This is a genomic window from Pseudoduganella danionis, assembly GCF_009720775.1.
Lineage (GTDB): Bacteria > Pseudomonadota > Gammaproteobacteria > Burkholderiales > Burkholderiaceae_D > Rugamonas > Rugamonas danionis.
Genome location: NZ_WNKW01000008.1, coordinates 1 through 57,170, shown reverse-complemented (window position 1 = coordinate 57,170; position 57,170 = coordinate 1). Strand labels below are relative to the sequence as shown.

Genomic DNA, 57,170 nt, shown 5'->3' with positions numbered 1-57,170 from the left:
CTTTCACAAATCATCGAATAATCCGATGTATAGAAAGGATGGTCATGGCGGCACTCAACTACAAGCACCTGCGTTATTTCTGGATGGTGGCGCGCTGCGGCAGTATCGCCAAGGCGGCCAGAGAGCTGCATCTGACGCCGCAGTCGATTTCGGGACAGCTCAGCGAATTTGCTGCAACGCTTGGGGTCGAGCTGTTTCAGCGCGTCGGGCGCAGGCTAGAGCTGACCGAGACGGGCCAGCGCGTGCTGCGCCATGCCGACGATGTGTTCAGTGCAGGCGACGCCTTGCTGGCCGTGGTCAAGGACCAGACTACGCCACAGCTAAGCATCTTTCGCGTCGGCGTCGCGGATGCCGTGTCGAAGGCGGTGGCTTGCCGGCTGGTGGCACCCGCGCTGGCGCTGCCACAAGCGACCCGCCTGATCTGCCGTGAAGGCAGGCTGGCAGCCCTGCTGGCGGATATGGCCGTACACAAGCTGGATCTGATCATTGCTGACCGCGCCATGCCTAGTCATTTGAGCGTACGCGGCTATAACCATTTGCTCGGCGAGAGCGAGCTCGGCGTGTTTGGCGCGCCAGCGCTGGCGCATCAGTTACAAGGGACTTTTCCCGCCTGCCTAAGTGGGGCGCCATTGCTGCTACCGGGGGAAGATTTCGCCGTGCACGCGCGCCTGCTGCAGTGGTTGCACCGGCATGTGGCGCGCCCGCATGTGATAGGCGAGTTTGACGATAGCGCCATGCTGAAGGCCTTCGGCCAGGCCGGTGCCGGGCTGTTCTTTGCACCGGCTGCGATAGCCGCCACCATTTGCGCCCAGTACGACGTGCAGCTACTCGGCAGCATTCCCAGCTTGCGCGAGCAAGTCTATGCCATTACGCCCGAGCGGCGCATCAGCCATCCGGCCGCACAAGCCATCCGGCAGGCGGCACGGGAGACGCTGTCCGTGTGAATAGTGCTGCTGGTCAGCGTATGAAACGAGAGTTCAGCAAGCTGGCTTTTGATTCGGCAACGAAATAGCTGTTGGGATAGTTGGTGTAACCGGCCCACATAATCGAATTGGCGGCCTGGCTATCACAGGCCGGCAGTCCGCTGTCGCAGCCGGCCGGATGGGGCACGCCCAGCGTGTGCGCGATTTCATGCACAGCGCCTCCCAGCCAGCGGGTCTGCGGGAAGCAGTAAGTGACGCCTTCATCCGAGACTGTGCAAGGGGCGCCGCCCAGGCCTTCGAGGTCCTGGCGCGGCAGCATGGCCAGGCCGCTGGTGCCGGCGCCGAGACGGCCCGGCGTGTTCACGTCATGCAGTACATCGGCGTAGACGATCCAGTCGATATCGCTGCGGCTGTAGTCCAGGCCGCAATAGGTGCGCAGGTCATTGCTGACGGTATTCCAGGTATTGGTGCTGAAATAGGCACTGGATGGACTCGGCAGCATACAGATTTGCGGCTCGATCGCTGCGACAGTAAAGCTCGCGCCACCAAGCTGGGATTTGTACCATTGTTGCAGATCGGGCGCCGCTGCCTGGATTGCGCGGAACCAGCTCGGGTTGTAGCTGCGGTCGGCAGGAATTGCGTAGACAAAGCGGATGGTGTTGTTGTTGGCGGCCGGAATGTCGACCGGGACGCTGGCCGACTCGGGGCCCATGCCGGGGCCGAGCGCCCGGACGGCGCAGCGGTATTGCGTACTGTTGCGCAAGCCTTCGACCACTATCCGCGCGCTGTCGCCATAGCCATAGCGCAGTTCGCCGTTGCTGCTGCAACTGGCAAGATAGCCGGCTGGCAAGGCGTTGTCCACGCGCGGCGGCGGCGTGAACTCGAGGAAGGCACGGCCTGCGCTACTGGTCGCGAGGCCTGTTGCGCGCAGATTGCTGGGCGCGCTCCAGAGCGAGGCCGTTGCGGCAGGGGTAATCGTCACGCTGGTGGAAACCGGGCCTGTGCCAGCGCTATTGCTGGCCTGAATCGCGCAGGTATGCGGCACGCCGTTCGGCAGCCCGGTGATGATGGCGGGGCTGGTCAGGGCGGCGCTCCATTTGACGCTGCCGTCGCCTATGCAGATCGCGTTATAGTTCATGACTAGCTGTGCGCCCGCGGCTGGCGCTGTAAAAGGCAGGATAGCCAGGCCATCGCCGGCCAGTGCAGTGCCGATGATGGGCGCAGCGGGCGCGCCCGCCGGCGGCGCGGCGGCCAGCCGAGCCCGAACCAGTTCTTCCAGCACCTGGGACTGCGTCAGCGCGTCTTTACGCGTGGCGACTTTTTGCAGCGCGTCGCGCACTTCAATATTGGCGGACATGCCGTTATACGTGGCAATGCGGGCGGGGGTGTTGAGCGTAGCCGTGAACGAGGTGGCCAGCACGGTCTTGTTGTCGATGATCTCCAGGTCGGACGAAACGGCGCCTGCCATGATGGCCAGGGCGGCGCCGCCGCGCGTGATGGTGCCCGCATCGAGCAATTGCGTCCAGTATTGCAGGCCGGCACTGTCGGGCGTCCGATTAAACAGATTGCGGTAGATGGCGGTGATAAAGACGTCACTATTGCCCGGATAGAGTTCGCGCGATTCCTGACTGTTGGCGAGCGTATCGATGGCCAGGCGGACCACTGGGTTGCTGGCATAGCTGTCGCTGAACGTGCGGAAGCTGCTGGGCGCCCCATTGCTGGCATACAGTTGGGCGTAAAAGGCCAGCCCGGCTGGATCGGCGGGCCGACCGAAATAGCCCACATAAACCATCTGCACAATTTGCGTAAAGTCGGCGCTGGCAACGGCCGCGCTTGGCGCCAGACGTGCCTGCATGGCCGTGCGTGCTTGAGCTGGCGCGGGCGGTTCACCGCTGCCGCAAGCGCTGAGTATGAGCGGCATGAGCATGATCGCAAACTTGTTCGACATCGTTATTCTCCCGAGGCAGCCAATGCAAAATGGTCTAATGGATTATGTTGTCAAAATTTTAGCATGCTATCGGCAAGCGAGCAGTTCTTTAGGCGGCAGCGGTGGCTGTACCCCTACGCCAGGCGGTGCGCAGCCTCGCCGTGGCCTGTGGCCTCGGCGAGCAGGGCGAGTGCATCTCGGCTGTTTGTGCGGAACTTCTTGGTGGGGGGGGGGCGGGTTTATTGTGGCAGGTAGAAAGCAATATTGGCCGCGCTTCCGGCCCAGCCGCGGGTGTCGTTGAACCAGACCAGATAGTAGGAGCCCGCAGGTAACTTGAGCTCGCATTCGATTTCAATATCAGGGTTACCGCTGGTTTCACCGCACGCGTATATGTAGGAATAGCTGCCGCTGAAGAAGCCATTCGGATAGGCTGCGGCAAAACTGTTGTACTGGGCCGGCGTCATGACGACAAATTTTCCGCCATAACCTTCCGTTTCGATATAAGCGCGCACGGCATTCGAGGGTATGGTGAAGCCCTGAGATTTCCACGCGCCGGGGTTGCCTCCGGCATACATGCCTACGCTGTCATTCTGGTACCAGCGCGACAGCTTGTGGTTGGTCGAGACCTCATGATAGACCGGATTGGAATAGCTGGAAAAGATGGTCTGGTTGGGCACGGTACCTATCCAATATTTTCCCGCTGGCAGGGTCGGGAAGCACATGCCGGTCGAGCCCTGGGTGCCGCACAGCAGATAGCCCTGGAAGGCCTGGCCGTTGAGGAAGAGCTGGGCATTGGTGGCGTCCAAGGCATAGATATTGACGGCGTATTGGGCCGCCGTGAAGGCCCACACCGTTTCCGTACTGGTAATGGTGAACGTGTCGCTGGTACTCAGGTGCCGCGGGTTGGCACCGGTCAGGACAAACGATGCTTCGCTACTTTCGCCGATCGAGAAGCTGGTGCTGTAGTCGCCACCGCTAGTGCCAGGCTGGGGCGCATACACCGTCACGGTAAACGTGCCGAGAACGCTGCCGTTGGCCGAGCTGCGCAGTGTGCCGGAATAGGTGCCGGGATTTTGAGGCACGCAGTTGAACTGGCGCTGCGTGCTAGTGCCGCCATAGACTTCGTAGGCCGAGTAGCAGCCATTCAGGCTGAAACTCATGCCTGCCACCAAGTTGCTGCCGGTGAAAGTGAAAGTGGTCGGGTAGCCGGCCGTTGCCGTGGATGGCGAATAGTTGCTCACGCTTGGTGGCGGCGTCGTGTAGTTGGTGACCAGTTTGTCTATCGTCTGATTGATAGTATTGAGAAAGGCTGTCTGGTTGGTGGATTCATTGACCTGGCTGAGCATGGTACGCGCCACGACGTTGGCGGCCAGGCCACTGTAGCTCGCTTGCTTGAGGCTGGAATCGAGCGCGACGGTGAAATTGCTGGCCGCGCGCGTCTTGTTCGCCACGATGGTTGCATCCGTACTCTGGGCGCCCGCCATGATCGAGAGGGCCGCATTACCGCGGGTGACGGCACCGCTGTCGATCAGATTGGACCAGTAATTCAGACCTGCGGCATCGGGCGGGCGGTTGAACGTGTACTGGTAGATGGCCGTGACGAAAGCGCTGGTGTTACCGTTGTACAAGGCTGCGGATTCGGCGCTGGTGCCAAACGAGTCGACCACGGCCTTGACGGCCGCGTTGCTATAGTAGGCGCCGAGCAAGCCTTGCAGCGTGGTGGGCGCCGCCGCATTGACCAGGGTATTTTCATAGTATGTGAGGCCGCCCGCATCTGCTGGCCGGCCGAAGTAGGCAACATAGATTTGCTGGACGACGTCGTTGTAGCTGTCACCGGCAATGATCGGGCCACCGGAGCGCATTGCGCCGGCAATTTTGGCGGCGCTGGGCGGCGTCGACGTGCCACCACATGCAACCAGGATGAGGACGAAACAGCCGAGCAAGGCATTCTTCAGGATTTTCATCGTTTGCCGCCTTTAAAAGGTGCTGCGCGATTTTTGTGGCCCGTTTACTTCGGTCGTGGCTTGAGTAGTTATTATAGTGCTTGTTGTTTGCGCCGGATGGGCTTGGTCGCATACCTGTCCAGAGGAGGGTGCGATATTTTCCGAGCAAGCAGAGAGCGGGGACAAACAAAAAAGCCCACAAACCGAAGCTTGTAGGCTTTTTTGATGAATCTTGGTAGGCCGTGCGGGATTCGAACCTGCGACCAACGGATTAAAAGTCCGCTGCTCTACCAGCTGAGCTAACGACCCAAGGGCTTCGGTGGTAGGCCGTGCGGGATTCGAACCTGCGACCAACGGATTAAAAGTCCGCTGCTCTACCAGCTGAGCTAACGACCCCCGAAGAAGCAAGATTATGGGGCAATTTAACTGTTCTGTCAAATGCCCCGCGGTAATTATTTACCGTTCAGGCGATCTTTTGCGGCGGCGGCGGCGGGCGAGTCAGGATAGTTCTTGATCAGATCCTGCAAAGTTTTCTTGGCAGCTTTGTCCTTGAGCTCGATCTGGCAGCTAGCGATATTCAGCATCGCATCGGGGGCTTTCGGGCTGTCCTGATAGTTTTTCAGAACCAGCAACTGGGCATTGATCGCGCTCTTGCAGTCGCGCTGGGCATAGTAAGAGCTGCCCAGGTAATACTGTGCACTGGCGGCGTAGCTGGAGTTAGGGAAGCGCGCGACGAAGTCGGTGAAGGCATTGCCGGCCGCTTTGTAGTCGCCCGACTTGAAGATGAGCATGGCGGCTTCGTAATTTTTCTGCTCCGCCGGATCGACCTGGCTGGATTTGCCGTCAATCACTACTTCACGCGGTTCCAGCTTGCGCAGGCGGTTGTCGAGATCGACGTAAAAGTCTTTCTGGCGCTTCTGGGTATTCGCCAGTTCATTCGCCAGCACCTCGATCTGGCCACGCAGCTTGGCCACTTCCTGCAGCGTCATCTCGTTCTGGCTGACCAGGTCGAGCGTGCTGGATTTGTCGGATTTGGTATCGAGGCGGGTATTCAGTTCGGCGCGCATGGCTTCTACCTTGGTGCGCAGGTCGAGCAGGGCGCGGCGCGCTTCATCGTCGTCGAAAAGGCCGGCGTGGGCTTGCAGTGGCAGCCAGGTCAGTGCGGCCAGCAGGGCGGCGCTCAGGCCGGATTTGGAGAATTTCTTCATGTCGGGCACTTTCACACTCTTCTAAAAGGAAAACGGGGCAGCCAACGGTAAATCCGTAGGCTGCCCCGTATTATGCCTGTCACCCGGCAAAAAGGTAGTGCTTTTGATTACTTGTAGACGATGTCTGCGCGACGGTTCTGTGCCCAGGCTTCTTCGTTCGAGCCGCTGGCTTTAGGTTTTTCCTTGCCCAGCGAGACAGCTTCGATCTGGCCTTCTGCTACGCCCAGGGTGGTCATGGCTTTGCGTACGGCTTCGGCACGTTTTTGACCCAGCGCCAGATTGTACTCAGCGCCGCCGCGTTCGTCGGTGTTACCTTGGATCAGAATCGAACGGGCTTTGTTCTTGCCCAGATAGGCCGAGTGGTTTTCTACCACTGGCTTGCCATCTTCACGCACGACATAGCTGTCGAAGTCGAAGTACACGCTGCGGTTGGCCAGCACGCCTTTTGGATCATCCAGCGGATCCAGCGATTTGGTTTCTACCGGTTGTACGGCACGGGTGTCCGCCGCCGGGGTGGTTTTCTGTTCGACTGGACGCTCGACGACTGGTGCTGGGTCGCTAATTTTGACGCCGCTGGTCGAGCATGCCGACAGAATGGCGGCGGTGGTGACAACGAAAGCTAAGCTGCTGAGTTTGCGCATGGGTTGCTCCTAGATGGATTAGTCATTACTGCATGAACGGGCCCCAGGTGGGCTCCTTGATATTGCCCGCCTGAGTGGTCAGGCGTTGTTTTACACGTCCGTCTACCGATACCACAGCCAGCGATTTGCGGCCACCTGCCTGCGTGGCGTACATGATGTAGCGGCCATTCGGCGCAAAGCTCGGGTATTGGTCGTCGGTGCTGTCAGACAGGCGCTGTTCCTGGCCAGTAGCCAGGTCCAGAGTGTAAAGCTGGAAGTTGCCATCGCGGCGGGAGATGTAGGCCAGAGTCTTGCCGTCTGCCGAAATGCGCGGGCTGATATTGTAGTTGCCGCTGAAGGTGATGCGCTTAGGATCGCTGCCGTCCACGCCCATGCGGTAAATTTGCGGACCGCCGCTGCGGTCGCTCATGAAATAGATGCTGCTGCCGTCCGGCGAGAACTGGGCTTCCGAATCGATGCCATTGCTGTTCGAGACGCGGCGCAGATTGCTGCCATCCACATTGACCGTGTAGATCTGGGTGTGGCCATCTTTGGACAGCGATACGGCCAGCTTGTTGCCGGCTGGCGACCAGGCAGGCGAGGAGTTACTGCCTTTTTCATTGGCCACCACAGTGCGCGCGCGCGTGATCAGGTTCTGGATATAGACCACGGGTTTCTTTTGCTCGAACGAAACATAAGCGACCTTGGTGCCGTCCGGCGACCACGACGGCGAAATGATAGGCTCATTCGAGCGCAGCGCCATCTGTTCATCTTCGCCATCCGCATCGGCAACCAGCAGTTCGAAGTGGCGCTTGTCGTATTCCTTGACGTAGGAAATGCGGGTGGAGAAGGCACCGCGGATGCCGGTCAGCTTGAGGAAGATGTCGTCGGCGATGGTGTGTGCGGTCAGGCGCGTGTACTGGGGCGAGCGCGACAGGCCCAGTTGCGACAGTTCCGTCTGTTTGACGGTGTCGAGCAGCTTGTAGCGCACTTCGAAGTCGCCGCTGGCGGCCTTGGCAACCGTACCGATGACGAGGGCGTCGGCGCCCTTGGCTTTCCAGCTCGCGTAATCAATGTTGTTCATGCTGGTGATCACACCGGCATCGATCAGCTTGAAGGCACCGCTACGTTCGAGGTCGGCCTTGATGATGGCGGAAACCTGTTGTGGGGCAATACCTTCATCGGCGAAACCCGCCACGGCAACCGGAATCTGATTGCTGCCGACGCCCGAAATTTCGATGCGCATCTGCGCCTGGGCCGAGCCGCACAGTGCCATGCTGGCGGCCAGACCGGTGGCCAGCAATACCTGATTCAGTTTTTTCATGGTGTACATCAATGCATATCCTTCATATTGAAATCGGCAACAAATTCGCGCTCTACCGTACCATCTTTTTTCTTCGGTAGTGGAGACGATTTGGCAATCGCGTTCTCGATCGCGCTATCGTAAGCGGCCGAGCCGCTGCTTTTCATTTTGCGCACGCCGATGATTTCGCCAGTCGGTAACTGGGTAATCTGGTAGGTGGCGCTGAGCGTATCGTCTACCGTACCATATACCAGATTGCTCTTGATTTTGGCGCGTATTGCGGCCTGATAGCCGCCATCAATCTTGCCCCCAGTCGATCTCTCGGCCGTTCCCGTGCTGGCTTTGGCCGCATTGCCCGTGATGCGGCGCATTTCGGCAGCAAAAGCCTTATCCTTGGCCGCTTTTTCTGCTTTCTCGGCTTTTTCCTTGGCCAGCTTCTCGGCGGCGGTTTTCTTCTTGTCTTTCTCGGCCTGTTCCTTGGCCAGCTTGGCCTTTTGCTCCGCTTCTTTCTTTTCTGCCAGTCGCTTGGCTTCCAGTTTTGCCAGTTTTTCTTCGGCTTCTTTCTTCAGCTTCGCCTGACGGGCCGCTTCCAGTTGTTGCTGTTCCAGTTTTTCGCGCGCTTTAATGCGTTCCAGTGCGATATCAGGCTCTTGTGGCGGTGCTACGGGCGTAGGTGGTGGCGGCGTCGGTTCGGCGTCGGCTTCCTGCTGCGGCTCGGTTTCCGCTTCGGGCGCGGGCGGGGCGGGCGGCGCCGCTTCCTGCACCTTCATATCCCAGATTTCTGCCTGCACTTCGGTCGGCGTGTTGTTTTGCCAGCTCACGCCTACCCACAGGAACATCAGCAAAATGGCGTGCACTGCCGCCGCCAGCACGGGCGCGCGCCAGCTTGCGGATTGTCGCGGCACCTTGTACGGGCCGCCTGCCATTGCGGGTTTCATGTTCTGCACGGTTTATTTGGTGGACAGGCCCACGCGGGTGATGCCCATTTTCTTGGCTTCCGAAATCAGCTGGATGACGTCGTCGTATTTGCTTTCCTTGTCGCCCGCAATCAGCACCGGATAGTCGGGATGCTCGTTATGCAGCGTGCGCAGTTTTTTGACCAGCGCGTCGCGGTTAGGTGCGGTTTCCGGCGCATCTTCTTCCTTGCCTTTGACGCCGATGGAAAGCGCGCCATTCTGTTTCAGCACGATCTGCACGTAGTCGGATGGCGGCTTGGTGGACTTCTCGGCACTCGGCAGGTCCACCACGCTAGGGTCATTCGACGACGGCATGACCATGAAAATAATCAGCAGTACCAGCATCACGTCGATGTAGGGCACGACGTTGATTTCGGATTTCAGCTTGCGGCCACGGCCGCCGCGCATGCTGCTGGAGAAAGACGAAGCCATGAATGCTGCCCTCTTAACGCGACTGACGCTGCAGAATGTTGGAGAACTCTTCGACGAAGGTTTCGAAGCGGATCGCCAGACGGTCTACATCGTGCGAAAAACGGTTGTAGGCCACGAAGGCCGGGATGGCGGCAAACAGGCCGATGGCGGTGGCGATCAGCGCTTCGGCAATGCCGGGCGCGACGGCCGCCAGCGTAGCCTGCTGCACATTGGCCAGACCGCGGAAAGCGTTCATGATGCCCCAGACGGTACCCAGCAGACCAATGTAGGGGGAAACGGAACCGACCGACGCGAGGAAGGCCAGATGCGATTCCAGCGCATCCATTTCACGCTGGAAGGCGGCGCGCATGGCGCGGCGGGCGCCGTCCAGAATCGCGCCGTGGTCCATGGTTTCGCGACTGGCAGCATAGGCGGCCTTGCTCTTGATGAACTCGCCCATGCCGGCTTCGAAGATACGCGCCAGCGGGCCGCTGCTGGCGCGGTCCTTGCCGGCGTTCTGGTGCAGCGCGTGCAGATTGCCGCCAGCCCAGAACGTTCTTTCGAATTCCACCGTCAGGCGACGGGCCGAACGAATGGCGAACAGTTTGCTGAAGATATAGGTCCAGCTGGTCAGCGAAATAACGAACAGCAGCGCCATGATCAGCTGCACGATCAGGTGTGCATTGGCGATGAGGGACAGGAAGGAAAGGTCTTGGGTGACGTTCATGTAAGTTCAGTCTGAGCTAGCTGTTTTGATAGTACTGCGCATTTTATCGATAACCAGGGCAGGGATGGCACAGGGATTCATGTCCGTGCCGACGCAGGCCACTTTCACCTGAGCCGTATTGAGCAGCCGTTCGCCGCACCAAGCCTGCTGGATGAACTGGATGGAGGCGCGCCCCATTTTTTCGATCGAAAGGGTTAATTTTAGTACATCGTCGAGTTTTGCGGGGGCGTGATAGTCGCTGCTCACGCTTTTTACGACGAACAGGATGCCGTGTTCCTGGGCCAGCACGTGCTGCTCCACCTGCAGGGCGCGCAGCCATTCGGTGCGGGCACGCTCAAAGAATTTCAGGTAATTCGCGTAATAGACGATCCCGCCGGCGTCGGTATCTTCGTAATAGACCCGTACGTTCCAGATAAACTCTGCTGGCATGTTTGTTTAACTACAGGTGAGGATGAGCAATATTTTACTATAGTAAAGCCTTTTCCCTGCCGGATGCCAAGGTTTGTAACAAGCGCTTACGTTTTGTTTAGCAATATACTAAACCCGCATCCGTAAACACTTGTTTGGAATAAATTCTCAATTTTGAGATCAACTGCACCGTGGATTACAGTTCGCGCTTGATGGCCAGCGGGCCGTAAGCCTGACAGGTTGGCATCATTTCGATGCGGTTGATGTTGACGTGGGCCGGCAGGGTGGCGATCCAGTAGGCCGTGTTGGCCACATCGTCGGCCGTCAGCGGCTGGGTGCCTTCGTAGACCTTGGCGGCGGCCGCGTCGTTGCCTTTCAGGCGTACATTGGAGAATTCCGTACCGCCGCACAGGCCGGGCGCCAGATTGGTTGCGCGTACGCCCGTGCCCACCAGATCGGCGCGCAGATTCAGCGTGAACTGTTCGACGAAAGCCTTGGTGGCGCCATACACATTGCCGCCCGGATAAGGCGTTTCACCGGCTACCGAGCCCAGATTGATGATAGTGCCGCTGTTGCGTGCCACCATGCCGGGCAGAATCGCACGCGTCATCGCTACCAGACCGCTGCAGTTGGTGGCGATCATGGTGTCCCAGTCGGCTAGCGACGATTCGTGCGCAGGCGTGACGCCCAGTGCCAGACCGGCATTATTAACCAGCACATCGATAGCCTGCCATTCGGCGGGCAGGCCTGCCAGCGCCTTGTCGATGGAGTGGCGGTCGGTCACATCCAGTTCCACGGGCAGGGCCTGCTCGCCCAGTTCCGCCGCCAGTGCCTGCAGGCGCTCGACGCGGCGGCCGCTGATCAGTACCTTGTGGCCGTTGCGGGCGAAAACGCGGGCCATGGCGGCGCCGAAGCCGGCGGTGGCGCCCGTGATGAAGACGATCATGATCTGTCCTTGTGGGTAAGTGGAAGGGTGGACAAAATTGTAGCCGAAATGTTTGCGCTGCCGCAGTGCAGCGACAAAAACACGCATTTCGTTACCATATTGTCAAGTGTTTCCTTGCTCATTTCAGGCGCATAAATTACAATCGGGCTTCCATTACGTCTCACGTAACTGGCGAAAAGCTGCGCGGCGCACCGAAATGGTGCATCATGCGTGCAGTGAAAGGTGGGGCTCCACCGGGAAACGTGAGATTTCAACAGCCGTTCGCCTGGGCAGCCATCGATGGAAAGCACGAAGAGGCTGCCTATGCGCTATTGGCGTCCCTCATTCGATCCAGCCTGCCAGTAACAAGTTACTCATTCGATTGGAGTTTTTACATGTTCGCAAAAGATCACACCCTCGCCAACGTCGATCCGGAATTGTTCGGCGCTATCCAGCACGAAAACACCCGTCAGCACGATCACATCGAACTGATCGCTTCGGAAAACTATACCTCGCCAGCCGTGATGGAAGCGCAAGGTTCCCAGTTGACCAATAAATACGCCGAAGGCTATCCGGGCAAGCGCTACTACGGCGGTTGCGAACACGTGGATGTGGTCGAGCAACTGGCCATCGACCGCGTCAAGCAATTGTTTGGCGCCGAAGCCGCCAACGTGCAGCCTAACTCGGGTTCGCAAGCCAATCAGGGCGTGTTCTTCGCTGTGCTGAAACCGGGCGACACCATCATGGGTATGTCGCTGGCCGAAGGCGGTCACCTGACCCACGGTATGCCGCTGAACATGTCGGGCAAATGGTTCAACGTGGTTTCCTATGGTCTGACCGCTGCTGAAGACATCGACTACGATGCCATGGAAGCATTGGCCAAAGAGCACAAGCCTAAGCTGATCATTGCTGGCGCATCGGCGTTCTCGAAAAAGATCGATTTCGAACGTTTCGCTGCCGTGGCCAAAGCCGTTGGCGCCTACTTCATGGTCGACATGGCGCACTACGCCGGTTTGATCGCTGCCGGCCTGTATCCTAACCCAGTGCCACACGCTGACTTCGTAACCTCGACCACGCACAAATCGCTGCGCGGCCCACGCGGCGGCATCATCCTGATGAAGGCCGAGCACGAGAAGATCATCAACTCGGCGATCTTCCCTGGTATCCAGGGTGGCCCGCTGATGCACGTTATCGCCGGTAAGGCCGTAGCGTTCAAAGAAGCGCTGAGCCCTGAGTTCAAGGCATACCAGCAGCAAGTGGTGATCAATGCCGACGTACTGGCCAAGACCCTGATCAAGCGCGGTCTGCGCATCGTTTCTGGCGGCACCGAGTCGCACGTGATGCTGGTGGACCTGCGTCCTAAGAATCTGACCGGTAAAGAAGCCGAAGCAATTCTGGGCAGCGCCCACATCACCTGCAACAAGAACGGCATCCCTAACGACCCACAGAAGCCATTCGTGACGTCGGGTATCCGTCTGGGCAGCCCAGCCATGACCACCCGTGGTTTCGGCGCAGCGGAAGCCGAGCAGGTAGGTAACCTGATCGCCGACGTACTGGATAACCCGCACGACGCTGCTACCATCGAGCGCGTTAAAGCGGCCGTGAAGGTACTGGCAGACAAGTTCCCTGTCTACGCCAAGTAATATCGTGGTAAGGTGGCGCTGACACGATCGGCGCCACCCACCGGAACTACGCACCTATGAAATGTCCTTTTTGCCAGCATGAAGATACTCAGGTCCTCGATACGCGTGTATCCGAGGAGGGCGATGCCATCCGCCGGCGTCGTCGCTGTGTGAATTGCGATAAGCGTTTTACCACCTACGAACGGATCGAACTGGTGATGCCGTACGTGGTGAAGAAAAACGGCAGCCGTACCGAATTTACTGCCGATAAGCTGCGTGCCAGTCTGTTGCTGGCTCTGCGCAAGCGTCCTGTCGCCGCACCTGCTGTGGATGCGGCCATACTGTCCATCGAAGAAAAGCTGCTGACCAGTGGCCAGCGCGAGGTGGAATCGGGCTATATCGGTGAATTGGTGATGCAGGAACTCAAACGCCTCGACAAGATCGCCTACATCCGCTTTGCTTCCGTCTACAAGAACTTCGAAGATCTGGCCGAGTTTCAGGATGCGATAGCCGAAGTGGGGCAGGATCGCAAACCGCGCAAAGCCTAGCTTGGCCTAGCCTACTCCGGCCTGCGACACCATCCATCGGGCGCACCTTTGAGGTGGCTCAGCCATTGTCCTTACGCTGCGCGTAGCGTCTAGCATTATCCCCAGACGAAACGCGTAGGTGTGCCATGCGCGCACATTTTTCCTGTTCCGGTTTTACTCTGCTCGAAGTGTTGGTGGCCTTGCTGTTGCTGGCGCTGGGCATCGCTGGCAGCGCGGCCATGCAACTGGTGGCGCTGCGTGTGGCCTATCAGGACCAGTTACTGGTGCAGGCCAGCCATCTGGCTGGAACGCTGGCCGAACGCATGCGCGCGAATGCCGTCACGGCACGCGATGGCACTGCCGACAATCCCTATCTGTTTGCCTATGACGCGGCCAGCGGCGCAGCGCCGCCCGAGCCGTCGGTGCTGTGTTTCGGCTCTGCCTGCACGCGCCGCCAGCTAGCGCTGTTCGACTGCTATGAAGCGCAATTGCTGGTGTATCGACTGCTGCCCGCTGGCCGCCTGCAGATCTGCCGCGACCAGCACCCACTTACGGCAGGCAAGCTGCAATGGGACTGTGACGGTAGCCCCGATGCGCCACTCGTGATCAAGCTGGGGTGGCACGGCAAACTGGCAGATGGCGCCGCGCAGAATAATGGGGCGCTTGAAGGCACATTAGCTGCACCAGTTCTGGCCATGACGGTACGGGTGCCGTGATGCTGTGCTACGCACGCATACCCAGGCGCAGCTCGGGCCGCACGCTGGTGGAGTTCCTGCTTGCACTGGGCTTGACGGCTTTGCTGGCGTTGCTCGCTAGCGGCCTGCTGCTGGTCGCAGCCCAAGGCTACCGCCAGCACAACGATCAGCAGGACTTGAATGATGGCGCCCAGCAGGCCTTGGCGCTGATCGCGCAGGCGATACGGCAGGCGGCCTATGTGGAGTGGGACAGCGGCGTCGCACCTGTGGGCTGGGCAGGCGATGTTGCCGCTGCGGTGAGTGGCCTCGATAGCCGTAGCCTCTCGCCGGATGGTGACGGTATCGCTACGCCATTGCCCGGCGTGGCGCATGGCAGTGATGTACTGGCCTTGCGTTATGCCGGTTCGGGTAGCGGGGCTACCGGTGATGGTTCCAGTGTCAATTGTGCCGGTTTTGGTGTCGCCGCACCGGCTACGCCTGCGGCGCAGGGCTGGAGCATCTTCTATGTGGCGACCGATGCGAGCGGGGTGGCGGAATTGCGCTGCAAATATCGCTCGGCAGCGGGTTGGGGCAGTGATGCGCTGGTGCGCGGCGTCGAGAGCTTTCAGGTGTTGTATGGCGTGGATACGGATGTGCCGGCCGATGGTATCCCCAATGCCTACTTCAGCGCATCTGCTGTCGATGGACTCGATGCCGCGCTGGAACTGGAAGGCGCTGATGCGGTCCAGCGGCAGGCCGACCTGCGGCGCAAGACTTACTGGAAGCGCGTAGCCAGCATACGCGTGGCGCTGCTGTTGCGCAGCGCGCTGGCGACGCGGGTCGATACGGGCAGCCGTCGGTTCGATCTGTTTGGTGCCGATTATGCAGATGGGCATGGCGAGGACGAGGGTGTGCGCATCGATGAACGCAGGCTGCCGCAGGCGCAGCGGCGGCTGAGCCGCGTCATGCTGGGTGCCACCGTCGCATTGCGCAATACGCGGGGCTAGCCATGCGCGGGCGCACCCAGCAGGGCATGGCGGTGCTGCTTAGTCTGGTGTTGCTGGTGATTGTGCTGTTGCTGGGCACTTCGGCAGCGCAGCTAAGTTTGCAGGGCACGCGGTCGGCACGGGCCGCGCGCGATAGGGACGTGGCATTTCAGGCAGCGGAGGCAGCTGTGGCGGATGCAGAACATGATCTGGAGAATGGCACGGCAGTGCTTACGCCTTGCGTGCAGGTACCTGCATGGCAAAAGGTCGATGTCTCGGGGCGGGAGGATGATGGTGCCTGCAGTGTGGAATATGGTGCCCGCACGGGCGCCAGTTTCGATGCGGCCGACGGAGCGCTGCCTTTCAAGCGGCCCCGCTACCTGATAGAGCGGCTGGTTTGCCACCAGCCCGGTGATGATGCGGCGGCTGGCGCGGCGCCGCATTATTGCTATCGCGTCACTGCGATAGGCTTCGGACCACAACCGGATACGGAAGTGGTTTTGCAGACTGTCTATAGTCGCGGTGAATGAGGGGGCGACATGGCTAAGCTGACGATCCTTTTTCGCTGGTGCATACAGGCTGCACAGGGTTGGCTGTTGGCCTCGCTGGTGTTGTGTCTGGGTGCGTGCGCGTTGATGGCTGGCGCTGCCCGCGCGGCGCCGCCTGTCGCGCCACTCGCATCGGAGCCGCTGACGGTGGCCTGCCGCGCTGCGGATGGTACGAGCAGCACAGGTAACACTGGCGGCGCAGGTAGCACCGGCAGGGTGGCAGGTGCGACGGCGTACTTCCCCGCGCCGCGTGGCGATGCTTCCGCTGGCACGTGGCTGGCGGCCAGCGTGGATCAGCGTGACTGGAGTGGTTACTTTGCACGCTACGTGCTGCCGCCCGATGGTGCGGGTGGCGCCGCTCTAGGGCAAGCCGTGGCCCCGTTATGGGAGGCCGGACAAGTATTGACGGGTGATAGCACTCATCCGCCGCAACCTGCGCCTGATGCACGGCACATCTACACGGCGCAGATAGACCGCAGCGGCGCCATGCTAGGCCAGCCATTTATCTGGTCAGCGCTGTCGCCAGCGCAGCAAAAGCTGCTGGATAAGCGCGGGCCTGCGGCGCGTCAGCCAGATGGACTGGGCGAGCGGCGGCTGGACTATCTGCGCGGCATACGCAGCGACGAGGGCCATCCGTTTCGGCGCCGTCAGAGTCTGCTGGGTGACGCGCTACACAGCACGCCGGTGTTGGTGGCCGCCCCATCGGACGCCATACAGGATGAAGCGTATGCGGCTTTCCGTCAGCGCTATGCGCATCGTCGTGCTCTGGTGTATCTGGGGGCAAATGACGGCATGCTGCATGCGTTTGATCTGGCCGACGGGGTGGAGCGCTACGCCTATGTTCCGAATGCGCTGATGCCTTATCTGAGCCTGCTCGGCGATCCCGCCTATGTACACCGTGCCTACGTCGATGGCCCCATGGTGGCGGGCGAGGTGAAGCTGGCGCAAGGCTGGCGCAGCGTGTTGCTGGCATCCTTTGGCGCCGGAGCGCAGGGTTTGTTTGCGCTCGATGTAACAGACCCTGAAGCGCTTGATGCGGGCAGCGCCCTGTGGGAGTTCACCGATGCGGATGATCCCATGGCCGGCAATATCCTGAGCCCACCTCAGCTCGCGCGGGTGCAGGGACACGCGGGTAGCGAACTGGCGGTGGCAGTGGTTGCGAGCGGCATGAACAACTACAGTGCTGACGGCCATGCCAGCAGCGCCGGCAAGGGCGCCTTGTTCCTGCTGGCGCTAGACAAACCACGTGCGCAGGGCTGGCGCCTGAACAGCAATTACTTCCGTCTCATCGCGCCGATTACCGATCCGGTGCTGGCCAACGGACTAGGCGCGCCCGCCTTGCTGGCCGACCGCGCTGGCTTGCTGCGCTTTGCCTATGCGGGCGATATGCAGGGCAATCTGTGGCGCTTCGATCTGCACGGTGCGGCTCCGTGGAGTGGCAGCGCCGAGCTGCTATTTACGGCGCGCGACCAGCAGGGCAGACGCCAGCCCATTACTGCACAGCCGTCCATCGTGTATGACGCCGATGGCGCCTATCTGATTCTGTTCGGCACAGGGCGGCTGCTGAACCGTGATGATCTGACGGCAAGCAGCTTCGGCACGCAAACTTTTTACGCCTTGCGCGATAGTCTGGAGCGTCCCGTTTCGGTGATCAGCGGACGACAGCAGTTGATGGAGCGGCAGCTATTTCCTACACAGGGAGGTCTGTTCGATGTGTCTGGCGGCAGGGCGGAAGCGGGCAGCCGTGGCTGGTACATCGATTTCTGGCAGTCGGAACGCACGGGCGAACGCAGCATCGACAGTGCCAGCGTAGTCGATGGAACGGTGGTGTTCACGACGCTAGTACCGGGCGCCACAGCCTGCAGCGCCTCACGCAGCCGCAGTTACGCTTTGAATGCGCTGACGGGGCTGCCAGCCAGCAGCGAGCTGGTACTGAATCCTGCCGTCGCTGAAGTGGGGCTGATGCAACCCGACTATGCGGGCAAGCCCGTGCTGCTGCCCGCCGCACGCCATGCCGATGTGCCGGGGCCGGTCGCGAGTTTCCGGCGCACGCGGGTGCTGACCCAGCTCGCACCGGTGATCGGTACGAGCGGGGCGCTTAACCTGCCAGCGCTGGCACGCATCAAGGTGACAAGGCGGGCTGGACGGCTGAGTTGGCGCGAAGTAAGCAACTGGCGCGAACTGCACGAGGCGGCGAAATGAGTACACGACACAGGCGCGCTTTCAGTCTGCTCGAGCTGATGATCGTGCTGGCCATCATTTCCATCCTGATGGCGCTGGCCTTGCCCGCCTATCAGCAGGCAGTGATCCGTGCGCGCCGCACGGAAGCGCAGGTGGCCTTGTGGCAGTTGCTACAGCAACAGGAACGGTTTTACACGCAGACCAATTCCTATCAAGCTTTTTCGGCCAGTGCGAACGAGCCGGAAGCGCGCCAGTTCAAATGGTGGAGCGGTAGTGGCGCTACCAGCAGCGCTTATGAAATCGAGGGCAAGGCTTGTGATGGCGAACAGATCAACGCCTGCATACAGCTCGTTGCCACGCCCGGTACCAGCAAAGTGGACGGCCGCTTTCGTGACGTGGCCTGTCAGCAGCTCATACTGACCAGCCGTGGCAGGCAGTCGGCCAGTGGAACTGAAGTGCGTTGCTGGCCTTAGTCCGTTGAGTCTGGTGCGCTGGTCAGCGGGTTGGGGGCTAGGGCTGCAGAGGAGGGATGAGCGATGGCGTGTGTGTTGAACCGCAGCGCAGACTGGCACAGCACGCGCAGTGCTGGCCGCACGCTGGTGGAAACCATGGTGGTGCTGGCACTGCTGGCGCTGGTGCTGACGCAGGCCGTGCCGGCCTACCAAACCATCCTGCAGCGGCAGCAGTTGCACACCACGGTCAATGATATGCTAGCGGCGCTACGGCTGGCCCGGACACATGCAATGGCACGCGGCGGCCCCGTTCTGCTGGTGCCGCTCGATGGCGAGCGCGGCGCATGGCAGCATGGCTGGGTGGTGTTTGTGGACCGCAATGGCAATCGCCGTCCCGATGGCGATGAAAGCATCTTGTTGCGGCATGCCCCTGTGGCTGGCAGTCTGACCATACGTTCGGCCTTTTCCAGCGCAGCAGTGCCCGTCTATCTTGCTTATAATGCTGCTGGACGGCCCTGCAATGCCGGCAACAGTCTGGCGGCCCGCTGGGGCACGCTGACGCTGCGGCAGGGTGAAAATGTGCGCAACATCAAAATCAATATGCTGGGCCGGCTACGCGTCTGCGATCCGGTGCAGGAAGGGGCTAGCTGCGCTAGCGTGAGTGAATAGGGCTTTATGAAAATCAGCAACGATCTGCAGGGTATGACGCTGGCGCTCGAATGGGCCGCACGCGGACTGTACACCACCTCGCCCAATCCGCATATCGGTTGCGTGATCGTGCGCGATGGCGAAGTGCTGGGCGCAGGCGTCACCCAGCAGGCCGGCAGCGACCATGCCGAGATACAGGCACTCAAGGATGCACAGGCGCGCGGCCATGATGTGCGCGGCGCCACGGCCTACGTCACGCTGGAACCCTGCAATCACTATGGCCGCACGCCGCCGTGCTCCGATGCGTTGGTGCGCGCCGGTCTGGGCCGCGTGGTGGCAGCGATGGAAGACCCCAATCCGCTGGTAGCGGGGCAGGGCATGGCCAAGCTGGCGGCAGCCGGCATCGCCACCAGTGTAGGGCTGCTGGCCGAGCAGGCGTATGAATTGAATATCGGCTTCTTCTCGCGCATGACGCGCGGTCTGCCATGGGTGCGCATGAAGAGCGCGGCCAGCCTGGATGGCATGACGGCGTTGCATAATGGCCAGAGCCAGTGGATTACGGGGCCGGAAGCGCGCGCCGATGGCCATGCCTGGCGCGCCCGCGCCTGCGCCATCCTGACCGGCATAGGCACCGTCAAAGCCGACGACCCGCAGCTCAATGTGCGCGCCGTTGAAACGCCGCGCCAGCCGCGCCGCATCGTGGTCGATAGCCGGCTGGAAATCGACCTGAGCGCCAAGGTGCTGCAGGGGGGCGGCACGTGGATAGCGGCTGCGCAGCCCGATGTGGAAAAGCAGGCGGCGCTGGCCGATCTGGGCGCGGAAGTTATCCTGCTGCCGAATGCCAGCGGCAAGGTCGATCTGGCGGAACTGATGCGCGAACTGGGGCGGCGCCAGATCAACGAGCTGCATGTGGAAGCCGGTGCCAAGCTCAATGGTTCGCTGATCCGCGCGGGCTGTGTGGACGAACTGCTGGTGTATCTGGCGCCCACCTTGCTCGGTGATGCGCAAGGCATGTTTGCTTTGCCGGCGCTGACGCAGTTGAGTGAGCAGCGCCGTTTGAAATTCCACGAGATCCAGCAGATCGGTGCTGATCTGCGTATCCTTGCACGGTTTATTTAACATTTATCTTCAACATTAAGACTACAACGCTATGTTCACTGGAATTGTCGCCGCTATCGGCAAAATCGAATCCGTTACCCCGCTCGTAGGCGGCTCGTTTGCAGGTGTGCGCCTGAATGTTCACGCGGGCGGCCTGCCGCTGGCCGATGTGGCGCTGGGCGACTCGATCGCCATCAACGGCGCATGCATGACGGTGGTGGAAAAGGATGACAGCAGCTTCCGCGTCGATGTGTCGCGCGAGAGCCTGAATTGCACCGTGGGGCTGGATACGCTGACGGAAGTGAATCTGGAAAAGGCACTGACGCTGAACGAACGTCTGGGCGGCCATCTGGTGTCCGGCCACGTTGATGGTCTGGGCGTGGTGCGCAAGTTCGAGCCTATCGGCGAATCGTGGGAGCTGGTGATCGAAGCGCCGCGCGAGCTGGCCAAGTTCCTCGCTTTCAAAGGCTCCATTGTGGTGAATGGCGTATCGCTGACGGTCAACCGGGTGGAAGACATCGGTAGCGGTGCGGAGCTGGTCTGCCAGTTCTCGATCAACCTGATTCCGCACACCATTGCCATGACCACGCTCAAGCATCTGTCCGCAGGCAAGCAGGTGAATCTGGAAATCGACCTGATCGCGCGCTATGTGGAGCGCATGGTTTCCGTGGGCGCAGCGGGCAAATAAGCCCGGGCAGCCAGTTTTCCGCCGTAAAAGCTTGATATTCTGACCAGATCGGTCCGATAAAACCGGGGATTTAGTCTATAAAATCAGCCTTTTGCGGTGGTGCTTGCGTAAATCCTTTAAAATAGCGGGCTGTTCTAGCTTCGCTACAAAGGATTTAACATGTCAATTTCCAGCACCGAAGAAATCGTCGCCGAATTGCGCGCAGGCCGCATGGTGATTCTGGTCGATGAGGAAGACCGGGAAAACGAAGGCGATCTGGTGCTCGCGGCGGATTTTGTCACGCCGGAAGCCATCAATTTCATGGTCACGCATGCGCGCGGTCTGGTCTGCCTGACCCTGACCGAAGAACGCTGCGACCAGTTGAACCTGTCGATGATGTCGGCCCGTAACGGCACCGCCTTCGGCACCAATTTCACCGTCTCGATCGAAGCGGCCGAAGGCGTGACCACCGGTATTTCCGCCGCCGATCGCGCGCGTACCATTCAGGTTGCGGTAGACAAGAATACCGAACCTAGCGACATCGTCCAGCCGGGCCACATCTTCCCGCTGAAAGCGCAAAAAGGCGGCGTGCTGATGCGCGCTGGCCATACCGAAGCCGGTTGCGATCTGACCGCCATGGCGGGCCTGACGCCTGCCTCGGTGATCTGCGAAATCATGAAGGCCGATGGCACCATGGCACGCCTGCCGGACTTGCTGGAATTTGCCAAAGAACACAATCTGAAAATCGGTACCATTGCGGACCTGATCCAGTACCGTAGCCGCAATGAATCGCTGGTGGAAAAAGTCGGCGAGCGCACGCTGAAAACGGCGCAGGGCGAGTTCCGCATGATCGCCTACCGCGACAAGCCTAGCGGCTCGGCCCACCTGGCGCTCGTGCATGGCGAGATGGACAAGCACAAGGAAACGCTGGTGCGTGTACACCAGCCGGTGTCGATACTCGATGTGCTGGAATCGGAAGCGACCACCCACTCGTGGAATCTGTCGTCCTCGCTGGCTGCGGTCAAAGCTGCCGAGCGTGGCGTGATCGTGCTGCTGAATTGCGAAGAAACTGCCGAACAGTTCTTCTCCCAGTTTGCCGCGCTCGACAAGCCGGAAGTCAAGCCTAAGGGCCGCGCTGCCAGCATGGACCTGCGCAGCTACGGTATCGGTGCGCAAATACTGCGCGAAGTCGGCGTCTGCAAGATGCAGCTGCTGGCCAGCCCGCGCAAAATGCCATCGATGACGGGCTTCGATCTGGAAGTGACCGGCTATCTGGCCAAACCTAACTGATACACCCACCTTACCCACCTAAAAAGAGGCCTCACATGACCGTAGGTAGCTATGAAATCAATCTGTCCGGCGACGGACTGCGCGTCGGCATCGTTCAAGCCCGTTTCAATGAAGACGTTTGCCACGGCCTGCTGTCGGCCTGTTTGGCCGAGCTCAAGCATCTGGGCGTAGAAGACGAAGACGTTCTGCACGTGACCGTGCCGGGCGCACTGGAAGTGCCACTGGTACTGCAAAAAATGGCAGAATCGCAGCAGTTCGACGCCCTGATCGCATTGGGCGCCGTGATCCGCGGCGAAACCTATCACTTCGAACTGGTGTCGAATGAATCGGGCGCCGGCATCACCCGCATCGGCCTCGATTATGGTATTCCTATCGCTAACGCCATCCTGACCACGGAAAACGATGAGCAGGCGGAAGTGCGTATGGCCGAGAAGGGCGCGGATGCAGCGCGTGTAGCAGTAGAAATGGCGAACCTGACCATTGCTCTGGAAGAGCTGAATCAGGATCAGGGCGACGACGAGTAAGTTGCGCTGTAAAACGGCCGGATGTGCCGGTATGCGCCGGCGCATCAGGCCGGATTTTGTAAGAATTGAAGAATAGGTATAACCATGACAGATAAAGCATTGCACGCCAACCCTAGTAAAAACCGTACGCCGCGCCACCGCGCACGTGAGTTTGCGTTGCAGGGTTTGTATCAGTGGCTGCTGAATAACGAAGATGCGGCCACCGTGGTCAACAACATCCGTTCCGCACACGGCTTCGACAAGGCTGACGGCGACCACTTCTCGGCCCTGCTGTACGGCGCCATCAAGGATTCCGTGGCCCTGCGCGACACTTTCGCACCGTTGGTAGACCGTGGCGTGGCCGAGTTGTCGCCGATCGAGCACGCTGTGCTGCTGATCGGTGCCTACGAACTGAAGAACAATCTGGAAATTCCATATCGCGTCGTTATCAACGAAGCCGTGGAACTGACCAAATCGTTCGGCGGTATCGACGGTCACAAATACGTCAACGGCGTGCTCGACAAACTGGCCGCCAAACTGCGTCCGGAAGAAGTGGCCGCCGACAAAAAGCGCTAAGCTGCCCGCTGCCCTATCTCAAGCCACCGCCTGCGGTGGCTTTTTTTATGTCTGCGGAGTACCGGCTGGCGCTACTGCCGAGTGCCTGCGGCGGGGCCGCGGCGTGAGCGTTTGACTTTATTTAATCGGCAACAGAGAATCGCTTGTTATTTAATTAATGTCGAGGTGGCATTATTGACCAGTACTTTCAAACCGAGCCGCGCTGGCGGCGCCGTGGCTGGCTGGCGCTTATCGTCACGGCCCACGTGCTGGCAGTGTGGTGCTGGCAAGCCCCGCAGCACCAGCCTGTGCCCCGTGCGGCCGTACAGACCACGCTGACCTATATTTTGCTGCCCAGCGCGCCAAAGCCGCCCGACCGGCCGGCACGCACGCCGGAGCCGCGCCGCGCGCCTGCGCTGGCGATCCGGCCGCAGCTGCCGCCGTCGGCAGCCGTGCCGACGGTTCAATCGACTGAGCCGGCTGTTCAGGCGCCCGCTGCACCGTCCATGACGCTGGTCACGCCGCCGGCCGATCCGTTTGCCCTGCCGCCCAAAGCAGCGCAGGAGGAAGATGCGCTGCTGCGCGCGCGCCGTAGTGCCGGCGCGGTGGATAAGCAGCTGCGCAAAGAAGCATGGAACCCGCGCGACAAGAAAATCGCCAATGACCGTACCGTGCTGGCCGAAAAACTGGCCGGTGCCTACACGGGTTCGGACGGCATGACGCAGGAGAGCGTGACGCTGGATGATGGCCGGGTGATGACGCGCATCCGTACCGGAGCCGGGACTACCTTCTGCGCGGTCAAGGAGAGCAATGGACTGACGGGAGGGCGTGATCCCTTCCGCGACGGCATACGCACCAAGGTCACGACTTGCGGGCGCTAAGCCCGCTTTGGCCGTCCCGGAAATAAAAAAACCACCTCGCGAGGTGGTTTTTTTATCGGGGTAGCAGTGCTTACAGGCCGGCGATCTGGGTACCGCTAATCGATTTCTCGCTGCTGGCCAGCGGCTGGGCTGGCTTGGCTGGTACGGCAGCCATGACCGGGGTCGTGGTTGGCACTTTCTTGCCGGCCGAAACCATCTTCAGACGCTGGTATTCGGCCAGTACTTTGGAACCGTAGCCATCGTCGTGCTCGAATGCACCAGCGCCGACGTAGCTCTTCAGGCCGGCTTCGACGGAACCGCCACGGGTCACGTAGTCTTTCAGGATCAGCGAGCCGACACGGATGTTGGCCACCGGATTCAGTGCAGCTTGCGTGCCGCCCATGTCCTGGAACTTGTCATGGTGTACTTTCGACATCACCTGCATCAGGCCTTGCGCACCGACCGGGCTTTCCGCGAACGGATTGAAGCCCGATTCGATGGCCATCACGGCCAGAATCAGCAGCGGGTCGAGCTTGATTTCACGGGCCGTCAGATAGGCTGTGGAGACCAGCATATTGGCGGCATCACCCGCCACGCGGTAACGCTTGGACAGCCACGAGGTCACCCATTGCTGCTGTTTCTTGGTGCCCAGCAAGGCGCGTTCTTCGGCCGTCAGCGGCTCGGTATTGGCCACTGGCGCGCTCGACGGGGCTTCCATCAGTTCCGACAGCGGTGGTACCACTACGGCTTCGGTTTCGGCCTCTGGCGCGCGGTTGAGCAGATTGCTCAGGTCTTTGGCCAGTTCTGGACGGACAAACAATACTGCCATCATGATCAGTGCGCTCACGCCGACGATGGTCAGCGTGTGCTGGGCGGTGGCTAATACACCTTTGGCCGATACGCGCGTGTTCGACAACCACGCTGCTGGCTGGCGGGCCATGTTGTGGGCAAGCTGGCTTGCACCGGTAATACGATTAATCATAGACTTCCCCTGAAATGTCCGTAAAAGCGCTTCCCCGCCAGCGTTGTACGCAGCTAATCGGGTGCTAATGCCGTGCATCAGAAATATCATCGTTCTGCGCCGCTGGGAGCGCGCGCTGAACGCCATCATTGCTTGCCTGAGCTGTAGCTTTCTTTGGTACGCCTGGTACTCATTCGAAACGCCATCAGTCGCAATACAACTGCTTTCGGGGGTAAGGCAGACGCCTTTGGCAAACACTCCTTAAAATGTCATGTGGAGCCCCGACTCCGTGAATGAATGAGCAACACTTATTGTGGTTTGCCTATCGCGCTAAACCGTGTTCTCTTCAAGTAGGGCAGATTGTATGAGGCGTTTTATATCAAGTCAATGATAACAAACAGAAGAGCTATAACTTTTAAATCTTACTTTTTTGCTTGCATTGCGTCTAAAACCAATAAAATCAACCACTTGACCTGTCTTTTTAAACAGTATGCTGATTTGAAAGAAAAAGTAAAAAACCGATGAAATATTCCGATCTACGCGATTTCATTTCTCAACTGCAACGAATGGGCGAACTTAAGCCCATTTTGACGCCAGTTTCGCCGCACTTGGAGATGACCGAGGTGTGCGACCGTACTTTGCGCGCGGGCGGACCGGCTTTATTGTTCCAGCATCCGACCGGCCACAGCATCCCTGTGCTGGGGAATCTGTTCGGCACGGAGCGCCGTGTGGCGCTCGGTATGGGCGCGGAAAACGTGAGCGAATTGCGCAAGATCGGCCATGTGCTGGCGCGCCTGAAAGAGCCGGAGCCACCCAAGGGTTTCAAGGACATCATGGGCATGGGCAGCCTGGTCAAAGCCGTGTGGGATATGGCGCCGAAAGAACTACGCGGCGCGCCGTGTCAGGAAATCGTCTGGGAAGGCGCCGATGTGGACCTCGGCAAACTGCCTATCCAGCATTGCTGGCCCGGCGATATCGCGCCGCTGATTACCTGGGGCCTGGTGATTACCAAAGGCCCTAATAAGAAGCGGCAGAATCTGGGCATCTACCGCCAGCAGGTGCTGGGGCCGAACAAGGTCATCATGCGCTGGCTGGCCCACCGTGGCGGCGCGCTGGACTTCCGCGAACACGCGATCCAGAACAAGGGCCAGCCTTATCCTATCTGCGTGGCGCTCGGTGCCGACCCCGCTACTATATTAGGTGCAGTCACGCCGGTGCCCGATAGTCTGTCCGAATACCAGTTCGCCGGCCTGCTGCGCGGCAGCCGTACCGAACTGGTCAAAGCCATCGGCAGCGAACTGCGCGTGCCTGCTTCGGCCGAAATCGTGTTGGAAGGGCATATCTATGCCGATCCGAATCACCCGAGTGGCTACGAGCATGCGCTGGAAGGACCGTATGGCGACCACACCGGCTATTACAATGAGCAGGATAGCTTCCCCGTGTTCACCATAGACCGCATCACCATGCGGCGCGACCCTATTTATCACTCGACCTACACGGGCAAACCGCCGGATGAGCCGGCCATACTGGGGCTGGCGCTCAATGAAGTGTTCGTGCCACTGCTGCAGAAGCAGTTCTCCGAGATTACTGATTTCCACTTGCCGGCCGAAGGCTGCAGCTACCGTATGGCCGTGGTGCAGATTAAGAAGCAGTATGCGGGCCACGCCAAGCGCGTGATGTTCGGCGTATGGAGCTTCCTGCGCCAGTTCATGTACACCAAGTTCATCGTGGTAGTGGACGAGGACGTGAATATCCGCGACTGGAACGAGGTGATCTGGGCGATTACGACGCGCGTCGATCCGACCCGCGATACCACGCTGGTGGATAACACGCCGATTGATTATCTCGACTTTGCTTCGCCCGTCAGCGGGCTGGGCAGCAAGATGGGTATCGACGCCACCAACAAGTGGCCCGGTGAAACCACGCGCGAGTGGGGTACGACGATCACCATGTCGCCCGAGGTAAAGAGCCGTGTCGATCAGATTTGGCAGGAATTGGGGCTGTAAGGTATAATCATCGCGGACGGGCCCCTGCGCATTGTGGCATGGCCAACCTGGTCAGGTCGGGAACGAAGCAGCCACAGCTATTCACCATAAGTGCCGCAGATCAGGCTCGTCTCCTTCGGGATATCAAAAAAGCTGCCATAGGCAGCTTTTTTATTTTCGGCGCCGTCTTATTCGGCATCCAGTTCCGCCTCCAGCGGACGCTCCGAGGCCAGCATGATGGGGTTTTCCTTCATCCACGCCGATTCCGGCTTGAGCCGGATCTGGTGCTTGGCATCCGTGTTGTAGACCGTGTTGCCCACTTTGAGCTGGGCCGGTTTGCCAAACTTGAATACCACCACTTTAATTGTCGGCACGAACAGGCTGAACGCACCTGCCATCTTCTTGATGGCGTGGTTAGACTGCTCCACGCTGCTCATGATGGGCGTGTAGTTCCACTGGTTGCCCGGCGGTAGCGGGGTGGTGACGTCGTAGCCGGTGTTGGATTTCTCCTCTTTTGGCAGACTGGTCAGAATTTTGGTGTCGTCGGTCAGCCATTTCGGGTTGGGGACCAGATTCAGCCGATAGTCTGATGTCAGGGCTGGCAGCGTATGGCGTTCCCCGCCTTGTACCACGGTCAGCACCACATCTTCCGGCTTGTACGCCTTGTTCAGTGGCTTGACGACGAGGAACAGGTTGATTTTGTCGCGCTCGGCAGGCGGGATGGCGTAGAACTTGTCGAGACGCATCTGTTCAACCAGCTTTTTATATGGCACCCATTCGCGTTCTTCTGCGTGGGCGGCGAGGGACAGCAACAGCAGGGGGAGTAGGGCCAGTTTTTTCATTTATTCACGTAGTTAAAAGAAAAACAAATTGTAGGGCGATCTTTGCCAATTACCAATTCCCATCACGCCTTGTTACAATGTTTCTTTTGGCATCGCGACGCTCGCAGTCCTGCAGCGGCTCCCTCGGCCAGTGCTATCTACGGTAAAATCCCAGCATGTCCTATCAAGTCCTCGCCCGTAAATACCGTCCCCGGAACTTCGACACGCTCGTCGGTCAGGAGCACGTAGTCCGTGCACTGACGCATGCTCTGCATAGCGGCCGTCTGCACCATGCTTATCTGTTCACGGGTACGCGCGGGGTGGGCAAGACCACGCTGTCGCGGATACTGGCCAAATCGCTCAATTGCGTGGGGCCGGACGGGCAGGGCGGCATCACCGCCACCCCTTGCGGCGTGTGCGAAGCCTGTACGGCTATCGATGCAGGACGTTTCGTTGACTATATAGAGATGGATGCGGCGTCCAACCGTGGCGTGGACGAGATGGCGCAGTTGCTGGAACAGGCGGTGTACGCACCGAGCAATGCACGCTTCAAGGTCTATATGATCGACGAGGTGCACATGCTGACCAACCACGCCTTCAACGCCATGCTGAAGACGCTGGAGGAGCCGCCCGAGCACGTCAAATTCATATTGGCGACCACCGATCCGCAGAAAATTCCGGTGACGGTGCTGTCGCGCTGCCTGCAGTTCAATCTGAAGCAGATGCCGCCCGGCCACATCATCGGCCACCTCGATAATATTCTGGGGCAGGAAGGCATCAGCTTTGAAGCGCCGGCCCTGCGTCTGCTGGCTGCCGGTGCGCACGGTTCGATGCGCGATGCGTTGTCGCTGACTGATCAGGCGATTGCCTATGCGGCTGGTGCGGTCACGCTCGATGCCGTGCAGGGCATGCTGGGCGCGCTCGACCAGTCCTATCTGATCCGCTTGCTCGATGCGCTGGCCGCCAAGGATGGCGCTGACCTGCTGGCCGTGGCTGATGAAATGGCTACGCGCAGCCTGTCGTATAACGGCGCCTTGCAGGATCTGGGTACGCTGCTGCACCGTATCGCGCTGGCGCAGACGGTGCCGACGGCGTTGCCGGAAGACTTGCCTGAATATGCCGACGTAGTACGCCTTGCCGCCGCCTTCGATGCAGAAGAAGTGCAGCTGTATTACCAGATCGCTGTGCATGGCCGTAACGAACTGGGGCTGGCACCCGATGAATATGCCGGTTTCTCCATGACGCTGTTGCGCATGCTGGCCTTTCGCCCCGGCGTCGGTGGCGCCGAAGGACAAGCCGCCGCTGCGCCAGCGATGACGCGGCAGGCTGCCGTGGCCGCCGTGCGTGCTGCGGCCGCACCGGCCAGCCGTGCTGCCTCCCATGTACAGGCCAGCCATGCCAGTGTGACGCCGCCTTCCGTGGTGGCCGGTGCTGCTGCCGCGCTGGCCGCGGCTGAAGCCCCACCAGTATCCCGTCCGATGCCGCCTATGCCGGCAGCTGCGACTGTTGTCGCCGCTCCTGTGGCTACGGTGGTTGCGGCACCAGCGCCTGCTGCTGTCGCACCGGCTCCCGCAGCGGCAGTACCAATGAGTCCTGCGCGCGCCGCTATCAATGCAGCGCTAGAAGCGGCCCGGGCAGCATCGCGCCCTGGCGCCCGCTCCGGCGCGGCATCGACACCGTCGGCAGCGGCACCCGCAGTAACGGCGCCAGCACCTGCATCGGCGGCGCCTAGTTCGATGATGGCGGCTCCGGCGCATACACCGCCGGCAGCACAGCCTGCACCACCGTCGTCCCCCTTTATGCAGACGCAACCAGTTGTGGCCGCACGTCCGGCACCATGGGACGATTTGCCCGCAGGTGATACGCAGGCGGCTGTGCTGGAAGCGCCGCCGCAGGCAGTCGCGGTGGCACAGACTCAGCCAACCGCTGCTGCGCCAGCAATGCAGCGTGCTGCTGCACCATCCCGTCCTGCTGACGATGAAGACGATCTGCCGCCATGGGTGACGGAATTTTCCGACGATAGCGCCGTGGCACCAGCCGGCATGCCGGCCTATATGAATGAAGCGCCACAAGGCTATGCCGACGAAGCGCCTGCGGTGGTGATGCCAGCGCGTGCACTGGCGGCGCCCGCCAAAGCACCGTATGCCTATGTGATTACACCTGTGCCGGAACTGAACTGGGACGGTAACTGGCCGGCAGTGGCGGCGACGTTGCCGCTGCGAGGCGTGGCCCAGCAACTGGCCATGCAGGCCGAACTGATTTCCTGCAGCATGGACGGCAATGCCGTCGTGTTCAAGCTGCGCGTGCCGATCGAAACCTGGCGTACGCCGGGCAATGTCGAGAAGCTTAACGCGGCCCTTAACGAGCGCTTCGCCCGCACCGTGCGGGTCGATACCGAGTTAGGCCCCGTGTGGTACACGGCCAGTGCCGAAGCGCAGGCGCACCGCGAGGCTTGCCAGAAGGCGGCCGAACAGACGGTGGCGCAAGACCCGTTTATCAATGCCATGATCCGTGAATTCGATGCCTGGGTCGTCCCCGGCACGATCGTGCCGCCGCCAAGCTCGGCGACACTGCACTGATCATTCTTTACCCTTTTAATCCACGGAGTATTCCAACATGATGAAGAACCAACTGGCTGGCCTGATGAAACAGGCGCAAGCAATGCAGGACAATATGAAAAAGGCGCAGGACGCACTGGCGCTGGTGGAAGTGGAAGGCCAGTCCGGCGCAGGTCTGGTCAAGGTCGTGATGACCTGCAAAAATGACGTCAAGCGCGTTTCCATCGATCCATCGCTGCTGGCGGACGACAAGGACATGCTGGAAGATCTGGTGGCCGCTGCCTTCAACGACGCCGTGCGCAAAGCCGAAGCCACTTCCGCTGAAAAAATGAGTGGCCTGACTGCTGGCATGAATCTGCCAGCCGGCTTCAAGATGCCTTTCTAATCCGCTGCGCGCCGGCCCATGTCCAAATCGCTGGAGTTTCTGACGGAAGCTTTGCGCCGTCTGCCCGGTATCGGTCCCAAGTCGGCGCAACGGATGGCTTTTCATCTGCTGCAGCATGACCGCGAAGGCGCGGACATGCTGTCGCGCGCCTTGCAGCAGGCGGTGAGCGCGGTGCACCACTGCGCGCTGTGTAATACCTTCACCGAAGAAGAAGTCTGCGATACCTGCAGCGATGAGCAGCGCGAGCGCCATCTGCTGTGCGTGGTCGAGACACCTGCCGATCAGCTCATGATCGAACAGACCCTGACCTACAAGGGCCTGTACTTTGTTCTGATGGGACGCTTGTCGCCGCTGGATGGCATAGGCCCCAAGGACATCCATCTGGAAAAACTGCTGGCCCGCGCCGCTGATGGTCTGGTGACGGAAGTGGTACTGGCCACCAATTTCACCAACGAAGGCGAAGCCACGGCGCACTACATCAGCGAAATGCTGAAGGCGCGCGGTCTGCGCGTGAGCCGTCTGGCGCGCGGTGTGCCTGTTGGTGGCGAACTCGAATACGTGGACGCGGGCACCATCGCCCGCGCCATGCTGGACCGAAGGGCTACGTGATGACGTCGAAGCAGGCCATGCCGCTGGCTGGCATCAAGGTACTGGAACTGGGCACGCTGATTGCGGGCCCTTTTTGTGCGCGCATGCTGGGTGAATTTGGCGCCGAAGTGATCAAGGTGGAGTCGCCGCAGGGCGGCGATCCTATCCGCACCTGGCGCGTGCTCAAGGATGGCACGTCGCTGTGGTGGTCGGTACAGTCGCGTAACAAGAAATCGCTGACGCTTAATATGAAGAGCGAAAAAGGCCGCGAGATCGCGCGCCAGCTGGCGCTCGAAGCCGACATCATCATCGAGAACTACCGCCCCGGCGTATTGGAGAAATGGGGCATGGGCTATGAACAGCTCAAGGCCATCAATCCCGCCACCATCATGGTGCGTTTGTCGGGCTTCGGCCAGACGGGCCCGATGAAGGACTTGCCCGGCTTTGGCGCCATCGGTGAATCGATGGGCGGGCTGCGCTATGTGTCCGGCCATGCCGACCGTCCGCCCGTGCGGGTGGGCGTGTCCATCGGTGATTCGGTGGCGGCGCTGCATGGCGTGATCGGCGCCATGATGGCGCTGCGTCATCGCGATGTGACGGGCGGCCGCCTCAATGGCGAAGGCCAGATGGTGGACGTGGCGCTGTATGAATCCGTGTTCAATCTGATGGAATCGCTGGTGCCGGAATACGACCACGCCGGTGTGGTGCGCGAGCGTACCGGTGGCGCCTTGCCCGGCATCGTGCCATCGAATACCTACACCACGCGTGATGGCGAGAATATCGTCATTGCCGGTAATGGCGACGCCATCTTCAAACGGCTGATGCTGGCCATAGGCCGCATCGATATGGCTGGCGATCCCGAACTGGAACGCAATGATGGCCGCGTCAAGCGCACCGAAGAAATCGACGGTGCGATACAGGCCTGGTGCGACACCATGGAGATCGATAGCGCGCTGACGGTGCTGAAAGCGGCCGATGTCCCGGCAGGGAAAATCTACTCGGTGCGCGATATGATGACGGACCCGCAGTTCCTGGCGCGCGAGATGTTCGAGCAGCACCAGTTCGCTGATGGTACGCCCGTCAAGCTGCCGGCCATTTCGCCCAAGCTGTCGGCCACGCCGGGGCAGACGCGCTGGATAGGCCCGGCACTGGGCCAGCACAACGAAGAAGTGCTGCAGTCGCTGGGCTACAGCGCGGAACAGATCGCTGCGCTGAAACAGGACGGCGTGCTTTAACGCCGCCGCAGGGCTGCGCTGCGCCAGGCAGCGCTCAGGCTCGCGGGTAGGCTGAGGTCTGCACTCAGGTAGGCATCGTCGATGCCGAAATCATGCACGCGCCGGTAGCCGTGCCGGTTGAGTAAGCGTTCGATCTTGTCACGCACGGGCTGGCGGTTATGCTCGACCGTCAGCACGCGGAAGCGGTAGTGCTCGAACGGGAAGCCGCGCAGTATGGCCAGCTCCGAGCCTTCCGTATCCAGACTCCAGTAATCGATCACGGCAGGCGCTGCGCAGGCCTGTAGCAGCTCGCCTATGCTGCGCGTGTGCTTGCGTACGCTGGCAGGCTGGGCACCATAGCAGCGCTGCACATAGCGCCACATCATGGCGGAATAGTGGCGGCGTATGCCGCCTAGCATGCCGGCGCCTTCGACAAATTCCACTTCGCCTGACGTCTGATCCAGACAGTCGGGCAGACACAGACAGCGCCGGTTGTTCTGCAAGGCGGCGAAGTAGCGGGCATTCGGTTCCACGCAGATGCCGTGCCAGCCATAGTCGCGCTCCAGCAGCAGGGTATTGCTGGAGGTGATGCCGTCGGTGGCGCCCGTGTCGAGAAAATAGCCGCCGCGCAGGCCGTTCAGCACCTGCAGTACAAAATAGTCCTGCCCTAGCTGCGATGCCATGGCTAGCCTCTGCGCTGGCGACGCAGTGCTGCTGAACGCCAGCCGCGTTCAAACTGGGGCTGGAGTCGGGACTGGGCCGGCTGTGTATCGTCCTGATGGCGCTGGCCGTACAGCAGAGTGACGTTGATGCGGCGGCTTTCATAGTCGTCGCGAAAGTGGCAGCGTGCCGTGCCATGGAACAGATCGGAATCGAAGATGATGGCGCGATTCTGCCGGTAGGGGATGTAGTAGGCCCGGGCGCCGCTGGCGCTCAGGTAGCGGCGTATCTGTTCGGGGCGGCGGTTGTATTCTTCGAATTGCCAGTCCGCTGGTGCTGCCACGTCGTAGATGTGCATGCCGCCGCTGGCCGGATCGAGGTTGGCCTGATCGGGCGTGATCCAGAAATTCACGTTGACGGCGGCAAAGTCGGCATTGACATCATCGCCTGGCATGTCGGCCGGATATTTGTAGGCCCAGAGCTGGGTGAGGCGGTAGCGTGGACGGATGATGGCGGGCAGTGCGGCGTACAGGGCGGTGGCTAGCTGATCGAGCAGGGCGCAGCGCAGCCCTTGATGGTACAAAGCGCCTAGGCGGCCATGCGAGTAGCGCAGCGAATTCCAGATCATCGATTCCAGACAGTAGTTGCGCAGGCTGGCCAGTGCGGGGCGCGCAAGGAAGTCGTCGATGATGACGATGTGGGGCTGCCGCGCAAAATATGCCTGTTCCACTGCGCTGGCGTGCCACTGGCCCAGCGGTTCAACTACGGCTGCTGCAGGGCGCCGGTGCAGAGTGCGGTTGTAGATGCTGCCTATGGCTTGCAGCTCTGCTGCGCTCCATTGCTGCCGTTTGCTGACGCCTTCGGCCACGAGCTGGTCGGCTAGCTGACGGTAGCGGGCGGCCATGGCGTGGTAGGCGGGATCGAGCAGGCCGCGCATGCCCAGATAATCGAACTGGTCGGCATCGTGGCGCAGCTTGGCGACGGTAAGCGGCGCGGTCGGCATCGTCGCAGATGGCGCGGGCATGGGCAGGGCGGACATGGCGCGCTCAGTTCTGCTCGTGCAGCAGTTGTGACAGGGTTTCGGGTATGTGGATGTCGTCCAGCCATGCGGCCTGCATCACTTCAGCGATCATTTCCTGCCAGTGGCTGGCAATGACGTTGCGGATGGCGTCGTCATGGTAGAGCCGCTGGCACATCTGGCACTGGTGAGCGTACATGCCTTCCCAGCGTATCGTCGGATCATGGGTGGCGGCCCATGCCACCACTTTGGCGGGACCCTGATAGTGTATCCACAGTTTGAGGAAATCCTGCTCGGCTTCGCTGATGGCGTGTTGCAGGCAGTGCGCTTCTGCGGTGGTGCTGACATTCAGCTCTGGGATGACGCGCAGGCCCAGCCCGCAGCAAGCGCCTACGCGGCCATCGGCTTGCAGCGTGTAGGTTTTCAGCACGCTGGTGCAGCCGCCGCGCATGGCGGCAGCCTGTACGTCGCAGGCCACGCCTTGCGGGTACTGGTACACGGTGCTGTGGTTGAGCGGCATCCACGGACTGCTCAGTATGGTCAGATAGCTGCGCTGCTGCAGCGTCAGGCTCTGTAGCAACGGATGGTCTTGCAGCGATTCCGGCGTGACGGTGCGTTCATCTTTCAGTTCCATCATCACGTGGGTGCGCAGCTTGCGCTGGCAGGCGGCCACGCAGGCGTGCGCCACCCGTTGCAGCGGAATGTAGCGAATATGTTCGTCGCCCGTGCTGTAGTTGATTTCCGATAGGCCGGCCGCCATCAGTGCGGCCAGCTTGTCGTGCGCAACGGCTGTGCTGGTAGCCCAGTGGGCATTGGTCACCAGCCTTACAGGCAGACGATAGCTGGCGGCACGCTCTATGCCACGCAGCAGGGTGGCCCATTCCAGCGTCGCTTCGCCGCCCGTGAAAACCACGTTGCAAAAGCCAAGTGCGTGGGCTTCGTCGATGGCGGCCAGCACTGTGTCCAGATCGAGGTGGGCACGCTCGCGCGGGCTGGATAGGGTGCCGCAGTCGGCGCAGGCGGCCGGACAGGTAAAGGTCGGCATGATGGATAGTGTGCGGCGGCGTTGCGGCAGCGGCGCGGCGCGGGCGTCAGCGGGTTTCATACATTTGTACTTCGCTGAGGTTGAGCAGGCCGCGTGTCTCCAGCGTGATGGCGTACTGCACCAGTGCTTCGATGGTGACGCGCACATATTCCTGTCCCCGATAGGGATCGTATTCGGAATTGTCGGTGCCGGTATCGGTACCGTCATCCGTGCCTTCATCGGTGCCGGTGTCCGTACCCGTATCTGTTCCTGTGTCGGTTCCTGTATCGGTGCCCGTGTCGGTGCCCGTATCCGTTCCCGTATCAGTGCCTGTATCCGTGCCTGTATCCGTGCCAATATCGGTGCCCGTGTCCGTGCCAGTATCTGTCCCGGTGTGGGTACCGGTCTGGGTGCCCGTATCCGTACCTACTTCCGTACCTTCATCCGTACCGGGGCCGGTGCCTATGGTGGCCGAGCTGTGCTCGAAATTCTGCGTGCTGTTGGAATCGTTGATGGTGCGGTGATCGGTAGGGACAAGGAAGCCCGATGCAAAGATGGGGCTGCTGGTGAACAGCATGGCCTGCTCCATGCCGCCCAGTGCAAAAGGTGATTCGCGTTCCATGGCAGCGCGGATCAGGGCAATGATGGCGTGTTCGTCACCGTATTTGATGACGGCATTGCCGAAGGCTGTCATGAACTCGCTGCGCGAGGGTGTGCGCTGCTGGTGTTCACCCGCGTAGTTGCGCAGCCAGTGGCGCATTTGCCGGTTGGCCAGCACGGCATAGACTAGCTGATTGCTGACGGAAGCGCGCTGCGGCGGCAGATCCATGCCTTCCGCATAGTCGGCCAGTACCTGTGCGGGATCGGTAATGAATTGTTCGCGCAGCAGGTAGTCATGGGCCATGGCTTTGAACAGCGCCTCTACCCGGCGGGCGATGGCTGCCGCATGCAGCACCAGCGGTTTGCGGCAGGCCGGTCGCTCCGGTGCAAACACCAGACGGAAAGAATGTTCTTGCTGGTCCATAGTGCCTCCTGTGCTGAGCAGATCCGAGTCTGTTCAGCATAGAAGGGCAGTAAAAACATCATGCGACGCGGCTCAATGCTGTTCGGGGAACTTGCCGCTCGCTGAGCTGTCGCCACTATCGCTGCGGTCGCTGCCATCGAGGACGGGACGTTGGGCCAGCATCAGTGCAATGTTTTCCGGCGGCGAAGGATGGCCCAGATAATAGCCCTGCACCATATCGCAGCCGCACTGTTCCAGCATGCGCAGCTGTTCGTTGGTCTCTACGCCTTCCGCCACCACATTCAGCTTCAGGCCATGTGCCATGGCGATGATGGCACGGGTGATGGCGGCATTCTCGCTGTCCTGCGGCAGCCCCGTGATGAAGCTGCGGTCTATCTTCAGGGCGCTGACGTTGAAGCGCTTCAGATAGCTCATCGATGAATAGCCGGTGCCGAAATCGTCGATCGCCAGATACACACCGATGGCGCGCAGGCGCTCCAGCGTCTGCATGGTGGCGCGCGCATCGTCCATCAGCGTGCCTTCGGTCAGTTCCAGCTCCAGCAGTTCGGCCGGCATGCCGCTGTCCTGCAGCGCGGAGAGCACGATCTGGCTCAGGTTCTCGTCCTTGAACTGCTTGGCCGACAGGTTCACGGCGATGCGCAGCGGACGGTCGTCGCTGATCTGCCACTGGCGCGCCTGTTGGCAGGCCGTGCGCAGCACCCATTCGCCGATCGGCACTATCAGCCCGGTTTCCTCGGCCAGCGGAATGAACTCCGTAGGCGATATGATGCCGCGCTCGGGATGTCGCCAGCGTACCAGCGCCTCGACGCTGACGATGGTGGCGCTGCTGACATCGATCTGGGGCTGGTACAGCAGGTATAGCTCCTGATTCTGCAGCGCCTTGCGCAAGCCCACTTCGAGCTGGACGTGGCTCATGATCTGCATGGTCAGCGAGGAGCTATACATCTTGGCGTTGTTCTTGCCGCAGTTCTTGGCGTGGTACATGGCCGTGTCGGCAAACTTCAGCAGGCTGCTGCAGTCTTCGCCGTCGTCGGGGTAGAGCGAGATGCCGATGCTGGCCGTGACGAAGATTTCGTGGCTGTCCAGCTGGAAGGGGCGGCACATGGCATCCTTGACGCGCTGGGCCACGGCCAGCGCATCGTCAACCCGTTCCAGATCGGGAATCAGGATGGTGAATTCGTCGCCGCCCAGACGTGCCAGATTGCTGTCGTCGGCCTCGGTGCGCGACACCAGATCGCTGGGCCGTATGGTTTCGCGCAGGCGCTCCGACACGGCCTTGAGCAGGTGGTCGCCGACATCATGGCCCAGCGTATCGTTGATGCGTTTGAAGGCATCCAGATCCATGAACAGTACGGCGAATTTGTGCTTGTCCTTGCGCGAGCGGTGCAGCTCCGCTTCCAGCGTCTCGAGAAAAGCCTGCCGGTTGGGGATGCCGGTCAGGCTGTCGCAATAGGCCAGGCGGCGGATCTGCTCTTCGTTGCGTTTGCGCTCGCTGATGTCGCGCACCAGCCCTAGCACTTCATCGGGGCCAGTCGCCACCAGCCGTGCTTCGAAATGGCGCACGGGGGCAGCTACCGCATGCTCGCCGGCGCGTGCGCGGGCGATGCCGTGTTGCGGCAGGGCGTAATCGAGCGAACCCACATGCTGGCTGGCCAGCACGCTGTGTACCTGCGCCAGCATTTGCTGCGCAATCGCTTCCGGCAGCACCTGCTGCAGATGCTGACCGACGCAGCGCTCGCTGGCGAACACGCCGCTGGCTTCGTGGCCCTGTTCGTAGTCGAGATAATAGCCATCGCGGTTCATGCGGAAAAAGGTGTCGGGGATGGCAGCCATCACGGCGCGGTGCTGTGCATCGGCCAGTCGCAGGCGGCTAATCGCATCGCTGGCGCGTAGCACGTACAGTACGCGGTGCCCCAGTATCGGCCAGTTGATGGGTTTGGAGACGAAGTCGGTCGCGCCCGCTTCGTAGGCGCTGGTGACGGAGGCCAGTTCGTCTGCGCCGGTTACCATGATGATGGGCACCGTGGCATGTTGTTCCTGCTGGCGGATGGCGCGGCACACTGCCAGCCCGTCCATGCCCGGCATTTCCACGTCCAGCATGACGAGATCGGGCTGGATGCGGCGGAAGCAGGCTAGCGCCTGCTCGCCATCTTCCGCTTCGACCGTGTCCAGCCCCACCTGGCCTAGCATTTCCAGCATCAGCACGCGCATCACGGGGTCATCATCGGCGACCAGTACCAGACCGCGCCGGGCCAGGGGAACAGCTGCCATGTCAGGCTTCCTTTTCCAGTATCGTTTCCAGCGCCTGCCGCGCGGACTGGAATTGCCGGTCTATGGTGGCCAGCAAAGGGGCGGCGCTGGCGCTGCTATGCTGGCGGGCCAGCTGTTCCAGTTGCTTGCAGCTGGCGGCCAGTTCCACTGCGCCCACATTGGCGCTGCCGGATTTGAGGCGGTGCGCCAGCGTACGCAGGGCTTCGTGATCGTGCTGCTGCAGGGCTTGCGCCAGCGCCTGTAGTTGTTGCGGCGTATCGCGCAGATAGGTTTGCAGGATTTTCTCCAGCAGCGCATCGCCATGCTGCGGATTGAGCGCACGGATATGCTCCAGCGCGGCGCGCTGTATGCTGCTGGCAGGGGCAGGGGCGCTTTCCGCTGTGACGGGCAGGGCGGCGGCGTCCACGCTCTGGTTGTTCTGGCGCGGCAGATTGATCCAGCGAGCCAGCGTGTGGCCCAGTGCTTGCCGGGTGAAAGGCTTGCTTAAGTAGTCATCCATGCCGGCGGCCAGACAGGATTCGCGGTCGCCCTGCAGAGCATTGGCCGTAATGGCGATGATGGGCAGCTTGTGGCCCTGACCCTGCTGCTGCTCGTGGCGGCGGATCGCGCCGGTCGCGGCAAAGCCATCCATCACGGGCATCTGGCAATCCATCAGCACCAGATCGTAGGCATCGCTCTGTACGGAATGCAGTGCCTGTTCGCCGTTCTCGGCACGGCTGACATCGAGCCCCATGCTTTCCAGCATGGCGCTGGCCACTTCCACGTTGACCGGGTTGTCTTCCGCCAGCAGTACGCGGCGTCCCTTGCGCTGGCGTGCGCTGGCGCTACTACTCTGGCTGAGCGGGGTGAGGCTGGTGACGGGCGGCGCCAGCCGGGACAGTTCGGGCGCTGCTGTGCTTGGCGCTGCGCTGGCGGACAGGCATTCGTACAGGTCGCTCTCGCGTATCGGCTGGATCAGTTGATATGCCACCCCGGCTGCACGCTGCTGCTGGGCATCTGCCGCGTGCTTTTCGCTGCTGAGCAGGATTACGCGCAGATTTTCCAGCCGCGGCTCGGCATGCAGCGCTGCGGCCAGTGCCAGCCCGCTGGTGCGCGGCAAATCCATTTCCAGCAGTGCCACATGGTAGGGGCAGCCATCTGCCTGCGCCTGTAGCAGGGTGGTCAGCGCGGTGCTGGCACCGGTGCTGGCATAGTCCAGCTGCCAGCGGCTCAAGAGCTGGGGCAGCAGGTCGTGGCTGGCGAGCTTATCGTCGACTATCAAGGCGCGGCATTCCCCGTTGGCATGGCTGTTAGCTTGGTCGGCATCGATGCGACGCTTATCGAAATTTACCGTGAACCAGAACAGCGAGCCTTGCGCGAGCGCATGGTCTACCCCTATGCGTCCCCCCATCAGTTCTACCAGCTGCTTGGAAATGGCCAGCCCCAGTCCGGTGCCGCCGTGCTTGCGCGTGGTGGAGCCGTCGGCCTGCGAGAACGAGTCGAAAATGCGTGCGCGCGCTTCGGCGGATATCCCTATGCCGGTGTCGCGCACTTCGAAGCGCAGGCCTATGCTTTGTTCGTCTTCGCCCGTGACGCTGACGGCGACCGTGATCTGACCGCTGTCGGTAAATTTTACGGCGTTGCCGAGCAGGTTGTAGATGACTTGACGCAGCCGGTTGGGATCGCCGCAGACGGCGATCGGGATGTTGGGCGCGAGTACCAGTTCAAGGCGGATCTGCTTGCTGTGTGCTTGGGGGGCGAACACATGTTCTATTTCTTCCAGCAGCAGGCGGAAGTTGAACTGGATGTATTCCACGGTCAGCTTGCCCGCTTCGATTTTGGAGAAGTCCAGAATATCGTTGATGATGACCAGCAGGTGTTCGCCCGAGCGCTGCACCATGCTGGTGTAGTGACGCTGCTGCTCGCTCAGCGGTGTTGCCAGCAGCAGTTCCGTCATGCCCAGCACGCCGTTCATGGGGGTGCGGATTTCATGGCTCATGGTGGCCAGGAAGGCGCTCTTGGCCTGACTCGCCGCCTCGGCCGCATTCTTGGCTTTTTCCAGCTGTTCCGTGCGCACGCTGACCTGCCGTTCCAGCTGGTCGCGGTATTGCTGCAAAGCGCAGTCGCGTGCCGCCACTTGCGCCAGCATATCGTTGAAGCTGTCGATCAGGGTGCCCAGTTCATCCTTGCGCTGGTGACGGATCATGGCTGTATGCACGCCCTGGCTGACCTGACGTGCGGCGCTGATCAGTCCCGTCACGGCTTCGGTGAGATTGTTGCGCAACCTGGCAGCCATCAGCAGTGCCAGTACACAGGCCAGCAAGGCTGCAATGGCACTGGCCGCTAGCGTGCGCAGCAGGTCCAGCCACATGCGCGACAGGCTGGCTTCCAGCATGACGGTGCCGATGTGCTGGTCGCCACGCAGCACGGGCAGATACAGCTGCAGCGATGGCAGCAGCTGGGCGTCGGGATAGACCATGTGTAGCTGCAGTACCTCGCCGGCAGTAGCTGGCAACAGGCTGTCCACGGCTGTACTGATTGGCGGCGCCTCACGTAGATAGTGCGCCAGCAGTTGACCTTTGGCAGTGTAAAGAGCAGCGCGCCGGATGCGGTTATCGGCGCTCAATGCAGCTAGCGTGTTGCGTGCCTGCTGCTCGTCGGCGTACAGCAGGGGCAGCTCGCTGTTGTTGCCGATGACGCCGGCCAGCGAAGTGAGCTGCTGACGCTCTTCATCGTTGCGGCCGAGGATGGACATGCTGGCAAACGCGAGGAAAGCCAGTAGCATGGCGCTACCTGTCGACAGCAAGGCGATTCTCGTGAGTTTCTGGCTAAGTCCTGAACGTTCGGTCTGGAACATTGCGCGCAGTGTAGGCAAGAGTAGTCGCTGCACGACGCGGCAGCTGGCGCGGCATTCTGCCGGGAATCGAAATGCCAATTGGAAAAATATAACCTTCGTCCTGTACCAGTGTTGATCTGGATCGAAGGCCGGTACTATTGAGCTAGCTCAAACAGCCTTAATTGCGGCGCACCATGCTGGCAGTATGGCGCGCAAAAAAATACTGTTTGTAGCGGAAGCGGTAACGCTGGCACATGTGGGAAGACCGCTGGCGCTGGCGCGCATGCTATCGCCGTTGGAGTATGAGCTGCACTTCGCCTGCGCGGGCGGCTATAGCCAGTTTTTCCCGGCTGGAAGCATGCAGTACTGGCCGCTGCATAGTATTTCTAGCGAACAGTTTCTGGGCGCATTGGCGGCCGGCAAACCTGTTTATGATGTGGCCACATTGCAGACCTACGTCGCAGAGGACAGGCGCTTGCTGGAACGCTTGCGGCCGGACGCCGTGATAGGTGACTTCCGGCTGTCGCTAGCCGTCAGCGCCCGCTTGCTGGCGCTGCCCTATATCGGGCTGATTAATGCCTACTGGAGTCCTTATGTAACGCAGCAATATACGGTGCCCGCGATTGCACTCGCGCGTGTGCTTCCGATTGCACTGGCCAACCAGCTATTCCGTGCCGTGCGCCCGCTCGCTTTTGCGCTGCATAGCGTACCGCTGAATCAATTACGGCGGCGCTATCGTCTGCCGACCTTGCCCTATGATTTGCGCAGTCTGTATGCGGATGCCGATCAGGTGCTGTATCCGGACGTGGCGGAAATGTTTGCTGCCACCAGCTTGCCCGCCAACCATGCTTATCTGGGGCCGGTAACGTGGTCGCCACCTACGCCGGAGCCAGAATGGTGGCATGGTTTGCCGCAAGATTTGCCGCTAGTGTATGTCACGCTGGGGAGTTCGGGACAGGGCGAGCTATTGCCCTTGATATTGCAGGCGCTGGCCAGCTTGCCCTTGCGGCTGATGGTGGCGACGGCCGGGCAGGCCATGCCCGATGCCATACCGGACAATGCTTTCGTGGCGCAGTATCTGCCCGGCGAGCGCGCGGCGCAGCGGGCGCAAGTGGTCATTTGCAATGGCGGCAGCCCCAGCACGCAACAGGCGCTGGCCGCCGGAGTGCCGGTGCTGGGGATAGCCGGTAATCTGGATCAGTATCTGAATATGCAGGGAGTGTTGGCGGTGGGGGCTGGCCGATGCCTGCGCTCCGACCGTTTGCAGGCGTCGGCGTTGCGCGAGAGTGTGATGCAGATGCTGGTGCATCCGGGCATACGGGCTGCGGCTGCACAGATGGCCAAGGTATTCCAGCATTACGACGTGGCGCAGCGTTTGTTGGCAGCGCTAGACAGGGTGGGCGCGCGCGCCGTGAGTGCACGCTAGCGCACGATCTGCAGGCTAGGTGCAACAGACACGGTAGTGCACAAGGCAGCGCGTCCGTACTGCAGTGGCGACGCGCTGTGGATGCCCTGCACACTGGCACGCGTGCAGGGCGCGGACGCCTAGGCTGTGATGGTGGTGCCACCCATGCTTTGGGTATTGCGACGGCGGCTGCTGAGTGCCAGACCGGCAAAGCCCAGACCGATCAGTGCCAGCGTGCCAGGTTCAGGTACGGCAACAAAGCTATCCGAAGAATCGGCTTTCAGGAAAGGCACGGTGGTCGGGATGGCACCATCCCACATGCTGGTTGGCGTAAAGAACGAGGGTACGTTGGTAGTCCCCGTGATCTTGTTGCTGAACACGGAACCGCTGACGATATCGAGATAGAGCGGATCGACATAGTCGATCATGAAGCGCGAATCGAAGGAGCCTGTACCGACTGGGCCGGAAGCGGTAAAGCTGGCGTCGTTGAACACCAAATGGCCAGACAGGATCATGATGCCATCGCCGTCGGGGTCACCAATCCCGCCGCATCCGGCCGAGGTAACGCCTTGGCCATAGCAGCGTACGGTGCTGGCGCCATTACCGGGCACAGCCTTGCTGACGCCGCCAGGGCCGATCCGGTCCAGGTAGAGTGCCAGATTCTGTACGCCCGCATGCAGCGGGTCCACATCCATGGCGGCCGACTGCGTGGCAGGCATGGTGAAGTGGGCGGTGGTGGGCGTCTGCGCATCCACCAGTTCCTGGAAGCGCACTACCTTGCTGATCTCGAATGTGGTGTTGAGGCCGCCCGGTGTAACCAGTGCCGGAATATTGCTGTTCGTCATAGTGCCGATCACCATTTGCGAACGCAGCTCCGTCAAATACGGTACTGCGCCGCCGGGGCCGCCTACGGTCAGGCCCGGGATGAAGCCGGTGGCCAGTGCAGTATCGGTCACATTGGTCCACAGATCGGCATAGGTGGTGTAGAGGCCGGCGCCGGTGGGATCCAGGCCTACGGTGGGGCCGGCATATGCGGCCATGGTGCTGGCCAGCAGCGCACTGCCTAGGGCCAATTTGAGCTGTTTCATAAATACTCCTGATCGGTGAGAACCCGGGAATCGGGGTCGTATGCGGAATAGAGCAAAAGCCTTGCCAGTGGCAGGGTAGGCAATCGAATCAAGTACTTAGCAGACAACAGAAGGCGGGACGGGGGACGACTGTAAGAATCTCCGACAGCCGTTATGCGCTTCAGGCTTTCAGGCTGCGCAAGCGTTTAGCCGGTATGCCGCCCCAGACTTCATCGGCGCCGATCTGGCTATCCTTGGTGACGACGGCACCGGCTGAAATAATGCTGCGGTCGCCTATGCCCACGCCCGCCATGATGACGGCCGTGGCACCGATGGTGACGTTGTTGCCGATGTGGACGGCGCGCAGTTCCAGCTTGTCACCTTCGATTACATGGGAAAAGATCACTGCGTCGTGGCCGACGATGCTATTGCTGCCGATGTGTGTCAGTGGCGGATCGAGTATCACGCCGGCGCAATAAGTATTGCTGCCCAGTTTAGCACCCAGTGCCAGATACAGCAGACGCAGCAGGGGCACCGGTATGAAGTGGGTGCGGATCAGCGAGTTGAACAGCAGCAGATAGAACAGAATGTTGAGGTTGGCGATGGTTTCTTCCGGCGTATGCTCGGCAACGATGCCTTCCTTGAGCGGCGCCACGTATAGCAAGGTGCGATAGATCAGGATGGCATACAGATAGATCAGCAGCACGGCGCCGAACACCAGTACCAGCGCACGGAAGTCGCCCAGCGGTGCGCCGTCGAGCAGGGCGGTGGTAAGCAGGGCCAGCACCAGTATCAGCGCCAGCAGAAGAAGAAACAGGGCGATCTGGCTGGCGCGGATGGCGCGCATCACAAGCTCCCCGGCGGATCGTACAGCAACTGGTGCAGCGGCAAGCGTAGCGAGCGCGAGCGTGCTGCGGGACCGGCGCCGATGCGCCCCATGAAGATGGCCTGATCCCAGGCGGCCGCACCGAGCAGGGCAGCGCCGCGGCGCGACAGGGCTGCAGCACGTTCCTGCATGCCGGCCGTGGCTGAAAAGATGCGGCCATCGCGCACATAGCGGGCAAAGATCAGCGGAGTGAGTTCCGGCTGCATTTGTAGGCCGAGGCCGGTGGCCGTTAGCCAGAAGCGCTGCACGGCGCGGCCAGCGTCGACAAAATCATCGATGCGCTGGGCACGGCGCGGCGCGACCAGGACGAAATGGGCAGCACAGGCCAGTCCCGGCAGCAAGTCCATCTGCAAGCGTGGCGCCAGCGTGCCGGCCAGCCAGCGGTTGAAAAAGGCCACGCGTTCCCAGCGCTGCATAATCCATTGCATCAGGCGCGCCGTGGCGGCATCCACCCCCAGTGCCTGCGACGGAATGCGCGCGACGCTGTAGCGTGCATTCCAGTCGATCACGTTGCGGTGTACCTGCCACGCTTCCGGCATGGTCAGGCGCAGGCCGGCGTTGTCGAACATTAGCCATGCGGCTTGGCGCCGCGCGCTGCCTTCCAGCCAGTAGGCCTGATAACCGGATGGCAGAGCGCCGGCCAGTGCCGCCCGTTCAGCCGGACTGAGCGGACGCCGGCTCAGGGCACGCCGCTGCACGCTGCGGGTCTGGATGAAATCGGCCAGTGCATCGGCTTCCAGCAGGGGTGCAGGCAGCAGATCGATGCTGAAACGCGGATGCTGTTCCGGTGCTTCCGTATGGCGGCTGGCGTGCAACTGCAGGCGGAAACGGCTGGCGGCGATGCTCATGGTTTCCAGCAGCGCACCGAGCGAAAGCTGGCTGGGGTGGCCGTCGAGGTCGTACACGCAATGGTTGCGCGTATCGTGGCCATGTACGATCAGGCGGCGCGGCCCCAGAATTTCGAAGCGCCATGGCTGGGTATTGTCGCCGCTGGGCGCCCAGCGGGCCAGATCGAGGATCTGTTCCAGCGTGGGGTCGAATAGCAGGCCGGGCCGGCTCATGAGCGCGCTCCACGGCGCCGCCGTATCACCCACATGGCCAGTTGCTGCAAGGGGTTGCGGTAGCCGCCCGGACGCCAGGTGCGCACCATGCGGTTATGGTAGGCGTCGAACTGGTAGCCGAACGGTGCCGCGGCCACGGGGCCGCGCTGCAGCAGGATTTTCAGGGCTTCGGTAGCGGCAGCACCGGCGCATAGCTCGCAGCCCATGATGGTGGATGGGCCGCGCTGCGCTTCCAGATTGATGCTGGCCGGATCGACCAGATAGCTGCCATGCAATCCTGCTGGGGCCAGCCCCACCAGAAAGCGCAGGGCTTTTTCCGCTTCGGGCAGATCGCCCCAGCCGAAATAGTCATCGAAGCTCATGCCGCCCGGCAGAAAATTCAGCAGCGCCGTACCCATGCCCAGCGGCGCCGCCGTGATGGCGGGTATGCCGCGCTCGGCGCAGGCCGCGAACACGGCCTGACGCGCGCCGAAGGCGAAGAAATCCAGCCCGTCGATATACAGGTCCACGCCATCGAGAAAGGCCGGCATATTGCCGTGATGGACCCCATCGCGGAACAGGGCCAGCTGCAATTCGGGGTTGATATCACGCGCCAGCGTGGCCAGCACATCGACCTTGGGCAAGTCCAGCGTCGTAATGGTGGCGCCTACTTGCCTATTGAAGTTAGCCAGATCGAAGCGGTCGAAGTCGGCAATATGAAATGCACCTATGCCGAGGCGGGTGAGGGTGAGCAGGTGGACTCCGCCCACGCCGCCCATGCCGGCAATGGCGATGCGCTTGCTGCGCAATATGCCCTGCTCGGCGGGGGTGACCCAGCCGAGGTTGCGTACAAAGGCGAGCGGATAGGAAAAGGCTGGCGGCATCAGCAGGCTCCGCGCGGCGGACGGTGCCGCGCCACAAGATAAGACCGCTGTAGCGTGGGTGAGGTTCCCCTGGCGCCTAAAAATAAAATGGGGTCAGGTCGGGCATCGGTGCAGACTCTGCGCCAACGCCCGACCTGACCCCGTGGCTTAGCAGCAGCCGCCGCGTTTGCCTGCGCCGCCGTAGCGGGCTTCCTGACGTTCGCGGAAGAATTCTTCGTACGTCATGATGGGCTCGCCTGGATGGGTGGCTTCGCGGTGGCTTACATAGGTGTCGTATTCAGGCAGGCCCATCATCAGCCGCACACTCTGGCCCAGATAGCGGCCTGCCTGAACGATTTCGCCTAGCATTACTGGGCTCCGGTAGCCAGTACCAGCGGGCTTTCCTTGGCCGTCGGGCCGCTGGCCGCGTGGGCTTGCAGCACGGTGCGGATACCGAACACCAGTATGCTCAGCACGACGACGACGAAGAAGCCGGCCAGCGAAGCATCCAGATAATCGTTGAAGATCACCTGCTGCATCTGCGCCATCGACTTGGCCGGCGCCAGCAGCTTGCCGTCCGCGTAGGCAGCCTGATATTTGGCTGCGTGGGCGAGGAAGCCGACTTTAGGATTGGCCGAGAAGATTTTCTGGAAGCCGGCCGTCAGCGTGCACAGCAGCAGCCATACGGTAGGCACCATGGTGACCCAGGCAAAGCGTGCACGCTTCATCTTGAACAGCACGCAAGTGCCGAGGATCAGCGCGATAGCGGCCAGCATCTGGTTGGCGATACCGAACAGCGGCCACAGGGTGTTGATGCCGCCCAGCGGATCCACCACGCCCTGGTACAGGAAGTAGCCCCAGGCTGCTACACACAGGCCGGTAGCGGTCAGGTTGGCGACCACGTTTTCCGTTTGTTTCATGGCAGGCACGAAAGCGCCCAGCAAGTCCTGCAGCATGAAGCGGCCGGCGCGGGTGCCGGCATCCACTGCCGTCAGGATGAACAGCGCTTCGAACAGAATCGCGAAGTGGTACCAGAAGGCCATCATGGTCTGGCCGCCGATCACGTTCGACAGGATGTGGGCCATGCCCACGGCCAGCGTCGGCGCGCCACCGGCACGCGAAATGATGGTGTGCTCGCCCACGTCCTTGGCGGTCTGGGTCAGCATTTCCGGCGTGACGTAGAAGCCCCATTGCGTAATGGCGGCAGCGGCCGTATCAGCCGTGGTACCGATCAGGGCTGCCGGGCTGTTCATGGCGAAGTACACGCCCGGTTCGATGGTCGATGCGGCTACCAGCGCCATGATGGCGACGAAGGATTCCATCAGCATGGCACCGTAGCCGATGAAGCGGGCATGGGTTTCGTTTTCGATCATCTTGGGCGTGGTGCCGGACGAGATCAGCGCGTGGAAGCCGGATACGGCGCCGCAGGCGATGGTGATGAACAGGAAAGGGAACAGCGAACCTGCCCAGACCGGGCCGGTGCCGTCGATGAACTTGGTCATGGCCGGCATTTTCAGGTAAGGCGCAACGATGATGATGCCGATGGCCAGACCGACGATGGTGCCGATTTTGAGGAAGGTGGACAGGTAGTCGCGCGGGGCCAGCAGCAGCCACACAGGCAGCACGGAGGCAACAAAGCCGTAGCCGATCAGCATCCAGGTCAGCTCGGTGCCGGTGTAGGTGAACATCGGGGCCAGTGCCGGATTTTCCTGCACGATTTGGCCGCCGAAGATGGCAGCGATCAGCAGGATGAAGCCGATGATGGAAACTTCGCCGATACGGCCGACGCGGATGTAGCGCGTGTACACGCCCATGAACAGGGCGATAGGGATGGTGGCCATCACGGTGAAACTACCCCATGGCGAACCGGCCAGCGCTTTCACTACGATCAGTGCCAGCACGGCCAGAATGATCACCATGATCATGAAGGTGCCCAGCAGGGCGATCATGCCAGGGATCTGGCCCAGTTCGGATTTGATCAGGTCACCCAGCGAGCGGCCATCACGGCGGGTCGAGATGAACAGCACGATGAAGTCTTGCACGGCGCCGGCAAATACCACGCCAGCCAGGATCCACAGCATGCCGGGCAGATAGCCCATCTGCGCCGCGAGCACGGGGCCGACCAGCGGACCGGCACCGGCAATCGCGGCGAAGTGGTGGCCGAACAACACGTATTTATTGGTCGGTACGTGGTCCAGACCGTCGTTCAGGCGCTGGGCCGGGGTCAGGCGGCGCGCGTCCAGCCCCAGCACCTTGTCGGCGATGTACAGGCTGTAGAAACGGTAGGCGATCAGATACACGCAGACGGCGGCGATGACGATCCAGATGGCGCTGATCGATTCGCCGCGCTTAAGCGCGACAACGCCCAGCGCTGCCGCACCGCACAGGGCGAGGGCAGCCCAGCCTAGCCGGGCGGCTAGGGTGGTGGGCGCACGAGGGGTGATAGTTTGCATACTTCCTCCAAGGATAGTGTTGCTGCTCCGTAAAAACTCGGTGTAAATCTGGAATGCTGGCAGCTTATGAACAGTATTCAGGAATCGCATATCGCTCACAAGCGCAGCAATACGCAAGTGCGCTGCGTATAACTACGTAGTGGGAAGTGGCCGCCTGCGCGTAAAATCGCAGGATCTCAACGGGCAGGATAGTTATGCGACTGCGGCAAAAAGTGCTGTTTCTGGCGATTACGCCACTGATCCTCGCCCTGTGCGCGATCGCACTGGCGGTGTGGCATCAGTCGGAACTGCTGGCCCAGCAGCAGCGCAGCACCATCCAGCAAGCCTATCTGAGCAGCAAGGAGGCCGAGCTCAAGCACTACGTTACGCTGGCCCAGCACTCCATTGCCCATCTGTACGATGCGGGCCGGGATGACCCGGCGGCGCGCGAAGAAGCCAAACGCATCCTGTCCAGTCTCAGTTATGGCGATGATGGCTATTTCTTTGTCTACGATATGCAGGGCAATTCGCTGATGCATCCGCGCCAGCCGGAGCTGGTGGGCCGTAATCTGTATGACTTGCGCGACGAGCAGGGCCAGCCCACCATCCAGAAGCTGCTGCAGCGTGCGCGCGAAGGCGGCGGGCTGCAGCGCTATATGTGGATCAAGCCATCCACCCATAAGCCCGTGGCCAAGCTCGGCTATGTGGTGCCGCTGCCGCGCTGGGGCTGGATGCTGGGCACCGGCATCTATCTGGACGACGTGGAACAGGCACTGGCCAAGGTCGATGTCCAGCAGTCGGGCAACATCCATAACACCATGCTGTGGATCGCGCTGATCGCGATTGCGGCGGCGGTGGTGGTGGCCAGTTCCGGCGTGGCGCTCAACATCAGCGAACTGCGCGTAGCCGATGCCAAGCTGAAAGTGCTGGCCCAGCGCGTGGTGGAATCGCAGGAAGAGGAGCGTGCGCGGCTGTCGCGCGACCTGCATGACGGTATCAGCCAGTGGCTGGTCTCGATCAAGCTGCAGATCGAAGCGGGCATGATACGGCTGTCGTCCGGCCAGCCGGGCCAGATCGAGGCGGCACAGGGCGTGTTCGAGCATGCCGCAGATCAGTTGAGCAATGTGATGGGCGAGGTGCGGCGGATTTCCCATAATCTGCGTCCCGCCATACTGGACGATCTGGGACTGGCGGCGGCACTCAAGCATCTGGGACAGGAATACACGCACAGCAGCGGCACGCCGGTGCAGTTCGAGGCCAGCGGTGCGACGGACGGGCTATCCGATGTGGCTAATACCGTGCTGTTCCGGCTGGCGCAGGAAGCGCTGACCAATATCGGCCGCCATGCGGCAGCGGGGCAGATCGAGATCACGCTGCGTGGCGAGGCTGACGGCGTGACGCTGTGCATACGCGATGACGGCAAGGGCTTCGATGCCGAGGGCATCGCACTGCATCCTCAGCGGGGAATCGGATTGCGCAATATGATGGAGCGTATGGATGCTATCGGCGGGCGCTTCAGCATCGAATCAGGCAGCACGGGCACCGTGCTGACGGCATTTGCAGCCAATGACAGTTAGAACCACCGAACATCGGTAAACAGAAAGCGTGATATGACGGCGACGATCAAAATACAACTGGTGGATGACCATCCTCTGGTGCGTGACGGCCTGCGGGCGCGGCTGGAAGCCATGCCGCAGTTCCAGGTGGTGGCCGAGGCAGGCGGGGCGGCCGAAGCGCTTGAGCAGGCCGCGCAGATCGATATCGATCTTGTGCTCATGGACATCAATATGCGCGATACCAACGGCATTGAGGCGACCGCCCAGTTCCGCGCCGCCTTCCCCCGCATCGCCGTGCTGATCCTGTCCATGCACGACAAGCTCGAATATGTGTCGCAAGCCATACGGGCTGGCGCGCGCGGCTATGTGCTCAAGGATGCGCCCGGCAAAGATATCGTGGTGGCGATAGAAACGGTGATGTCGGGTGGCATCTATTACAGTGCGGCGCTGGCACGCCAGCTGGCCCAGCCGCAGTTGCCTGATATGCAACTCACTACGCGCGAGCAGGAAGTGCTGCGCCATCTGGCGCGCGGCGAATCCAACAAGCAGATCGCGCGCGCGCTCGATCTCAGCGTGCGCACGGTAGAAACACACCGTCTCAACATCAAGCGCAAGCTGGGCATCGAAGGGCAGGCCGAACTGATCCGTTTTGCTGTCCAGCATGGCTAGCCCGAGCATTGTTGCAAAGAAACAGAGATTTACTTCTAATTCCGTTGAGCAATTTTCAACTGTTCCTGTTTGCCGGAAAAACTCTGATATATTGCTGCTCGTTCATTTTTTGTTACTGCTGTTGTGGTTTTTTGGTCTTAGATTGGTCTTGATAAGAAATGCAATCCTTCCAAATGGTAATTGATTGCTTTATGTTAATTCTTACTCTAAGATTGTGAGCTCAACCATCCAAGAGAATCTGATGTCTGCGTCTGAATCGAGCCTGTTCCCGCTGGTAGCATTGCAAGCGGTTTCCAACGCGCATAACGAGTGGGTTGCGCTGACTATAGAGCCGTCCGAAGACGCAGGCGATGTCTGGCAGAGCGCGCTATCGCTGCTGAAAACCAGCGAAGTGCTGGAGTCCTTCCTGCCGCTCGATTGCCTACTCAACGTACCGCAGCCCGCCCAGCTGGAGCTGTCGCAACTGGACGGCTTGCCGCCTAACCGCGTGGTTCTGCGTGTGCCGGCCGCTGCCGTGGCCGAAGTGCCTGTGCAAAAGAAGCTGGCCAGCTATACGGAAGCCGGCTACCGCATCATGATCGATGGTCTGGCCGGCATGGCCGCCACCCTGAGCGGCGCCAAATCGCTGATGTATGACGCCTCGACCTCGCTGCCGCCCGTGCTGGCGCTGATCGGCCAGCCTGGCCCCCATCTGGCCAGCAATATGCAGAGCGAGCAGCGCATTGCCGAATGTGCCAAGGCGGGCTTCTCGTGGTTCAGCGGCGATTTCGCCCTGCATCCGCCGCGCGACCTGAACGCCAACGACGGCACCTCGCGCAAGCGTTTGCTGGCGCTGCTGGGCTTGCTGGCACGCGATGCCGATTCGCGCGAACTGGAAGTGCTGCTCAAGCAGGATCCGGCACTGTCCTACCATTTACTGAAACTGGTGAACTCGGCAGCGTTTGCGCTCAGTTCGCCTATCCACAGCTTCGGCCAGGCCATCAATGTGCTGGGCCGGCGCCAGTTGCAGCGCTGGCTGCAGCTGCTGCTGTACGCGCGTCAGCAGGATGACGGTAAAGCCAATCCGCTGCTGCCGCTGGCCGCTGTGCGGGCAGCCCAGATGGAAGCGTTGGGCAAGGCACTGGATTGGGAACGCGACCAGCTCGATATGGCGTTCGTGACGGGTGTGTTCTCGCTGCTCGACGTACTGCTCGACATGCCGATGACGGAAATCGTCGCGGCCCTGAGTCTGGATCTCGATGTGGTGATGGCGCTGCTGGACCGTGGCGGCGCGCTGGGCGAGCTGCTCAAGCTGGTTGAACGGCCAGACCGCGCTGCGTTGGAGCAGGTCGGAATTGATCCCGCGACCTACTGGGCGACGCAGTTGCAAGCCTACCAGTGGGCGATTCAGGTGAGCCGGAATATATAAACAATGCTCGCGCCTCCATCCTCCGATTTTCTGAGTCATAGCGCGGCACTTTGTGACGCGGTGTTGCGCTTGCGCGGCACAGCACTCAGCGAGGAACTAGGGCGCATCGTACGCAGCGTGATGCACAGTCCGCTAGGGGACTTTATTCCCGTGGATGAGCAAGCGGTTCTGCTCGAACCGCCCGTGATCGAAGTGCTGGCCGCGAATGATGCGGCCGTGCCCAGCCTGATCCAGGATATCTGCTATGAAGGGCAGTGTTTTGGTCGCTTCGTGGTCTCGGGGCGGACCGAATACAGCGAACTCGATCGTTCGCATCTGCGGGCGTTAGCCCATCTGGCGGCGGGCGTGCTGCATACCCAGTCGCTGGCCCAGCGCTCCACCCATGCCTATGTGCAGGTGGAAAACCAGCTCCAGCATCAGTCCCAGATACTTGACCATATTCATGAGTCCGTGCTGACCATGGATATGAACGGCTTCATCATCAGCTGGAACAAGGGCGCTGAACGGCTGTTCGGCTATAGCTCGGTGGAAGCGATAGGCCGCAACATCCTGTTCCTCTACGAAGACGAGGACGAGAGCATCGACGATACCTTCCTCGAGCAGGGTGGCCGGCTGATGGAGGTGCGGCGCAAAAAGAAATCGGGCGAAGTATTCTGGGCCAGCCTGTCGCTGTCGCCACTGCGCGACCCGCATGGCCGGCCTATCGGCCTGATCGCCTACCTGACCGACATTACCGAACGCAAGCTGGCGGAAGAACGCATCCACCATCTGGCCTATTACGATGCGCTGACCAATCTGCCCAACCGGACGCTGCTGACCAAGTTGGTCGATCAGGCGCTGACGGTGGCCCAGCGCAGCAAGCTGCATGGCTGCGTGCTGTTCATCGACCTGAATCGCTTCAAGCTGATCAACGATACCCTGGGCCGCACAGTGGGCGATGAATTGCTCTGTGAAGTGGCGCGGCGTTTCCGTGCTGTGCTGCGCGATCAGGATCTGGTGGCGCGTCTCGGCGGCGACGAGTTTGCCATCGGCCTGTTCGATATCGGCCAGCACTTCGAGGCCAGCATGGTGGCGCAAAAACTGCTGGCGACACTGAACACGCCGTTCCTGATCGATGGCCATGATCTGCGCGTGGGCGGCAGCATAGGCATCAGCGTGTATCCGCAGGATGGCAGCGATGCAGAAACCCTGCTGCGGCTGGCCGACATTGCCATGTACCGCGCCAAGCAGGAGGGCGGTGCCGAGGGCGACCATGTGGCCTTCTACAGTCAGGACATGAATCAGGGTATGCAGGAGCGCATGCGCATCGAAACGGGCTTGCGCCATGCGCTCAGCAATGGCGAACTGCTACTGCATTACCAGCCCAAGTTCGAGATTGCCAGTGGCCGCATCATCGGCGCGGAGGCGCTGGTGCGCTGGCGCCACCCGCAGCGCGGGCTGGTGCCGCCGGCCGAGTTCATACCGCTGGCCGAAGCGACGGGGCTGGTGGTGCAGGTCGGTGAATGGGTGCTGGAACAGGCTTGCGCGCAGGCGCAGCGCTGGCAGCAGGCCGGGCTGGCGCCCGTGCGGCTGGCCGTCAATGTGTCGGCGCGCGAGTTCACGGCCAGCTTGCCGGGGCGGGTGCAGACTACGCTGCAGCGCTATGGTCTGGCGCCGGAATGGCTGGAACTGGAGATCACGGAAAGCACGCTGATGAATAACATCGAGCGCGTCATCGGCATCATGGACCAGATCGCGGCGCTGGGCGTCACGCTATCGCTCGACGATTTCGGCACCGGCTATTCCAGCCTGTCCTATCTCAAGCGCTTCCCCATCGATACGCTGAAGATCGATCGTTCCTTCACCATCGGCATCCCTGACGACGCCAACGATTGCGCCATTGCCAATACCATCATCAGCATCGCCCAGCAGCTCAAGCACAAGGTGATAGCGGAGGGCGTGGAGACGGCCGAGCAGCTGGAATTCCTGCGCCAGTCCGGTTGCGACGAGGTGCAGGGCTATCTGTTTTCGCGTCCGCTGGAGGCCGATGCCTTCGAACTGGCCATGCGCAAGAATCTGGCGGCAGAGCAGGGCAGCCGCGCAGCCTGAGCCTGTGGCGGCGGAAAGCGCCCCAACTGCGGATGAAGAATGTATAATGTCGCTCGTTCAGGAAGCGTGGCCGAGTGGTTGAAGGCAGCAGTCTTGAAAACTGCCGACGGTTTGCGCCGTTCGTGAGTTCGAATCTCACCGCTTCCGCCAGAAAATAATTCCACGAAGTACCGTGGAGTCCCGAAAACCGCGAATCTCCCAGTGAGAGCGCGGTTTTTTTGTTCCCGGACGTTCCGGGGAGTGCATTGACATCCCGTCTTTTTGGGGGCATCTTTGGGGGCATAATTCATGCCCCCAAAAAAACATGCCCCCAAAATGCCAAAACTGATAACCCCTCTCACTGATATCCAACTACGCAACGCCAAGCCAACTGAGAAACCTTACAAGTTGTCTGATGGCGGTGGGCTGTATGTCGAGGTAATGCCAAATGGCTCCAAGTTCTGGCGTATGAAGGTGCGCCAGGCCAGTGGTAAAGAATCTCGTCTGACCTTCGGCAGCTATCCAGAGGTGACACTGGCTGGTGCCAGGGCGGAGCGTAGCAAGGCCAAGCAGCAACAGACGGCCGGTATTGACCCGGCCCAGAGCAAGCGCATTGAAAAACTGCAAAAGAAGGTCGCGGCAATCAATACTTTTGAGGTCCTGGCGCGAGAATGGCACGCTAACAAAGCTGAGACCTGGAAGCCCAACACGGCTAAAGAAGCGCTTGCACGGCTGGAAAACGACGTGTTCCCGCGCATCGGTAGCCGGCCGATGGCTGAGGTCGATGCTCCGTTGCTGCTCGATACGCTACGTCAGATCGAGCGGCGCGGCGCGGTAGACATGGCCGCCCGCGTTGCCGCCCACTGTAGTGCGGTTTTTCGCTTCGCCATCGCCAAAGGGGTCGTTAAGTACAACCCGGTCCCGGACCTGCGCGGTGCCCTAAAGCCACGTGCCAAAGGCCACCATGCAGCAATTAGCACTGACGAGCTGCCGGATTTCCTTGCCGCGTTGCGCCAAGCCGAGGCCGGCATGTTCCTGCCGACTCGAATCATGATACGGTTAATGCTCCTGGTATTCGTCAGAACCAGCGAACTAATCGAAACGCCGTGGAGCGAGATCGACCTGGAAAATGAAACGTGGGTCATTCCATGGCAGCGCATGAAGATGGGGCGCAAACAGGTCAATCCTCGCAAGCTGGATCACCATGTGCACCTGCCACGTCAGGGCTGGGCACTGCTGCGTGAACTGCACAAGCTGACCGGGCATGGAATTTATCTGTTCCCCAACCGTACCGACCACGAGCGGCCTGCGTCGAACGGTGCCATTCTCATGGCGCTGCGCCGCATGGGCTACCAAGGGAGACACACGGGCCACGGCTTTCGTTCGCTGGCAATGGGCATCATCAAGGCTCGCCTGGGCTACCGGCATGAAGTGGTCAATCGTCAGTTGGCGCACGGCTCCAATGATGAATACGGGGAAGCTTACGACCGCGAACAATTCCAGGAAGAGCGCAAGGTGATGATGCAGGCGTATGCGGACTACATCGATCTGGTAGAAAGCGGTAAGAACGTTATTCCGGTGAGCTTCAAGCGCGCCTGATACGCCCATCCAGGCAGTTCAAAAAGCCGTGCAGTGCACGGTTTTTTTACGCTCTAACAAGGCGCGGCAGCAGAAAAACGAGAAAAATCTACCGGGACAGCCGGGACAACTAAATACATATATCTAAGTCATTGATTCTATTAGTTAAGTTTGTCCCGGTAATTATATTTATTTACAGGGACAGAACCGGGACAGAACCGGGACAAATCGTCTAAGCCTGCGGTTTTTAAATAGGGGCATGCCAGACTTCGCCTGCTGGCAACCTGCACTCTCCTGGGATTGTGCGCAGGGAGAATTCCCTGCCGCCCCATCCGGCCGGCGGTGAGGCTGTGCATACGTCTGCACATAGTGGTGAGCATCGTCTGGCTCTACGCAGCTGCTGGAGGCGTTACTAAGTGTCAGATGCCGACCCTTTATAAGCTCCTACCTGGTGGAGCTGGCCGTGGCCGTGCTGCCGCTGCTCGATGGGCTGCTACCTGGTGGAGGTGTCCGTGGCCGTGCTGCCGCTGCTCGATGGGCTGCTACCTGGTGGAGGTGTCCGTGGCCGTTGTGTCGCTGCTCGGCGCGCTGCTGACCGGCGGAGCTGGCCGGGGCTGTGATGCCGCTGCTCGGTGTGCTTGCGCCGTGTGCTGCTGCCTGGTGGAGCTGGCCGTGGCCGTGTGCTGCTGCCTGGTGGAGCTGGCCGTGGCCGTGGTGTCGCTGCTCGGTGTGCTGCTGCCTGGTGGAGCTGGCCGTGGCCGTGGTGTCGCTGCTCGGTGTGCTGCTGCCTGGTGGAGCTGGCCGTGGCCGTGGTGTCGCTGCTCGGTGTGCTGCTGCCTGGTGAAGGTGTCCGTGGCCGTGATTCCGCTGCTCGGTGTGCTGCTGCCTGGTGGAGGTGTCCGTGGCCGTGATT

51 protein-coding genes, 3 tRNA genes, 1 other RNA gene and 1 riboswitch are annotated in these 57,170 nt (G+C 60.9%); of the genes, 29 read left to right on the top strand and 26 right to left on the bottom strand.

Annotated features, from left to right (window positions below):
- Positions 1–44 precede the first annotated feature (44 nt).
- Positions 45–944: a transcriptional activator NhaR gene (nhaR, locus tag GM655_RS20520; RefSeq protein ID WP_155436536.1), complete on the top strand. Its 900-nt coding sequence runs from the start codon at positions 45–47 to the stop codon at positions 942–944.
- Positions 945–957: 13 nt separating this feature from the next.
- On the opposite strand, the gene GM655_RS20515 is transcribed toward nhaR, so the two are convergent.
- The 12 genes from GM655_RS20515 to GM655_RS20460 form a co-directional block, all read right to left on the bottom strand.
- Complete coding sequence (locus tag GM655_RS20515) at positions 958–2,871, bottom strand: DUF4214 domain-containing protein (RefSeq protein ID WP_155436535.1); 1,914 nt, start codon at positions 2,869–2,871, stop codon at positions 958–960.
- Positions 2,872–3,089: 218 nt separating this feature from the next.
- Positions 3,090–4,814, bottom strand: coding sequence for a DUF4214 domain-containing protein (locus tag GM655_RS20510; RefSeq protein WP_155436534.1), 1,725 nt, complete (start codon positions 4,812–4,814; stop codon positions 3,090–3,092).
- A 212-nt stretch (positions 4,815–5,026) separates the two neighbouring features.
- Positions 5,027–5,102, bottom strand: a tRNA-Lys gene (locus GM655_RS20505).
- An 11-nt stretch (positions 5,103–5,113) separates the two neighbouring features.
- Positions 5,114–5,189 (bottom strand) — tRNA-Lys (locus tag GM655_RS20500).
- A gap of 56 nt (positions 5,190–5,245) precedes the next feature.
- Positions 5,246–6,001, bottom strand: a complete 756-nt coding sequence (gene ybgF, locus GM655_RS20495; protein ID WP_155436533.1) for a tol-pal system protein YbgF — start codon at positions 5,999–6,001, stop codon at positions 5,246–5,248.
- Between the two features lie 107 nt (positions 6,002–6,108).
- Positions 6,109–6,642, bottom strand: a complete 534-nt coding sequence (pal, locus tag GM655_RS20490) for a peptidoglycan-associated lipoprotein Pal (RefSeq protein ID WP_155436532.1) — start codon at positions 6,640–6,642, stop codon at positions 6,109–6,111.
- Positions 6,643–6,667: 25 nt separating this feature from the next.
- On the bottom strand, positions 6,668–7,954 hold the full coding sequence (tolB, locus tag GM655_RS20485; protein WP_155436531.1) for a Tol-Pal system beta propeller repeat protein TolB: 1,287 nt from the start codon (positions 7,952–7,954) through the stop codon (positions 6,668–6,670).
- Complete coding sequence (gene tolA, locus GM655_RS20480; protein WP_155436530.1) at positions 7,954–8,862, bottom strand: cell envelope integrity protein TolA; 909 nt, start codon at positions 8,860–8,862, stop codon at positions 7,954–7,956. Before tolA ends, tolB begins: the two co-directional genes overlap by 1 nt.
- Positions 8,863–8,874: 12 nt before the next feature.
- Positions 8,875–9,312 carry an ExbD/TolR family protein gene (locus GM655_RS20475; RefSeq protein ID WP_155436529.1) on the bottom strand — a complete coding sequence of 146 codons (438 nt, stop codon included), beginning with the start codon at positions 9,310–9,312 and terminating at the stop codon, positions 8,875–8,877.
- Positions 9,313–9,325: 13 nt separating this feature from the next.
- Positions 9,326–10,018: a protein TolQ gene (gene tolQ / locus GM655_RS20470; RefSeq protein ID WP_155436528.1), complete on the bottom strand. Its 693-nt coding sequence runs from the start codon at positions 10,016–10,018 to the stop codon at positions 9,326–9,328.
- 6 nt (positions 10,019–10,024) lie between these two features.
- Positions 10,025–10,447, bottom strand: a complete 423-nt coding sequence (gene ybgC / locus GM655_RS20465; RefSeq protein ID WP_155436527.1) for a tol-pal system-associated acyl-CoA thioesterase — start codon at positions 10,445–10,447, stop codon at positions 10,025–10,027.
- Positions 10,448–10,622: 175 nt separating this feature from the next.
- Positions 10,623–11,372, bottom strand: coding sequence for an SDR family oxidoreductase (locus tag GM655_RS20460; protein WP_155436526.1), 750 nt, complete (start codon positions 11,370–11,372; stop codon positions 10,623–10,625).
- 154 nt (positions 11,373–11,526) lie between these two features.
- Positions 11,527–11,650: riboswitch (ZMP/ZTP riboswitch) on the top strand.
- A gap of 96 nt (positions 11,651–11,746) precedes the next feature.
- Between GM655_RS20460 and glyA the strand changes: the two genes are divergently transcribed.
- The 14 genes from glyA to GM655_RS20390 all read left to right on the top strand — a co-directional run bounded on the left by glyA (position 11,747) and on the right by GM655_RS20390 (position 23,983).
- Positions 11,747–12,994: a serine hydroxymethyltransferase gene (glyA, locus tag GM655_RS20455; protein WP_155436525.1), complete on the top strand. Its 1,248-nt coding sequence runs from the start codon at positions 11,747–11,749 to the stop codon at positions 12,992–12,994.
- A 56-nt stretch (positions 12,995–13,050) separates the two neighbouring features.
- Positions 13,051–13,521 carry a transcriptional regulator NrdR gene (gene nrdR, locus GM655_RS20450; RefSeq protein ID WP_155436524.1) on the top strand — a complete coding sequence of 157 codons (471 nt, stop codon included), beginning with the start codon at positions 13,051–13,053 and terminating at the stop codon, positions 13,519–13,521.
- Between the two features lie 125 nt (positions 13,522–13,646).
- Complete coding sequence (gene pilV / locus GM655_RS20445) at positions 13,647–14,216, top strand: type IV pilus modification protein PilV (protein WP_155436523.1); 570 nt, start codon at positions 13,647–13,649, stop codon at positions 14,214–14,216.
- Positions 14,216–15,181 carry a PilW family protein gene (locus tag GM655_RS20440; protein ID WP_155436522.1) on the top strand — a complete coding sequence of 322 codons (966 nt, stop codon included), beginning with the start codon at positions 14,216–14,218 and terminating at the stop codon, positions 15,179–15,181. Before pilV ends, GM655_RS20440 begins: the two co-directional genes overlap by 1 nt.
- Before the next feature lie 2 nt (positions 15,182–15,183).
- Positions 15,184–15,690: a pilus assembly PilX family protein gene (locus GM655_RS20435; RefSeq protein ID WP_155436521.1), complete on the top strand. Its 507-nt coding sequence runs from the start codon at positions 15,184–15,186 to the stop codon at positions 15,688–15,690.
- A gap of 9 nt (positions 15,691–15,699) precedes the next feature.
- Positions 15,700–17,910 carry a pilus assembly protein gene (locus GM655_RS20430; protein WP_155436520.1) on the top strand — a complete coding sequence of 737 codons (2,211 nt, stop codon included), beginning with the start codon at positions 15,700–15,702 and terminating at the stop codon, positions 17,908–17,910.
- Positions 17,907–18,362: a type IV pilin protein gene (locus tag GM655_RS20425; protein WP_155436519.1), complete on the top strand. Its 456-nt coding sequence runs from the start codon at positions 17,907–17,909 to the stop codon at positions 18,360–18,362. Before GM655_RS20430 ends, GM655_RS20425 begins: the two co-directional genes overlap by 4 nt.
- Before the next feature lie 75 nt (positions 18,363–18,437).
- On the top strand, positions 18,438–19,010 hold the full coding sequence (locus GM655_RS20420) for a GspH/FimT family pseudopilin (protein WP_229632668.1): 573 nt from the start codon (positions 18,438–18,440) through the stop codon (positions 19,008–19,010).
- A gap of 6 nt (positions 19,011–19,016) precedes the next feature.
- Entirely contained in the window at positions 19,017–20,108 is a 1,092-nt protein-coding gene (ribD, locus tag GM655_RS20415) for a bifunctional diaminohydroxyphosphoribosylaminopyrimidine deaminase/5-amino-6-(5-phosphoribosylamino)uracil reductase RibD (RefSeq protein WP_155436517.1), read from the top strand.
- Between the two features lie 31 nt (positions 20,109–20,139).
- Entirely contained in the window at positions 20,140–20,775 is a 636-nt protein-coding gene (locus tag GM655_RS20410) for a riboflavin synthase (protein WP_155436516.1), read from the top strand.
- 159 nt (positions 20,776–20,934) lie between these two features.
- Positions 20,935–22,044: a bifunctional 3,4-dihydroxy-2-butanone-4-phosphate synthase/GTP cyclohydrolase II gene (gene ribBA, locus GM655_RS20405; RefSeq protein ID WP_155436515.1), complete on the top strand. Its 1,110-nt coding sequence runs from the start codon at positions 20,935–20,937 to the stop codon at positions 22,042–22,044.
- A gap of 35 nt (positions 22,045–22,079) precedes the next feature.
- The gene (gene ribH / locus GM655_RS20400) at positions 22,080–22,568 is read left to right on the top strand and encodes a 6,7-dimethyl-8-ribityllumazine synthase (RefSeq protein ID WP_155436514.1); all 489 of its coding nucleotides are present in this window, start codon (positions 22,080–22,082) and stop codon (positions 22,566–22,568) included.
- An 84-nt stretch (positions 22,569–22,652) separates the two neighbouring features.
- Positions 22,653–23,123: a transcription antitermination factor NusB gene (gene nusB / locus GM655_RS20395; RefSeq protein WP_155436513.1), complete on the top strand. Its 471-nt coding sequence runs from the start codon at positions 22,653–22,655 to the stop codon at positions 23,121–23,123.
- A gap of 287 nt (positions 23,124–23,410) precedes the next feature.
- Positions 23,411–23,983 carry a hypothetical protein gene (locus GM655_RS20390; protein WP_371866908.1) on the top strand — a complete coding sequence of 191 codons (573 nt, stop codon included), beginning with the start codon at positions 23,411–23,413 and terminating at the stop codon, positions 23,981–23,983.
- Positions 23,984–24,053: 70 nt separating this feature from the next.
- Here the strand turns inward: GM655_RS20390 and GM655_RS20385 are convergent, their stop codons facing one another.
- Positions 24,054–24,944 carry a lytic transglycosylase domain-containing protein gene (locus GM655_RS20385; protein WP_155436511.1) on the bottom strand — a complete coding sequence of 297 codons (891 nt, stop codon included), beginning with the start codon at positions 24,942–24,944 and terminating at the stop codon, positions 24,054–24,056.
- 500 nt (positions 24,945–25,444) lie between these two features.
- Here GM655_RS20385 and ubiD point away from each other — a divergent pair, with 500 nt between their 5' ends.
- Together ubiD and ffs are read left to right on the top strand one after the other, a co-directional pair.
- Entirely contained in the window at positions 25,445–26,929 is a 1,485-nt protein-coding gene (ubiD, locus tag GM655_RS20380; RefSeq protein ID WP_155436510.1) for a 4-hydroxy-3-polyprenylbenzoate decarboxylase, read from the top strand.
- Between the two features lie 15 nt (positions 26,930–26,944).
- An RNA gene (gene ffs, locus GM655_RS20375) (signal recognition particle sRNA small type) lies at positions 26,945–27,043 on the top strand.
- A 53-nt stretch (positions 27,044–27,096) separates the two neighbouring features.
- On the opposite strand, the gene GM655_RS20370 is transcribed toward ffs, so the two are convergent.
- Entirely contained in the window at positions 27,097–27,750 is a 654-nt protein-coding gene (locus tag GM655_RS20370; protein ID WP_155436509.1) for a hypothetical protein, read from the bottom strand.
- A 155-nt stretch (positions 27,751–27,905) separates the two neighbouring features.
- On the opposite strand from GM655_RS20370, the gene GM655_RS20365 reads away from it, so the two are divergent.
- The 4 genes from GM655_RS20365 to GM655_RS20350 are packed head-to-tail and all read left to right on the top strand — an operon-like array spanning position 27,906 to position 32,495.
- Complete coding sequence (locus GM655_RS20365; RefSeq protein ID WP_155436508.1) at positions 27,906–30,308, top strand: DNA polymerase III subunit gamma/tau; 2,403 nt, start codon at positions 27,906–27,908, stop codon at positions 30,306–30,308.
- Between the two features lie 37 nt (positions 30,309–30,345).
- Positions 30,346–30,672, top strand: a complete 327-nt coding sequence (locus GM655_RS20360) for a YbaB/EbfC family nucleoid-associated protein (protein WP_155436507.1) — start codon at positions 30,346–30,348, stop codon at positions 30,670–30,672.
- Between the two features lie 18 nt (positions 30,673–30,690).
- Positions 30,691–31,281, top strand: a complete 591-nt coding sequence (recR, locus tag GM655_RS20355) for a recombination mediator RecR (protein ID WP_155436506.1) — start codon at positions 30,691–30,693, stop codon at positions 31,279–31,281.
- Positions 31,281–32,495 carry a CaiB/BaiF CoA transferase family protein gene (locus tag GM655_RS20350; RefSeq protein WP_155436505.1) on the top strand — a complete coding sequence of 405 codons (1,215 nt, stop codon included), beginning with the start codon at positions 31,281–31,283 and terminating at the stop codon, positions 32,493–32,495. Before recR ends, GM655_RS20350 begins: the two co-directional genes overlap by 1 nt.
- Here the strand turns inward: GM655_RS20350 and GM655_RS20345 are convergent.
- The 6 genes from GM655_RS20345 to GM655_RS20320 all read right to left on the bottom strand — a co-directional run bounded on the left by GM655_RS20345 (position 32,492) and on the right by GM655_RS20320 (position 41,256).
- Entirely contained in the window at positions 32,492–33,157 is a 666-nt protein-coding gene (locus GM655_RS20345) for an FkbM family methyltransferase (RefSeq protein ID WP_155436504.1), read from the bottom strand. The genes GM655_RS20350 and GM655_RS20345 overlap by 4 nt on opposite strands.
- A gap of 2 nt (positions 33,158–33,159) precedes the next feature.
- Positions 33,160–34,173 (bottom strand): hypothetical protein, encoded by a 1,014-nt coding sequence (locus GM655_RS20340; RefSeq protein WP_155436503.1) that lies wholly within the window; start codon positions 34,171–34,173, stop codon positions 33,160–33,162.
- A gap of 7 nt (positions 34,174–34,180) precedes the next feature.
- Positions 34,181–35,257 (bottom strand): radical SAM protein, encoded by a 1,077-nt coding sequence (locus tag GM655_RS20335; protein WP_155436502.1) that lies wholly within the window; start codon positions 35,255–35,257, stop codon positions 34,181–34,183.
- Positions 35,244–36,200, bottom strand: coding sequence for a hypothetical protein (locus GM655_RS22800; protein WP_196308815.1), 957 nt, complete (start codon positions 36,198–36,200; stop codon positions 35,244–35,246). The genes GM655_RS20335 and GM655_RS22800 overlap by 14 nt, the downstream gene beginning before the upstream one ends.
- A 72-nt stretch (positions 36,201–36,272) precedes the next feature.
- Complete coding sequence (locus GM655_RS20325; protein WP_155436501.1) at positions 36,273–38,471, bottom strand: putative bifunctional diguanylate cyclase/phosphodiesterase; 2,199 nt, start codon at positions 38,469–38,471, stop codon at positions 36,273–36,275.
- 1 nt (position 38,472) lies between these two features.
- Positions 38,473–41,256 carry a hybrid sensor histidine kinase/response regulator gene (locus GM655_RS20320; protein WP_308807418.1) on the bottom strand — a complete coding sequence of 928 codons (2,784 nt, stop codon included), beginning with the start codon at positions 41,254–41,256 and terminating at the stop codon, positions 38,473–38,475.
- Between the two features lie 235 nt (positions 41,257–41,491).
- On the opposite strand from GM655_RS20320, the gene GM655_RS20315 reads away from it, so the two are divergent.
- On the top strand, positions 41,492–42,712 hold the full coding sequence (locus GM655_RS20315) for a glycosyltransferase (RefSeq protein WP_155436500.1): 1,221 nt from the start codon (positions 41,492–41,494) through the stop codon (positions 42,710–42,712).
- 119 nt (positions 42,713–42,831) lie between these two features.
- Here the strand turns inward: GM655_RS20315 and GM655_RS20310 are convergent, their stop codons facing one another.
- From GM655_RS20310 to GM655_RS20285, 6 genes are all read right to left on the bottom strand, one after another.
- Positions 42,832–43,779, bottom strand: a complete 948-nt coding sequence (locus GM655_RS20310; RefSeq protein ID WP_155436499.1) for a PEP-CTERM sorting domain-containing protein — start codon at positions 43,777–43,779, stop codon at positions 42,832–42,834.
- A gap of 160 nt (positions 43,780–43,939) precedes the next feature.
- The gene (locus tag GM655_RS20305; protein ID WP_155436498.1) at positions 43,940–44,605 is read right to left on the bottom strand and encodes an acyltransferase; all 666 of its coding nucleotides are present in this window, start codon (positions 44,603–44,605) and stop codon (positions 43,940–43,942) included.
- Positions 44,605–45,705: a nitroreductase family protein gene (locus tag GM655_RS20300; protein WP_155436497.1), complete on the bottom strand. Its 1,101-nt coding sequence runs from the start codon at positions 45,703–45,705 to the stop codon at positions 44,605–44,607. Before GM655_RS20300 ends, GM655_RS20305 begins: the two co-directional genes overlap by 1 nt.
- On the bottom strand, positions 45,702–46,568 hold the full coding sequence (locus GM655_RS20295; protein ID WP_155436496.1) for a ThiF family adenylyltransferase: 867 nt from the start codon (positions 46,566–46,568) through the stop codon (positions 45,702–45,704). The genes GM655_RS20300 and GM655_RS20295 overlap by 4 nt, the downstream gene beginning before the upstream one ends.
- A 147-nt stretch (positions 46,569–46,715) precedes the next feature.
- Positions 46,716–46,916, bottom strand: a complete 201-nt coding sequence (locus GM655_RS20290) for a YbdD/YjiX family protein (RefSeq protein WP_155436495.1) — start codon at positions 46,914–46,916, stop codon at positions 46,716–46,718.
- Entirely contained in the window at positions 46,916–49,000 is a 2,085-nt protein-coding gene (locus tag GM655_RS20285) for a carbon starvation CstA family protein (protein WP_155436494.1), read from the bottom strand. Before GM655_RS20285 ends, GM655_RS20290 begins: the two co-directional genes overlap by 1 nt.
- A 194-nt stretch (positions 49,001–49,194) precedes the next feature.
- Between GM655_RS20285 and GM655_RS20280 the strand changes: the two genes are divergently transcribed.
- The 7 genes from GM655_RS20280 to GM655_RS20250 form a co-directional block, all read left to right on the top strand.
- Complete coding sequence (locus GM655_RS20280) at positions 49,195–50,556, top strand: cache domain-containing protein (protein ID WP_155436493.1); 1,362 nt, start codon at positions 49,195–49,197, stop codon at positions 50,554–50,556.
- 33 nt (positions 50,557–50,589) lie between these two features.
- On the top strand, positions 50,590–51,204 hold the full coding sequence (locus GM655_RS20275; RefSeq protein WP_155436492.1) for a response regulator: 615 nt from the start codon (positions 50,590–50,592) through the stop codon (positions 51,202–51,204).
- 241 nt (positions 51,205–51,445) lie between these two features.
- Positions 51,446–52,612 carry an EAL and HDOD domain-containing protein gene (locus GM655_RS20270; protein WP_155436491.1) on the top strand — a complete coding sequence of 389 codons (1,167 nt, stop codon included), beginning with the start codon at positions 51,446–51,448 and terminating at the stop codon, positions 52,610–52,612.
- A gap of 3 nt (positions 52,613–52,615) precedes the next feature.
- Complete coding sequence (locus GM655_RS20265; protein WP_155436490.1) at positions 52,616–54,700, top strand: putative bifunctional diguanylate cyclase/phosphodiesterase; 2,085 nt, start codon at positions 52,616–52,618, stop codon at positions 54,698–54,700.
- Between the two features lie 60 nt (positions 54,701–54,760).
- Positions 54,761–54,850 (top strand) — tRNA-Ser (locus GM655_RS20260).
- A gap of 138 nt (positions 54,851–54,988) precedes the next feature.
- A complete protein-coding gene (locus tag GM655_RS20255) occupies positions 54,989–56,278 on the top strand; it encodes a tyrosine-type recombinase/integrase (protein WP_229632667.1) in 1,290 nt (429 codons plus the stop codon).
- A 540-nt stretch (positions 56,279–56,818) separates the two neighbouring features.
- Positions 56,819–57,170: hypothetical protein (locus tag GM655_RS20250; protein ID WP_229632666.1), on the top strand; the 352-nt coding region annotated here is incomplete at its 3' end.

Bases quoted from the DNA above. Each gene is read 5' to 3' on its own strand.
- tolQ (WP_155436528.1), bottom strand. From the start codon at position 10,018: ATGAACGTCACCCAAGACCTTTCCTTCCTGTCCCTCATCGCCAATGCA.
- GM655_RS20300 (WP_155436497.1), bottom strand. From the start codon at position 45,705: ATGAGCCGGCCCGGCCTGCTATTCGACCCCACGCTGGAACAGATCCTC.
- nrdR (WP_155436524.1), top strand. From the start codon at position 13,051: ATGAAATGTCCTTTTTGCCAGCATGAAGATACTCAGGTCCTCGATACG.
- ribBA (WP_155436515.1), top strand. From the start codon at position 20,935: ATGTCAATTTCCAGCACCGAAGAAATCGTCGCCGAATTGCGCGCAGGC.
- GM655_RS20410 (WP_155436516.1), top strand. From the start codon at position 20,140: ATGTTCACTGGAATTGTCGCCGCTATCGGCAAAATCGAATCCGTTACC.
- GM655_RS20275 (WP_155436492.1), top strand. From the start codon at position 50,590: ATGACGGCGACGATCAAAATACAACTGGTGGATGACCATCCTCTGGTG.
- ribH (WP_155436514.1), top strand. From the start codon at position 22,080: ATGACCGTAGGTAGCTATGAAATCAATCTGTCCGGCGACGGACTGCGC.
- GM655_RS20270 (WP_155436491.1), top strand. From the start codon at position 51,446: ATGTCTGCGTCTGAATCGAGCCTGTTCCCGCTGGTAGCATTGCAAGCG.
- GM655_RS20360 (WP_155436507.1), top strand. From the start codon at position 30,346: ATGATGAAGAACCAACTGGCTGGCCTGATGAAACAGGCGCAAGCAATG.
- GM655_RS22800 (WP_196308815.1), bottom strand. From the start codon at position 36,200: ATGGACCAGCAAGAACATTCTTTCCGTCTGGTGTTTGCACCGGAGCGA.
- tolA (WP_155436530.1), bottom strand. From the start codon at position 8,862: ATGAAACCCGCAATGGCAGGCGGCCCGTACAAGGTGCCGCGACAATCC.
- GM655_RS20385 (WP_155436511.1), bottom strand. From the start codon at position 24,944: ATGATTAATCGTATTACCGGTGCAAGCCAGCTTGCCCACAACATGGCC.
- GM655_RS20290 (WP_155436495.1), bottom strand. From the start codon at position 46,916: ATGCTAGGCGAAATCGTTCAGGCAGGCCGCTATCTGGGCCAGAGTGTG.
- GM655_RS20310 (WP_155436499.1), bottom strand. From the start codon at position 43,779: ATGAAACAGCTCAAATTGGCCCTAGGCAGTGCGCTGCTGGCCAGCACC.
- GM655_RS20265 (WP_155436490.1), top strand. From the start codon at position 52,616: ATGCTCGCGCCTCCATCCTCCGATTTTCTGAGTCATAGCGCGGCACTT.
- nhaR (WP_155436536.1), top strand. From the start codon at position 45: ATGGCGGCACTCAACTACAAGCACCTGCGTTATTTCTGGATGGTGGCG.
- glyA (WP_155436525.1), top strand. From the start codon at position 11,747: ATGTTCGCAAAAGATCACACCCTCGCCAACGTCGATCCGGAATTGTTC.
- GM655_RS20280 (WP_155436493.1), top strand. From the start codon at position 49,195: ATGCGACTGCGGCAAAAAGTGCTGTTTCTGGCGATTACGCCACTGATC.
- GM655_RS20255 (WP_229632667.1), top strand. From the start codon at position 54,989: ATGCCCCCAAAAAAACATGCCCCCAAAATGCCAAAACTGATAACCCCT.
- GM655_RS20335 (WP_155436502.1), bottom strand. From the start codon at position 35,257: ATGAAACCCGCTGACGCCCGCGCCGCGCCGCTGCCGCAACGCCGCCGC.
- GM655_RS20305 (WP_155436498.1), bottom strand. From the start codon at position 44,605: ATGCGCGCCATCCGCGCCAGCCAGATCGCCCTGTTTCTTCTTCTGCTG.
- GM655_RS20435 (WP_155436521.1), top strand. From the start codon at position 15,184: ATGCGCGGGCGCACCCAGCAGGGCATGGCGGTGCTGCTTAGTCTGGTG.
- recR (WP_155436506.1), top strand. From the start codon at position 30,691: ATGTCCAAATCGCTGGAGTTTCTGACGGAAGCTTTGCGCCGTCTGCCC.
- tolB (WP_155436531.1), bottom strand. From the start codon at position 7,954: ATGTACACCATGAAAAAACTGAATCAGGTATTGCTGGCCACCGGTCTG.
- pilV (WP_155436523.1), top strand. From the start codon at position 13,647: ATGCGCGCACATTTTTCCTGTTCCGGTTTTACTCTGCTCGAAGTGTTG.
- GM655_RS20510 (WP_155436534.1), bottom strand. From the start codon at position 4,814: ATGAAAATCCTGAAGAATGCCTTGCTCGGCTGTTTCGTCCTCATCCTG.
- pal (WP_155436532.1), bottom strand. From the start codon at position 6,642: ATGCGCAAACTCAGCAGCTTAGCTTTCGTTGTCACCACCGCCGCCATT.
- GM655_RS20475 (WP_155436529.1), bottom strand. From the start codon at position 9,312: ATGGCTTCGTCTTTCTCCAGCAGCATGCGCGGCGGCCGTGGCCGCAAG.
- GM655_RS20295 (WP_155436496.1), bottom strand. From the start codon at position 46,568: ATGCCGCCAGCCTTTTCCTATCCGCTCGCCTTTGTACGCAACCTCGGC.
- GM655_RS20430 (WP_155436520.1), top strand. From the start codon at position 15,700: ATGGCTAAGCTGACGATCCTTTTTCGCTGGTGCATACAGGCTGCACAG.
- GM655_RS20285 (WP_155436494.1), bottom strand. From the start codon at position 49,000: ATGCAAACTATCACCCCTCGTGCGCCCACCACCCTAGCCGCCCGGCTA.
- GM655_RS20460 (WP_155436526.1), bottom strand. From the start codon at position 11,372: ATGATCGTCTTCATCACGGGCGCCACCGCCGGCTTCGGCGCCGCCATG.
- ubiD (WP_155436510.1), top strand. From the start codon at position 25,445: ATGAAATATTCCGATCTACGCGATTTCATTTCTCAACTGCAACGAATG.
- GM655_RS20425 (WP_155436519.1), top strand. From the start codon at position 17,907: ATGAGTACACGACACAGGCGCGCTTTCAGTCTGCTCGAGCTGATGATC.
- GM655_RS20365 (WP_155436508.1), top strand. From the start codon at position 27,906: ATGTCCTATCAAGTCCTCGCCCGTAAATACCGTCCCCGGAACTTCGAC.
- GM655_RS20350 (WP_155436505.1), top strand. From the start codon at position 31,281: ATGACGTCGAAGCAGGCCATGCCGCTGGCTGGCATCAAGGTACTGGAA.
- GM655_RS20325 (WP_155436501.1), bottom strand. From the start codon at position 38,471: ATGGCAGCTGTTCCCCTGGCCCGGCGCGGTCTGGTACTGGTCGCCGAT.
- GM655_RS20315 (WP_155436500.1), top strand. From the start codon at position 41,492: ATGGCGCGCAAAAAAATACTGTTTGTAGCGGAAGCGGTAACGCTGGCA.
- nusB (WP_155436513.1), top strand. From the start codon at position 22,653: ATGACAGATAAAGCATTGCACGCCAACCCTAGTAAAAACCGTACGCCG.
- GM655_RS20345 (WP_155436504.1), bottom strand. From the start codon at position 33,157: ATGGCATCGCAGCTAGGGCAGGACTATTTTGTACTGCAGGTGCTGAAC.
- GM655_RS20340 (WP_155436503.1), bottom strand. From the start codon at position 34,173: ATGTCCGCCCTGCCCATGCCCGCGCCATCTGCGACGATGCCGACCGCG.
- GM655_RS20515 (WP_155436535.1), bottom strand. From the start codon at position 2,871: ATGTCGAACAAGTTTGCGATCATGCTCATGCCGCTCATACTCAGCGCT.
- ybgC (WP_155436527.1), bottom strand. From the start codon at position 10,447: ATGCCAGCAGAGTTTATCTGGAACGTACGGGTCTATTACGAAGATACC.
- ribD (WP_155436517.1), top strand. From the start codon at position 19,017: ATGAAAATCAGCAACGATCTGCAGGGTATGACGCTGGCGCTCGAATGG.
- GM655_RS20440 (WP_155436522.1), top strand. From the start codon at position 14,216: ATGCTGTGCTACGCACGCATACCCAGGCGCAGCTCGGGCCGCACGCTG.
- ybgF (WP_155436533.1), bottom strand. From the start codon at position 6,001: ATGAAGAAATTCTCCAAATCCGGCCTGAGCGCCGCCCTGCTGGCCGCA.
- GM655_RS20370 (WP_155436509.1), bottom strand. From the start codon at position 27,750: ATGAAAAAACTGGCCCTACTCCCCCTGCTGTTGCTGTCCCTCGCCGCC.